Consider the following 57,209-nt stretch of genomic DNA (forward strand, 5'->3'; position numbering starts at 1 on the left):
ACCTGATCCCATCCCGAACTCAGAAGTGAAACAGACCTGCGCCGATGGTAGTGTGGCGTTGCCCATGTGAGAGTAGGTCATCGTCAGGCTCCTAATACCAAAACCCCCAGCGGCTTCGCCGTTGGGGGTTTTTTATTTCCGGTTCGGGAGAAGTGATATACTCACTCCCAAAACCACACCAAAGTTTCTGACGGGAGCCCTGCCAATGGCCGCAACTGATCATCTGGTCATTTTTGATACCACCCTCCGTGACGGCGAACAGAGCCCGGGCGCGACCATGAATAAGGCGGAAAAACTCCGCATTGCGAAGGCCCTCGAGAAACTGCGTGTTGATGTCATCGAGGCGGGTTTTGCGATCGCCAGTCAGGGCGACTTCGATGCCGTGAAGCAGATTGCCGAGAACATCAGGGAATCCACGGTTTGCAGTCTGGCGCGTGCGCTCGACAATGATATTGATCGGGCTGCAGAAGCCATCCGGCCTGCCGAGCGTGGCCGAATCCATACCTTCATTGCCACCTCTCCGATTCACATGAAGCACAAGCTCCAGATGGAGCCGGACGAAGTCGTGGAGCAGGCGGTACGAGCCGTGAAGCGTGCTCGCAGCCACGTAGATGACGTCGAGTTCTCCTGCGAGGATGCCGGACGTTCAGAGCTGGATTTCCTGTGCCGCATTATCGAGGCCGCCATCGATGCCGGCGCTCGTACCATCAATATTCCCGATACCGTGGGGTATGCGATCCCGGAACAGTTCGGTGAAACCATCCACCAGATCATGAACAGGGTACCGAACGCGGACAAGGCGATCTTCTCGGTGCACTGCCATAACGATCTGGGCCTGGCCGTCGCCAATTCCCTGGCCGCGGTAACCCGTGGTGCTCGTCAGGTGGAATGCACCATCAACGGCCTTGGTGAGCGCGCCGGCAACGCCGCTCTTGAAGAGATCGTTATGGCGGTTCGTACCCGTCAGGACCTGTTCAATATCGATACCAGGATTGATACCCAGCATATCGTCCCCGCATCCCGACTGGTCTCCACCATCACCGGTTTCCCGGTTCAGCCGAACAAGGCCATCGTGGGTGCGAATGCCTTCGCCCATGAGTCCGGTATTCACCAGGACGGTGTTCTCAAGCATCGGGAAACCTATGAAATCATGCGGGCCCAGGATGTAGGGTGGCACACTAATAGCCTGGTGCTGGGCAAGCACTCCGGTCGCAACGCGTTCCGTACCCGACTGCTGGAGCTGGGTATCCAGTTCGAGACCGAGACCGAGCTGAACGAAGCCTTTACCCGGTTCAAGGCCCTGGCCGACCTCAAACATGAAATCTTCGATGAGGATCTGCAGGCTATTGCCAGCGATACCCGTCAGAAGGAAGAGGAAGGCCCCTATGGACTGGTCTGCATGCAGGTGTGTTCCGAAACCGGCGTAGTGCCGACGGCCAGTCTGACCCTTACGGTGGAAGGAAAGGAGCACAAGGTAGAGGCCGAGGGCAGTGGTCCGGTGGATGCCACCTTCAAGGCGATCGAGTCCCTGGTGGATTCCGGCTGTAACCTTCAGCTGTATTCGGTCAACGCCATCACCAGTGGTACGGATGCCCAGGGCGAAGTGACCGTGCGCCTGGAGCGGGGCGGCCGCATCGTCAATGGTGTCGGTGCGGATACCGATATCATCATTGCCTCGGCCAAGGCCTATATCGAAGCGCTGAACCTGATCAGCCGGGGTGGTATCCGTCAGCATCCGCAAGTGGCGGATGTATAAGCCGCGGGTAGTGTGATGATCCATACCGAAGCAGAGCGTCAGTTCTACCTGGGAGTGGCCGGTGTAAGCCTCTGGTACGCCCGGTCACCTCTGCCTGGTGCCGCCCCGAGTCCGGCGTTTGAATTCCCGGAGGAAGTCACGTCTTCCCCTGAGGAACTCCCCGCTGCGACTGAGCCGAGAGCGCAAATCGCCCCAGGGGTATCCAGGAAGGCTTCCGGGAAGAGTGCGAAGCCTGCCCGGGCAGTCAATCTCCAGTCGCTGATGGAGGCATCAACGCCAGAATCCTCCGGTGCCAGCGCGACACCTCCAGCCACCCGCCCTGAAGCACTGTCAGTGCAGGAAGCTGCGACCACGGGGAATGACACCCGCCGGTCCACCGGTGAGTCCGAAGCCGCGCCATTCCGGCAAAAGTTGAATCTCCGGTTGTGGGTTGGTGGCCGGTTTGTGCTGGTAACAGATCTGTCCGGCGAGGCGAGCTTGCGTCTGCAGGAGACCCTGGCGGGCAATATCCTAAAGAGCGTTGGTGATCAGGAAGCCCGGGAACTCGGCCCGGTTCTGTGGCCGGTATTCAATAATCCGCTGATTCCGGGAAATCGTCTGGCGGATCTGATCGATGTGCTCAGGGGCGTGCTTGAGCCGGTCGAAGCTCAGCAGGTGATTCTCCTGGGCGTTCCGGATTCCGGCGATCAATCCGGGGTAGAGCACTGGTTTGCCCAGGCCCTCGGGCGGAAGCCGGAACTGGTTTTCCCCCATACTTTGGCGGAACTCGCCGGGAATCCCGAGCTGAAGAAGAAGCTCTGGCAGCTTCTCAAGCCGTTTGCCTGATGCCCATGAATAATCGACCAGCGTTCGCAGGTGCGGACAGGCCTGCTCTCGAAATTCGGGCCCTGTCCCATTCCGATCTTTCCCGGGTGCTGGAAATCGAACGCCAGGGCTATTCCCATCCCTGGAGCGAAGCGGTCTTCCTGGACTGCTTCAAGGACAATTATCGCCTGTGGGCGCTTTGCAAAGAGGATTCTCTTCTCGGATACGCGGTGGTTGCGTATCTGGTGGATGAGGCCCACTTGCTGAACCTGTGCGTGCACCCGGACAGCCGGGGTTGCGGCGCGGGGCGCTACTTGCTCGAGCACCTGGTGGGCCAGGCCGGGGACGATGGCATGGTCCAGGTCCTGCTCGAGGTCCGGGTGACCAATCGTGCTGCCGAACAGCTCTATACCAGCGCCGGGTTCGAAGAGATCGGGCTGCGCCCCGGCTACTATCCGGCTGCCCAGGGCCGGGAGGACGCCAGGGTCATGACTCTCCCGCTGGAGAGTAAGTGATCACCGCGGTGCTGTTCACGGGGTGGGCCCTTACGGCTTATAATACCGGGTTTTCAAAATCCTCCGATTCCGAGCTCTAATTACACTATGTCGAATCTTTCCCAGGAAGTGGCCAAGCGCCGTACTTTCGCCATTATTTCTCACCCGGACGCCGGTAAGACCACCATCACCGAGAAGGTGCTGCTGTTCGGGCAGGCGCTCCAGAAAGCCGGTACGGTCAAGGGCAAGAAATCCGGTCAGCACGCCAAGTCCGACTGGATGGAGATGGAGAAGGAGCGGGGCATTTCGGTGACCACTTCCGTGATGCAGTTCCCGTATGGAGGCAAACTGGTCAACCTGCTGGACACCCCGGGTCACGAGGATTTCTCGGAGGATACCTACCGTACCCTGACCGCTGTGGACTCCTGCCTGATGGTGATCGACAGCGCCAAGGGTGTCGAGGAACGGACCATAAAGCTCATGGAGGTCACCCGCTTACGGGATACGCCGATCCTGACCTTCATGAACAAGCTCGATCGCGATACCCGGGACCCGGTGGAGCTGATGGACGAAGTGGAGGAGGTTCTCAAGATTGCCTGCGCGCCGGTGACCTGGCCGATCGGCATGGGCAAGAACTTCAAGGGTGTGTATCACCTGCTGCGCGACGAGGTGGTGCTGTACCAGTCGGGGCAGGGCCATACCATCCAGGAGAAGCGCATCATCAAGGGCCTCGACAACCCTGAGCTGGATGAAGCGATCGGTGCCTATGCGTCCGATCTCCGGGACGAGATCGAACTGGTCAAGGGCGCATCCCACGAATTCGACCAGGAGGCCTTCCTGGCCGGTGAGCTGACTCCGGTGTTCTTCGGTACCGCCCTGGGTAACTTCGGCGTTGATCACATGCTGGACGGTCTGGTGGAGTGGGCGCCGGAGCCCCAGCCGCGGGAGACGGACCAGCGTCTGGTCGAGCCCACCGAGGACGGCTTTTCCGGTTTTGTTTTCAAGATCCAGGCCAACATGGATCCCCAACATCGGGACCGGATCGCCTTCCTGCGCATTGTCTCCGGCAAGTACGCCCAGGGGATGAAGGCTCGTCATGTCCGCATTGGCAAGGATGTCCGCTTTTCCGATGCCCTGACCTTCATGGCCGGCGACCGGGAGCATGCCGAAGAGGCCTTTGCCGGGGATATCATCGGCCTGCATAACCACGGCACCATCCAGCTGGGTGATACCTTCACCGCTGGCGAGGACATGAAGTTTACCGGCATCCCGAACTTCGCCCCGGAGCTGTTCCGGCGCATCCGGCTCAAGGACCCCCTTAAGGCCAAGCAGTTGCAGAAGGGCCTGATCCAGTTGTCCGAAGAGGGCGCGGTCCAGGTATTCCGGCCGCTGAAGAGCAACGACCTGATCGTGGGTGCGGTTGGTGTGCTCCAGTTCGATGTGGTGGTGGCTCGCCTGAAGAGCGAATACAAGGTGGATGCAGTCTATGAGCCCATCAACGTGGCCACGGCCCGGTGGGTCGGCTGCGATGACGAGCGTAAGCTGGATGAGTTCGAGCGCAAGAACAACGACTATCTTGCCCTTGATGGCAGTGACCGCCTGGCCTACATCGCGCCGACCATGGTCAACCTGAACCTGGCCCAGGAGCGTTACCCGGATATCCGGTTCCAGAAAACCCGGGAACACTGAATCGGTGCCGGGCGGAGGTGAGCATGAGAATGATCGACGCCCATTGCCACTTTGATTTTCCCCGTTTCGACGGTCAGCGAGCGCAAGTGCTGGGCGAGGCCCGGGCAGTCGGCGTTCTGGGTGTCGTGATCCCCGGGGTTCGCAAGGCGGACTGGTCAAGGGTCCGGGAGGTTGCCTGCGCTCACACGGGCCTGTGGTACTGCCTGGGGATTCATCCCTGGTTTGTGCAGGAGCACAGCGAAGGAGATCTCCAGGCCCTTGAGGATCAGTTGGCGGAGCGGCCTGAGCGTTGTGTCGGTCTCGGTGAATGCGGTCTGGATCGCCTGCACGGAGCGCTGGATGAGCAGCAGCCCTGGTTCGAGCGTCAGGTGGCCATAGCCGCGAGGCTGGATCTTCCCCTGATTATCCACTCGGTAAAGACCCATGATGAGGTCCATGCCACCCTCCGCCGGGCCAACTGGTCGGGGCGGGCGCTGATCCACGGCTTTTCAGGCAGCTTCCAGCAGGCCGCCAAGCTGGTGGATGTGGGCTGTTACATCGGCATTGGCGGATTGATCACCCATGATCCCGCCCGCAAGACCTGGGACACGGTCGCGCGGCTGCCGCTGGATTGCCTGGTGCTGGAAACGGACGCGCCGGATATGTCACCGGCGGGTGTGGGGCCCGGGCAGAACTCACCGGTCTATCTGCCGCGGATACTCGAGACGCTGGCGACTCTCCGGGGCGTGAGTGCGTCAGAAATTGCGCCGGAATTACTCGCCAATGCCTGTTCGCTCTATGGCTGGACCGGCGGCGATCTGCCAGAATAAGGGAATAGCGAAACAAGGCGGGTCGGGGTTGGTTTTCCCTGTGGGTTCGAGTATACTTCGCGCCCTGGCTTTTCAAGGCGATGTCACTATCTCAGCCCCGAATGGTGTCACTGCCAACATTACAGGTATGAACCTCCTCCGGATGCCTTGCATTTACCGGTGGTGGTTTTTAACGTTTCTTTTATAGCGTTCAAGGCGGAATCAATGAAGACTCTGAGTGCGAAACCAGAAACAGTAAAACGTGACTGGTACGTTGTAGACGCAGCCGGCAAGACGCTGGGTCGTCTGTCAACCGAAATCGCCCGTCGTCTGCGGGGCAAGCATAAGCCTGAGTATACCCCTCACGTGGACACTGGCGACTACATCGTTGTAATCAATGCCAGCCAGGTGCAGGTTACCGGCAAAAAGGCATCTGCAAAGATGTACTACAGCCACACCGGCTTTCCGGGTGGAATCAAGTCCATCAATTTCGAGAAGCTGGTAGACAAGGCTCCCGAGCAAATCATCCAGAAGTCTGTCAAAGGCATGCTTCCGAAAGGCCCGCTCGGCCGTGCCATGTTCAAGAAGCTGAAAGTCTACGCCGGCGCTGAGCATCCCCATGCAGCCCAGCAGCCCAAAGAACTCGACATTTAACGGAAGGCGGATATGTCTGTAGCACAAAATTACGGTACTGGTCGCCGCAAGAACTCCACGGCTCGCGTCTTTATCAAGCCGGGTAGCGGTAACATCACTATCAACGGTCGCACCATCGAGCAGTTCTTCGGTCGTGAGACTCTGCGCATGATCGTTCGTCAGCCGCTGGTGGTTGCCGAGTCTACCGATCGTTTCGACATTAACATCACCGTCAAGGGTGGTGGTACCAGTGGCCAGGCCGGCGCTATTCGCCACGGTCTGACCCGTGCCCTGATGGACTACGACGAGACTCTGCGCCCGGCACTGCGCAAGGCGGGTTACGTTACCCGTGACGCACGTGAAGTCGAGCGTAAGAAGGTTGGTCTGCGCAAGGCGCGTAAGCGTCCGCAGTTCTCCAAGCGTTAATTCTGCTTGCGGAATGCGAAAAAACCCGGTCCTCTCTGGCCGGGTTTTTTTTGTGTCCCAGCGACTTGCCAACAAATTGATCTGGAACAGGGAAGCACCGCGCGAGGCGCCTTTCCGACTTGTAAGCCCATGGCAATTTCATTACCATTTGGGCGCTTATATTTTTGGGTTGTGAAGTCCTTTAAGATGCACATTGCCGGCTTTTGGGCGGGCTGTGACATCGCCTGATGGGAGAAAACCATAATGAGTAATGGCGACGTGAGCCAAGGCCGGCGCCGGTTTCTGATCGGCGCTACGTCCGTGGTGGGTGGAGTCGGCGTCGTCGGTGCAGCAGTTCCTTTCGTGGCATCCTGGAATCCCAGTGCCAAGGCGGAAGCAGCGGGTGCACCGGTAACCGTCAATATCAGCAAGATTGAACCAGGCCAGCAGATCACCGTTGAGTGGCGCGGTAAGCCGGTCTGGATCATCCGCCGCACTCCGGAAATGCTGGAGAATATCGAGAAGCTGAACGACGTGGTGAAGGATCCGCAGTCGGAAGCTCCCCAACAGCCCCCCTACATCGACGGTATCTACCGGGCCCTCAAGCCCGAGTTTGCCGTGCTGGTTGGCCTCTGCACACACTTGGGATGTGTCCCTTCCTATCGTCCTGAAGTGGCCCCCGCTGATCTCGGTGAGAGCTGGCTCGGTGGCCTCTTCTGTCCGTGCCACGGCTCCCGCTACGACCTGGCTGGCCGGGTTTATGAAGCGCAGCCTGCGCCCCTGAACCTCGAAGTGCCGCCGTATCGGTTCGATGACGAGTCGACTCTCACCGTTGGTCTTGATCCGGAGGCAGCGTAATGCAGAAACTCATTCAGTGGGTAGACGACCGTCTCCCGATCGTTGATGCCTGGAACAAACACCTGGCCAAGTATTACGCGCCGAAAAACTTCAACGTGTGGTACTTCTTTGGCTCCCTGGCCATGCTTGTACTGGTCAACCAGCTGGTGACCGGTATCTGGCTGACCATGAGCTACAACCCCTCCGCCGAGGGAGCCTTTGCGTCCGTTGAGTACATCATGCGTGATGTGGAGTGGGGCTGGCTGCTCCGCTATCTACACTCGACCGGTGCTTCGGCCTTCTTCATCGTGGTTTACCTCCACATGTTCCGCGGTCTGATGTACGGCTCGTACCAGAAGCCCCGTGAGCTGATCTGGATCTTCGGGATGCTGATCTACCTGGTGCTGATGGCCGAAGCCTTCATGGGCTACCTGCTGCCCTGGGGCCAGATGTCCTACTGGGGTGCCCAGGTTATCGTTAACCTGTTCGGTGCCATTCCGGTGATCGGTGAAGACCTGTCCCTGTGGATTCGTGGTGACTACCTGATTTCCGGTATTACCCTGAACCGTTTCTTCGCCCTGCACGTGGTTGCACTGCCGATCGTTCTGCTGGGCCTGGTGGTGCTGCACATCCTGGCGCTGCACGAGGTTGGTTCCAACAACCCGGATGGTATTGATATCAAGAAGAACAAGGACGAGAACGGCATCCCGAAAGACGGTATCCCGTTCCACCCGTACTACAGCGTTCACGACCTGCTAGGCGTGGCCGTGTTCTTCTTCATCTTCTTCATTGTGGTGTTCTTCTTCCCGGAGATGGGTGGGCTGTTCCTCGAAAAACCGAATTTCGAACCGGCGAACCCCTTGAAGACGCCTGCTCACATCGCACCGGTCTGGTATTTCACACCGTTCTACGCGATGCTGCGTGCAGTCACCATCGACCTGTTCGGCCTGCCGGCCAAGTTCTGGGGTGTGGTCGTGATGGGTGGTGCTATCGCTATCCTGTTTGTGCTGCCCTGGCTTGACCGCAGTCCGGTCCGGTCCATCCGCTACAAGGGCTGGTTGAGCAAGATTGCCCTGGCGATCTTTGCTGTCAGCTTCGTGATCCTGGGCTACCTCGGCCTGGTTCCGGCAACAGAAGGTCGCACCATGGTCGCGCAGATCCTGACCGTGCTGTACTTCCTGTACTTCATTCTGATGCCGTTCTATACGCGCATGGAGAAAACCAAGCCAGTACCAGAGAGGGTGACAGGGTAATGAGAAAGCTGATTTTTGGTCTCGTTTTCGCAGTCCTGCCGGCTCTCGGGCTGGCAGCCGGCGGCGCAGTTCCGCTCGACCATATCGAGACGGATCACACCAACAAGGAATCCCTGCAGCGGGGGGTGACCCTGTTCACGAACTACTGCATGGGTTGCCACTCCATGGAATACGCCCGTTACAAGCGTGTGGCCGATGACCTTGGTATTCCTCAGGAGCTGTATGAGGAGAACCTGATCTTCACCGGCGCCAAGATTGGCGAGCTGATGAAGAACTCCATGAGCAAGGATATGGCGGCGGGCTGGTTTGGTGCACCGCCACCCGATCTGACTCTGGAAACCCGCCTGCGTGGTGAATCCTGGGTCTATTCCTATCTGCGTGGTTTCTACAAGGATGAGAGTCGCCCGCTGGGTGTGAATAACGTCGTCTTCCCGAATGTGGGTATGCCCCATGTGATGGTGGAGCTGCAGGGTCTGTGTGCCGTTCACCCGAATGTCGGGGTTGAAGCCTCCGTTGAACCGCTCAGCGGCAACATCAACAACGGCGATCTCTGTCCGCAGTACGCAAGCGAAGGTTCCATGACCGAGGCGGAATTCAACCAGGCCATGTACGACCTGACCAACTTCATGTCCTATATGGCAGACCCGGTCCGGGTTGAGCGTGAGCGCCTGGGTATCTTCGTTCTGATCTTCGTGGCGATCTTCTTCGTCTTCGCGTACCTGCTCAATCGTGAGTACTGGAAGGACGTACACTGAGAAATAGGGTATAATCCCGTTTCCTGAATTCCAGCGGGCTCTTTAGGGCCCGCTGGATTTTTGCGTTTCTTCAGGGTTATTTCGGTTTGTTTACTCGTGAGGTAGTTCTATGGGCGTTGTGACCAAGCGGTCATCAATGACGTTTTTCTCTGATCCGGCCAGTCATTACAGTCACCGGGTGCGTATTGTCCTGGCAGAGAAGGGCGTTACCGTTGATATAGTGGATGTGGACCCGGACAATCCGCCGGCGGAACTGGCCGACCTGAATCCGTACAACGCCCTGCCGACGCTGGTGGATCGGGATCTGGTGCTCTACGAGCCCAATATCATGATGGAGTACCTGGACGAGCGCTTCCCGCACCCGCCTTTACTGCCGGTCTATCCGGTGGCGCGGGCCAATAGTCGTCTGATGATCCATCGGATCCAGAAAGACTGGTGTGGCCTGGTGGACCAGATCCTGGCTCAGCCCAATGCCAAGGCATCCGAGGTTGCCCGTAAGGAACTCCGTGAGAGCTTGCTCGCAACCGCGCCGCTGTTCGGCGAGATGCCGTTCTTCCTCTCCGAGGAGTTCACCATCGTCGATTGCTGTATTGCTCCGATCCTCTGGCGCCTGCCGGCGCTGGGTATCGAGCTGAATGAAAAGCAGGCGAAACCGATCCAGAAATACATGGACAGCATCTTCGCCCGTGAAGGCTTCAAGGCAAGCCTGTCTGATCTGGAAGAAGATATTCGCAGCTGATTTTCGGCAAACCCGGTTAACGGGGCAGGAGTAGGTAGTGCCTGACAACAAGATCGCCATGACATCCAGTCGGCCGTACCTGGTGCGGGCCTTTAACGAATGGATTCTGGACAATGACTGTACGCCCTATATTGTCGTGGACGCGGGTGTTCAGGGAGTCCAGGTACCGACAGAACATGTGGCCAATGGCCAGATTGTGCTGAACATCAGCCCTGGAGCAGTTCGGGGCCTGGTTATCGGTAATGGCGCACTGGAGTTCAGTGCCCGCTTCGGCGGCGTTCCGATGCAGGTCTTTATTCCGCTTCAGGCGGTGATGGCTATCTACGCCAAGGAAAATGGCGAGGGCATGGTGTTCGGTAGTGAGCCGGGCACCCCGGATCCGGACGGTCCCGGTGACAAGGACGATGGGCGCTCGCAAGGCGGCCCGGATGAGCGTCCGTCAGGCAGGCCAACCCTGAAAGTGGTTAAGTGAATCGACTCTTCCGTTCTATCCGAAAAGCCAGCGCAAGCTGGCTTTTTTTTATCCTCCGAAAAGCTTGGCGTCCACCAGCCGGCAAAGCGTGTTGATAATCATAAGAAGCAGCGGCGTTGCCTCCGCCGGATCGAGATTGTTCAGGGCAATCTCGTGGTCTTCGGGGTGAAGCAGAGACGTGATGTCGGATTTTTCCCGGGCACTGAGTACCACCACCTGCATTTCCCGGTCGTGGGCAGCCTGTATCGCCTGGATCAGGTTGGCCTTGTGGCCATCATCCACCACCACGAACAGAAGATCCCCGGGCTTTCCGATGGCGCGAACCTGTCGTGAAAAGGTGTCATTGAAGCGGTTATCCCGGCAAATGGCAGAGTAGGTGGTGGCATCCGCTCCCAGGTTGATCGCGGGCAGTGCCGGCCGGTCCTGTTCCAGGCGGTTCAGCAGGGCGGTACAGAAATACTGGGCCAGGATATTGGCATTGCCATTGGCGCAGGTAATCAGCTTGCCATCCTGCAACAGGGTGCTGACAAAGGCATCGGCGGCGGGCTCGATCTGGGGCGCTACCGTGGTTGCGGCCTGGGCCGTATGTTCCATGTGCGTGGCGAACCACTGGCTGATTTGCTGTTCGGTTGTGTCCATTGCGTTTCTTACTCTGCCTGGATGGCGTTCCTGATCCATTGTACCCGGTATTTGCTGGTGGTCCCCGGCACAATGCCTATTACATCAATCCTGCTGCAGGCGTTCCATAGGCCATGTCGGTGCAGATAAAAGGAAACCGCCCTGAGCAGCTTGCGCTGTTTGCCGTAGGTGATTGAGCCCGCCGGATCGGTCAGGCTGCCCTCGCCGCGGAAGCGGACTTCAAAGAACACCAGGGTGTCACCCTCCCGGCCGATCAGGTCGATTTCTCCGCCCCGGCTGTAGACATTCCTCTCGATAATCGTGACTCCGCGGCTTTGCAGATACCGTGCGGCGACACCCTCGTAGTGGTTGCCCAGTGCTCGTTTGCCATCCATGGCGAAGGTTTTCCCCTGGTTCAGATTGTCCCGGGTTGAGGCGCGTCCTCGCCGTCAGGGTTTCGGGTCGTAGCCTGCTCATCTTCGGAAGGCTGCAGCTCAGACAGGAGTTCCGGTGAGCCGTTTCTGAACCGGGCCCATAGCTGGCGCCGGTGGATACTGCCCTGGCGGGTCATGGTCAGAACGCCGGTCTGGCCGTCAATGGAGGCGGAATCCAGCTGGCGCAGCAGGGGCAGGCGCTTGCTCAGTTGCCAGGCATCCGCGCCCATGGCAAACAGTCTGCCCAGCTGGCCCAGGGTTCCATTGAGGTGTTCGCGGGCCTGGTTCCGCAGCTCGTTATCCTCGCCCAGTACCCAGGGGATGTCGGTGAAAATGACATCGTTAAGATCGCGATCACGGGTAGGGTTGGGACTGCCGCCATAGACGATCGAAGGTGAATACACTGGCAGGTCGCCACCGAAGTAAAAGGCAAACAGTGGTTTGAACTGGCGGGCGATCGTGGGCTCGGCCACCATCACGATGGCATCCGCATCCTGGCGTCGACGGGCTTCGAATTCCACGTCGATACCAATGGTGCGCTCAACCTGGATAGCGCGGTTTCGGGACACCGTGATCCCAAGCAGGTCTGCCGTCACCGTGCGCAGGTTGTCTTCCGGGAAGAACCGTTCGATATCAAGGACGACACCATTGCGCTCCTGCAGCTGGTTAAGCAGTGCGCGCTCCACCCGGTCGCCCCACTCGCCCTGGGGAATCAGGACCAATACATGGTCAAGGTCTTGATCCACCAGGCGATCCGCAATCTGCCGGGCCTCGTCCTCCGCGGAGAGGCCATACTGGTAGAGGCCGTCCGGCGGCGTGGAGCCCTCGGGAAGATAGTTAAGGCCCAGTGCCGGAACCGGCAGAGTGTTCATGGTGGCAAGTTTTGCGAGCGCTTCTTTCTCGAGGGGGCCAACGATCAGGTCAAAATTGCCGGATGAAAGCTCGTTGTACAGCTTGGCGAAATCTTCACCGGAAGTATTGATGACCCGAATGTCGGTCTCGCTCCGGTCGGCGGACTCGTCCATGTAATAGGCGGAGAGAAAACCGTCTCTGATAGCCTTCCCGGCGCTGGCAAAGGGGCCTTCAAGCGGCAGCGCCAGGGCAATCTTCTCCGGCCGGCTGGTTGCCAGCGTGGCGATCAGCTGCAGCTCCGATGGCGGAACCTGGGCCGCCGGGTGTCCTGGCCAATTGTTCTGCCAGCGACGCACGATGCGCCCCTGCTCGTCCAGGTTGGTGCCCGGTTCCCGGATCAGGGCGGCCAGTTCCAGCCAGCCCTGGCTTTCGTAGCCGATTGCCTTCGCGCTGGCATCGGCCAGCTCCTGGTCTGACAGGGACTGGAGCAGTTGCCAGATTCGATCATGCAGTTGTTGTACGTCGGCCCCGGGGTCGGTCTGCGCCAGCATCATCAGAGTCATTGCCGCGCCCAAGCGGTCGCCGGCGAGCTCATAGGTCCGGGCCTGAAGATCTGCCGCGGTGGCCATCTGATTCGGCGCGTAGCCAATGAATGCGTCCGGAGTGAGTCCTGCCGTGATGGCTTGCGCCCATTTGCTGTCATCGAGAGCGGTCGCGCTGGTCATTGCCAACAGGCGCTTCTCGCCTTCCAGTCCCGGCGCCATCTGGTCCAGCTGGTTGCTTTCAAGTATGGTGCGTGCGTCTTCATGCTTGCCCGCGCTCTGGAAGCGGCTGGCAATTCGCAGCAGGTATTGCTGCGCCATTGTCCGGTTGTCTTCGCCGGCAGCAAGCTCAAGGGCTTCGTTCGGGGTCTGGGCAACGTGGGAGTCCAGATTGACACTGGCGCACCCGGACAACAGCAGGGACGCCGACAGAAAACCGGCCAGAACAGACTGATTGATAGACTTCTTGATCATGACAAGCTTGGCTCACTCCGGATGATTGGGCTTGAGACGCCGCATTAACGGTGGCAAGTTTAACAGCTCCGGGGGCAATTCACATGACCACGCTGTCATGGTCCGACTCCAAAAAAGGCATAGGGTGCAAAGATTGGCTAGAGAAACGGCGGACGCTTTGAAAGAAACCGGGCCGGCAGGTGGTGGGCCGGGCACCCTGTATATTGTGGCAACACCGATCGGCAACCTTGGGGATTTGTCTCCGCGGGCAGAAAAGGTGTTGTCATCGGTGGCGGTCGTTGCTGCCGAGGACACCCGTCATAGCGGTCGATTGTTGCAGCATCTGGGGCTCAGCAAGCCAATGATTGCGTTGCACGAGCATAATGAGCGTGAGCGAGTCGACCGTGTCCTCAAGGAGTTGCAGGCGGGCAAGGACCTGGCGTTGATCTCCGATGCCGGTACGCCGCTGATCTCCGATCCGGGATATGTGGTGGTTCGCGAGGCCAGGGCTGCGGGAATCCGGGTCAGCCCGATCCCTGGCCCCTGTGCTCTGGTGACAGCGCTGAGCGCAGCCGGGCTGCCTACCGACCGTTTCCTTTTTGCCGGTTTCCTGCCGGCAAAACGCACTGGCAGAAAAGCCGCACTGGAAGCTCTCAAGCGAGAGCAGGCGACGCTGGTATTTTACGAGTCACCTCACCGGATTCTGGACACACTGGCCGATCTGGTCTCAGTACTGGGCAGCGAGCGCGAGCTGGTGCTGGGGCGTGAGCTGACCAAAACCTTCGAAACGTTCTACAGTGGTAACGCCGGGGGCGTGCTGGCAGAACTTGAGGCGGACCCCCATGGCAGTAAGGGGGAGTTCGTGATGGTTGTGCGTGGCGCCGAGGTATCAGGCCGGGGTGAAGCGGAGTCCCAGCTGGATGTGGACAAGCTCCTTGAATTGCTTCTGGCCGAGCTGCCGGTAAAGAAGGTGGCAAAGATTGTTGCCGAGCTGACCGGTGGCTCCAAGAACGAGTTGTACCAGCGGGCGCTCGAGCTCAAGGACCGCTGACCGGCCGGGCAGGTTTTCCTTGCATGGCCGGAACGGGCAGAGTATTGTCACGCCCGAGCTCGCCAGACAGTCGCCGCCGGTCCGCCGGGGGAGGAAAGTCCGGGCTCCGCAGGGCAAGGTGCCAGGTAACGCCTGGGCGGCGTGAGCCGACGGAAAGTGCAACAGAAAGTATACCGCCTAAGCGCCTTCGGGCGCCGGTAAGGGTGAAACGGTGCGGTAAGAGCGCACCGCGTGGCTGGCAACAGTCCACGGCGATGGTAAACCCCACCTGGAGCAAGACCAAATAGGAATCCGATGGCGTGGCCCGCGCTGGATTCGGGTAGGTTGCTTGAGGCCTGTGGTGACGCAGGCCCTAGATGAATGACTGTCCAAGACAGAACCCGGCTTATCGGCGAGCTCGCCTTTCCTTTCTGTGAAGTGTGCAATTCTCAAGGCTGATTCTTTATAGCCAAAAAATCTTAAACCTAACTTGCCATCTTCAGAACTATCCGCAGGTGTTTGATTTCCTTTTGTTTCTTTTCCGTAATATCCCTCTCCAGACAAATCTTCGCTCGTAACCTCTTGTCATAAAAGGAACTTTTGCAAGACCGACGCCATTTGCGGCGCTTGCATTGTGTATGGCGTGTTTCTATAGTGTGCAGAAGTGGGAAAAAGTGGTTTCTAGTGGTTTTTTGTGGTTTTCAGCTACCCCGAGACGGTGTAAATGAGCAATTTTCTGGGCAGTCATGCCATCAACATGGATGCGAAGGGTCGCCTGGCGATCCCCTCCAAGGTCCGCGAGGAGCTCTCGCAGATCTGTGGTGGTCGCATCGTGGTGACGGCCAATGCCGACGAAGAACGCTGTCTTCTGGTGTATCCGGAGCCTGAGTGGGAGGTCCTGCGCCCCAAGATTGAAGCTCTTCCCAACATGAATAAGGCCGCCAGGCGGTTGCAGCGTCTGTTGCTCGGTAATGCTGCGCCCATGGAGCTGGACTCCGCGGGGCGAATCCTGATTCCGCCCACACTTCGAAGCTACGCCCATCTGGAGAAGAAACTCATGCTCATTGGTCAGGGCAAGAAACTGGAGCTCTGGAGCGAGGAGCGCTGGTTCGCCTGGCTGGACGAGTCTTCAGGTGACGACGACATGCCGCCGGAAATGGAGGCGCTTTCACTATGACTTCCGAACAAAACCAGAAGGACGGAGCGGATTACGCCCATCGCTCGGTGCTTCTGGATTCGGCGGTCGATTATCTCATTGGCGACCCCGATGGCCGGTATGTGGATGGCACTTTCGGCCGCGGCGGTCACAGCCGGCTGATCCTGGATCGTCTGGGTCCGAACGGGCATCTGCTCGGTTTCGACAAGGATCCGGAAGCGATCCGGGTTGCCGAGTCTCTGGCGGCGGAAGATCCCCGTTTCTCCTGGTTCCACGGTTCCTTCGCTGAACTGGCCCTGGCCATGGCTCGCCGTGAGTGGGACGAAATCGATGGTCTGCTACTGGATCTGGGCGTGTCGTCCCCCCAGCTGGATGATCCGTCCCGGGGCTTCAGTTTCATGCGTGACGGGCCGCTGGATATGCGCATGAATCCGCACCAGTCTCCCAGCGCGGCCGAGTGGCTGGCCCGGGCGGAAGAACAGGAAATCGCAAATGTTATCTGGCGATACGGAGAGGAAAGGTTTTCCCGCCGTATCGCCCGTCTCGTTGTGGAGCGCCGCCAGGAGGCCCCCATCGAGACCACAAGGCAGTTGGCGGAGCTGGTCAGCGAGGCTGTACCGAAGAAGGAAAAACACAAGCATCCGGCGACCCGGACTTTCCAGGCCATCCGCATCTACATCAATCGGGAGCTGGAGGATCTGGAGGTCTGTCTGCAGGCCGCCGCAGAGCGCCTGGCGCCCGGCGGCAGGCTGGTGGTGATCAGTTTCCACTCCCTGGAAGACCGGCTGGTCAAGCGCTTCATGCGGGACCTGGCGCGGGGGCCGAAGTTGCCCAGAGGGATTCCGGTTACCGCCGATCAGGAGCAGTCGGCTTTCCGGCTGGTGGGAAAAGCCGCCAAGGCCGGAGCAGAGGAAGTCAGTGACAACGTCCGGGCCCGCAGTGCAGTAATGCGGGTACTTGAGCGAATCGACAGAAGCGACAAAACGCAGGGGAGCGCGTGATCATGGGCGCGGTAGCCATAGAACAACCGGTCAAGACGGCGAAACTGAACAGGAAAAGGGTTCGCGATGGTGTTGCCACCGCGGTTCGCATTTCACAGCGGGTGTTTGATGCCACGCGCCAGAAACGGGTGCTGGTTTCCCTGGGGCTGATGGCTGTGCTGGTGGCGTCGTCCATCGGCGTGGTGGTGAGCGCCCACGAGAACCGGGAGTTGTTCAACACACTGTCCCAACTGCAGGCGCAGCGTGACCAGTACCAGCGGGAGTGGAGTCAGTTGCTGCTCGAGCAGAGCGCGCTCAGCGCCCACGGACGTGTGGAAGCCCTCGCCTCGGAACGACTGGGGATGGTTGTTCCGGGCCGCGAGGATATTGTCCTGGTGCCGCTGATGTCGCCGGCATCAATTCGGTAAGTCGATAACAACAACATTCACAAAACGTCAGGGTGATCGAATTGTCCGGTCAGGGAACACAGACAACATGGGGCCAACGCGTGGCTGCAGGGCTGAAAGCCTGGCGGTTCGGCACTGTGCTGGGTGTTTTCCTGCTGGTGGTTGCTGCCCTGGCGTGGCGGCTCGTGGACCTGCATGTCGTGGACAATGAGTTCCTGCGCCAGCAGGGGGACGTGAGAACCATCCGCGTCGAGACCATCGATGCCCATCGTGGCGTTATCAGCGACCGTCATGGTGAACCGTTGGCGGTCAGCACCCCGGTACAGACGATCTGGGCCAACCCTTCGGAAGCCGATCCGGACGAGCCCCGGTTGACCAATCTGGCGCGCCTGCTGGATATCAGTGAGGCCCGGTTGCGTGAGCGGCTCCGGGATTATGCTGGTCGCGAATTCATCTATCTGCGTCGCAAGGTTCAGCCCTCACTTGCCCGGGAAGCGATGGCGCTGGACATCAGTGGCATCTATAGCCGTCAGGAATACCGTCGTTACTACCCGGCAGGGGAAGTGACCGCTCACGTTGTCGGTTTTACCAACATTGATGAGCAGGGCCAGGAAGGCATTGAGCTGGCATACAACGACTGGCTCTCCGGAGAGTCCGGGCGTAAGCGGGTGCTCAAGGACAACCGTGGCCGGGTGATCAAGGATCTGACCCTCATCCGGGATGCCCAGCCGGGACAGCAACTCGAGCTGAGTCTCGATCTCCGTCTCCAGTACCTGGCATATCGTGAGCTGAAAGCGGTGGTCAATGCCCACAAGGCCCGTGGGGGTACGCTGGTCATGCTGGATGTGGACACCGGTGAGGTTCTGGCAATGGTCAACCAGGGCTCCTACAACCCCAATGACCGGAGCCAGCTGGGGGCAGAAAACCTGCGTAACAAAGCCATTACCGATCTGTTCGAGCCTGGCTCGACCATGAAACCGATCAGTATGGCGGCAGCTCTGGAGTCCGGTCTTTACGAGCCTGGTGACACCGTCGATACCTCCCCCGGCTTTCGCCGGTTTGGCCGTTTTACCATCCGTGACCACCGCAATTACGGCGTCCTGGATCTTAGCGGCATAATTGTTAAATCCAGTAACGTGGGGATCAGCAAGATCGCCTCGGAAATCGGTGGTGACGTGATTCGGGATCTCTACAGTCGCCTGGGGCTGGGCCAGCCCACCGGCGTAGGCTTTCCCGGCGAGGCCGTCGGTGTGTTACCGGCTCCGCCCAAGTGGCGCCCGGTGGAGGAAGCCACCCTGTCCTATGGCTATGGCATGAGCGTGAATGCCCTGCAACTGGCGCAGGCATACATGGTTCTGGCCAATGGTGGCATCCGGTACCCGTTGAGCCTGCTCAAGGTGGATGAGCCGCCCCGGGGCGAGCGGGTGCTTTCCGAGGGTGTGACACACGAAGTCCGGCAAATGCTGGGGCAGGTTGTCGAGAAGGGAACCGGCACCCGTGCCCAGCCCGGCTTTTACTCCGCTGGCGGCAAGACGGGAACGGTTCATCTCGTCGGCGCCCAAGGTTATGAGGACAGCCAGTACAAGGCGATTTTTGCCGGTATGGCGCCGATTGATAATCCGAGAATCGTTACCGTTGTGGCCGTTGATGCGCCGCAGTCCGGGGAATATTACGGCGGTGAGGTAGCCGCCCCGGTATTCGCCCGGGTGATGAGTGACGCACTGCGACTGCTGAATGTGAAGCCTGAACTGGAAGTCACCGGCTTGCCTGGCGAGCCGTCGACGACCGGGGAGCGAGGTTAAACCTATGTGCATCGCATCACTCAGCACTTTGTTGCATGGCATCGCCGAGGTGCCGTCGGTATTCGATGTCACCATTCACGGACTGAAGACCGACAGCCGCGAGGTCCGGTCCGGAGATGCCTTCGTAGCGCTGGCGGGTGCGCGAACGTCGGCGGACTTTTATGTCGACAAGGCCATCGAGGCCGGCGCGACGGTTGTGTTGCTGGAGTCCGCCACCGCGGGTGAATGTGCCGAACACCATGGTGCGCTCATCGTGCCGGTGGTCGGGTTGCGGGAGCAGCTTGGCCGCCTAGCGGATCGTTTTTTCGAGCACCCTTCGCAACGGCTGCGGCTGGTTGGCGTCACCGGCACCAATGGGAAGACCTCGGTCTCCCAGTACATTGCGCGCCTGTTGAAGGATACCGGAACGCCCTGCGGCGTGATCGGAACACTCGGCTACGGCATGCCCGACGCCCTTCAGCCGGCGAGTCACACCACCCCGGATGTGGTGCAGGTCAACCGGGTGTTGTACCGGATCCTGGGCCAGGGTGGCCGGGCTGCGGCCATGGAGGTGTCGTCCCATGCCCTCGATCAGGGCCGGGTGGACCATCTCACCATGACGGGGGCGGTTTTCACCAACCTGACCCGCGATCACCTGGATTACCACGGATCGATGGAGGCCTATGGCGCGGCAAAGGCGAAGCTGTTCGAACGGGAAGAGCTGCACTTTGCGGTGATCAATTTCGATGACCCGTTCGGGCGGCAGTTGTATGGCCAGCTGGAAGGCAAGTGCGACCGGGTCAGGTACAGCCTGCACGAAGCCCAGACGGAACTCTGGCTCAAGGAGTTTCTTCCGACCGACGAGGGCTTTGAGGCAGCAGTTGATGGCGAATGGGGAGCATTCGATATCCGCGTTCCCCTGATGGGTAGCTTCAATGCCAGCAATGTGCTGGCGGCCATGTCAGCGGTGTTGAGCCTGGGTGTACCCGTGGAGCGGGTCCGGGAAGCCGTTGGCCGACTGGTGCCACCGCCGGGCCGGCTGGAACGTTTTACGGGCAATAACGGCGTGCGGGTGGTGGTGGATTATGCCCACACTCCGGATGCCCTCTCAAATGCCTTGTCAGCACTTCGGCCACACGTGGCAGGTCGACTGATCTGCGTGTTCGGCTGCGGTGGTGACCGGGATTCCGGAAAGCGCCCGGAAATGGCACGGGAGGCCGAACAACTGGCGGATGCGGTCATTGTTACCGATGACAATCCCCGAGGTGAGAGTCCGGAGGCCATTGTCGGGGATATCCTGACCGGCTTTGATCGTCGGGAGCAGGTCACAGTGATCCATGATCGCGCCGAGGCCATTCAGCGTGCCATCGCCCAGGCTGGGCCGGACGATCTGGTGCTGGTTGCCGGCAAGGGCCACGAGGCCTACCAGGAAATTGCGGGTCAGAAGCTGCCGTTCAGCGACACCGAGCAGGTCCGGCATTGCCTGAAGCTCAACGGAGGCGTGGCATGATGCGCCCCTTCTCGCTGGCCGAGGCCCGTGACTGGACTGGCGCCCGTTGCGCCACACAGGCACTGGAGTCTGTCCGGTTCGAAGGGGTGTCGACCGACACCCGGACGCTGGCGGAAGGGGATCTGTTCGTTGCGCTGCGGGGTGAGAATTTTGATGGGCACCGGTTCCTGGCCAAGGCACAGGAGGCCGGAGCAGTGGCGGCAGTGGTGGACACCGAAGACAGCAGTATCACCATCCCGCAACTGGTGGTGACCGATACCGTCGAGGCCTTGGCCCGGCTTGCAGAGGGCAACCGGAACGAAAGCGCGGTGCAACTGGTGGCTGTCACCGGGAGCAGCGGCAAGACCACGGTCCGGGAAATGACCGCGGCGGTGCTGTCGCGCATGGGGCCGACTCTGGCAACCGAGGGCAACCTGAACAACCACATCGGGGTGCCCCTGACGTTGTTCCGGCTGGCCCCCGAACACCGGTTTGCCGCTATCGAGCTGGGTGCCAGCGGCCTGGGCGAGATCGCCCATACCGTGGCGGTAGCCAGACCGCAGGTGGTGATCCTGACCAACGCCGGTCAGGCCCACCTGGAGGGGTTCGGGAGCTACGAAAACATTGTCCGGGCCAAGGGCGAGATCATCGAGGGCGTTGCCAAGGGCGGCCTCGTGGTTCTGAACCGGGACGACCCCGCTTTCGGCCAGTGGCTGGCGCGGGCGGGGGAGCGGCGTGTGGTCAGCGTCAGCCGACTCGGACATCCGGAAGCGGATTACAAGGTCACGGACGCGGGAGTGTCCGGAGCCGGGCAGAAACTGACAGCGACTGGCCCCGACGGCTGGACCTGCACCCTGACGATCCCGTTTCCGGGCGAGCACAACCAGAGTAATGCTCTGATGGCGATCGCCGCGACCCGGGAGCTGGGCGCCACCGATCAGCAGCTGGCAGAAGGTCTGGCCGGCATCCAGTCCGTCAAGGGCCGCCTTCAGGTGCTGGATCTGGGCCGGCGACTGACTCTGATCGACGACAGTTACAACGCCAACCCGGCGTCCATGAAAGCCGCGGTGGCAGTGCTTGCTGAGCGGCCCGGCCAACGGGTGGCGGTCTTTGGTGCCATGGCCGAGCTGGGACCGAATGCCCTCGCCCTGCACGCCGAAGTGGGCGCCGCCGCGAAAGAAAGGGGCATCGACCGCTTGATGGTAGTGGGCCCCGGTTGTGAAGGTTATGTGGATGGATTCGGGCCGGAAACCGAGCAGTTTCCGACCCATGAAGCGGCAGTGAATGCCATCGTCAGTACCCTGGATTCTGAAATCACCGTGCTGGTGAAGGGTTCTCGCAGTTCCGCCATGGATCGCGTGGTGGAGGGAATTAAAGAAAAGGTGAATAACTAATGCTGCTCTGGCTGACAGAGGTTCTATCGCAATATTTCTCCGAACTGACGGTGTTTCAGTACCTGACGCTGCGCGCGATTCTGGGGATTCTGACGGCTCTGCTGATCTCGCTGATCATCGGTCCGATGATGATCCGCAAGCTCAGCCAGTACCAGATCGGACAGGCGGTTCGGGATGACGGTCCCCAGACCCATCTCAGCAAGGCGGGTACTCCGACCATGGGCGGCGCGCTGATTCTGGTGGCCATTGCCATCAGTACCTTGTTGTGGGCTGACCTGACCAACCGTTATGTGTGGATCACCCTGCTGGTCACCATGGCGTTTGGTGCCATCGGCTGGGTCGATGACTATCGCAAGGTGGTGGAGCGCAATCCCCGGGGGCTGCCGGCGAAATGGAAATATTTCTGGCAGTCGGTGATTGGCGCCAGTGCGGCGGTATTCCTGTATTTCAGCTCTGCAATGCCCCAGGAGACCTCACTGTATCTGCCCTTTGTGAAGAACGTCTCCCTGACCCTGGGCCCGGTGCTTTTCATCCTGCTCACTTATTTCGTGATTGTGGGCAGCAGCAATGCGGTGAACCTGACAGACGGCCTTGATGGTCTGGCAATCATGCCGACGGTCATGGTGGCAGGGGCCCTGGCAGTTTTCGCTTATGTGTCCGGCCATTCCCAGTTCGCCAATTACCTGTTGATTCCCCATCTGCCGGGAACCGGTGAGCTGATTATTTTCTGTGGCTCCCTGGTTGGTGCAGGTCTGGGATTCCTGTGGTTCAACACCTATCCGGCCCAGGTATTCATGGGCGATGTGGGTGCGCTGGCTCTGGGGGCAGCCCTGGGTGTGGTGGCGGTGATCGTGCGCCAGGAAATTGTGCTGTTCATTATGGGCGGGGTCTTCGTGATGGAGACCATCTCGGTGATCCTGCAGGTGGCCTCGTTCCGCCTGACCGGTCGCCGGATTTTCCGGATGGCGCCGCTGCACCATCACTTTGAATTGAAAGGCTGGCCGGAACCGCGCGTTATCGTGCGGTTCTGGGTAGTCACTGTGGTTCTGGTCCTGATTGGCCTGGCCAGTCTGAAGATACGATAGGGTAACGCTACGGCTATGAGTGTCATTGTTTCGGATCGTCGCACATTGGTGGTAGGACTCGGCAAGACCGGGCTCTCCTGCGTGCGCTACCTGTCCGAACAGGGGCGGGAGGTCGCGGTGGCGGACAGCCGCGCCGCGCCGCCGGGCCTGGATGAGTTGCGCTCGAACTGGCCGGAAATACCCGTTCACCTGGGCGCGTTCGATGCCGAGCTGTTCGCCGGGTTCAACGAGCTGGTGGTCAGCCCCGGCATCAGCATCGCCGAGCCGGCCATCTCTGGCGCTGCTGAGCGTGGCGCCCGGATCCGGGGCGATATCGATCTGTTCGCCGAGGCCGCGGACGCGCCGATCATTGCCATCACGGGTTCCAACGGCAAGACCACGGTTACCACGCTGGTGGGCGAGATGGCGAAAGCGGCCGGGTGCAAGGTGGAAGTCGGAGGCAATATCGGCACCCCCGCGCTGGATCTGCTCGGGCGCGGTGCCGATCTCTACGTGCTGGAGCTGTCGAGTTTCCAGCTGGAGACCACCGATGAACTCAATGCCCTGGCTGCCACGGTCCTCAATGTCAGCGATGACCACATGGACCGTTATCCGAACAAGATGGCCTACTTCCAGGCCAAGCAGCGGATATTCCGGGGCGCGAAGAATGCCATCGTCAACCTGGATGATGCCCTGAGCACACCTATGGCCCGAGATACCCTGCGTTTCTTGTGTTTCGGTTTTCACCGGGTGAATCCGGACACGTTCAGCACCCGGGACGACGACCAGGGTACCTGGATCACCTTCGGGTTCGACAACCTGCTGCTCACCAGCGAGCTCCGGCTGCTGGGTCGCCACAACGTTAGCAATGTCATGGCGGCACTGGCCCTTGGCCATGCGGCAGGGTTCCCGATGGACGTGATGTTGCAGGTGGCCCGGGAGTTCCGGGGCCTGCCGCACCGCTGTGAGTTTGTCCGCAGTTTCGAGGGCGTTGACTACATCAATGATTCCAAGGGCACCAACGTTGGAGCCACGGTGGCGGCCATCGAGAGCCTGGCCCCGGAGCAGGGCAAGGTGGTGCTGATTGCCGGCGGTGATGGCAAGGGCGCGGACTTCGCGCCCCTGGAAGCGCCGGTCGCATTGTATTGCCGGGCGGTGGTGCTGATCGGCACCGATGCAGACCGGATAGCGGAAGCCATCGGCAGCGGTGTTCAGACCATGCGGGCCGACACCCTGAGCGACGCGGTCTCGGCCGCGCGGAAAGAGGCGCGGCCGGATGACCGGGTGCTGCTGTCACCGGCGTGCGCCAGTTTTGACATGTTCCGCGACTATCTGGATCGCGGGGATCAGTTCCGAACCCTGGTGGAGGCGCTGTGATGCCAGCCGGAATCAGCCTTCCGAACCGTAACAGTTGGCTGGGCGAGATCCAGCCTCTGCCGGTGCTGGTGATCAGCTCGGCGGCACTGCTGGTGGTCGGTGTGGTGATGATTTCATCCGCTTCCATGGACATGGCGGCGGAAACCATGGGTAACAGCTACCACTATGTGATCCGCCAGTTGCTGTTTGCCGCCATGGGCTGCGTTGTGGCACTGGTGGCGGTCAATGTGCCGGTTGCCTGGTGGGAGCGCAGTGGCTGGTTACTGCTGGGTATCGGCTTGCTGGCACTGGTGCTGGTACTGACGCCCATGGGGCGCACGGTTAATGGCTCCACGCGCTGGATCCCGTTTGGCCTGTTCAACGTGCAGGTGTCCGAGGTGGCGAAACTTTGCCTGATTGCCTACCTCGCGGGTTACGTGGTGCGCCGCCGGGATGAACTCCTCAATACCTGGCCCGGCTTTCTGAAGCCGCTGGTGGTGTTGGGCGTGGCCTCGGTGCTGCTGGTTATCCAGCCGGATTTCGGTGCCACGGTGGTTCTGGTGACGGCAGCGGCCGGCATGATCTTTCTCAGTGGCGTCCGGTTGACCCGTTTCCTGCCGTTGATCGCGATCCTGGTGGCCCTGGGGACAATCCTGGTGCTCACACAGCCTTACCGGCTGAAACGGGTGGTGAGTTACCTGGATCCCTGGAAAGACCAGTTCGATACCGGGTACCAGCTGACCCAGTCGCTGATTGCCTTCGGCCGTGGCGAGTGGGCTGGTGTCGGCCTGGGCAACTCGATCCAGAAGCTGTTCTATCTGCCCGAGGCCCACACCGACTTCATCTTCGCCATCATTGCTGAGGAATTCGGTCTGCTGGGGTCGTTGCTGGTACTGGCCCTGTTCACGATCCTGGTGGTTTCGGGCTTCGTGATTGCCCGTCGGGCCGAGAAGGCTGAAATGCCCTTTGGCGCCTGCTTTGCCTATGGTCTGACGCTTCTGATCGGATTGCAGGCCGGGATCAATATGGCGGTCAGCACCGGGCTGCTGCCCACCAAGGGTCTGACCTTGCCGTTGGTGAGTTATGGCGGGTCAAGCCTGATGATTACCTGCGCGTGCATTGGTGTACTCGCGCGCATTGAAATGGAACGGCTCGACAAGGTACGCGTGGCCAGTGAGAAAAACGGTTCAAAGAAACGGGGAGGGGCGGTGTATGACTGAATCCCGTCGCTTCCTGATGATGGCTGGCGGCACCGGGGGACACGTGTTCCCGGCGCTGGCCACTGCCCGGGCCCTTGAGGCCAGGGGGCATGAGGTTTACTGGCTGGGCGCCACTGGTGGAATGGAACAACGGCTGATCGGCGATACCGACATTCCGTTGTCGCTCATCCACATCTCGGGCTTGCGGGGCAAAGGCAAGCTGGCCCTGCTGCTGGCGCCGTTTCGTCTGATGCGGGCCCTGGGCGAAGCGTTTACGGTGGTTCGGCGAATTCGTCCCGACTGTGTCGTCGGCATGGGTGGTTTCGTGACCGGCCCGGGCGGAGTGGCCGCCTGGCTGACCCGGACACCCCTGGTGATCCATGAGCAGAATGCCATTGCCGGGATGACCAACCGCATTCTGGTGCGGTTTGCCCAGACCGTGCTGGAAGCCTTCCCGGGCAGTTTCGGAGCCGACGTGGTGACCCGATGCACCGGGAACCCGGTGCGTCAGGATCTGGCCAGTCTGCCGGAGCCGGAAACCCGCATGGCAGACCGGTCCGGCCAGCTGCGTGTTCTGGTGGTTGGCGGCAGCCTCGGAGCGCGGGTGTTCAATCAGCAGTTGCCCGAGGCCCTGGCGCTGATCCCGGAGTCGGATCGACCGGAGGTGCGTCACCAGTGTGGTGAGAAGAACCTGGACGAGGCGAAGGCTGCCTACGAGGCACAGGGTGTTTCGGCCAGCATCGAGCCGTTCATACGGGATATGGCTGAGGCCTACAACTGGGCCGATGTGGTCATCTGTCGTTCGGGCGCACTGACGGTATCCGAGCTTTGTGCGGCAGGTATCGGAGCGGTACTGGTGCCATTCCCCCATGCCGTGGACGACCACCAGACGGCCAATGCGAAACAAATGGTGGATGCGAAGGCTGCGGTGCTGATTCCCCAGCCCAAACTGACACCGGCAATCCTGGCCGAAACCCTGCAAGACCTGGCAAAGGATCGGACCAGGGTCATGAATATGGCGAAGGCTGCACGAACGCTGGCCCGCCCGGATGCAACGGAGAGAGTCGTGAATTACTGTCTGGAGGCCGCAAATGGCTGATGCAACCAATCCGCCACTGGTCTATCAGGTGCCGGAAATGCGCCGGATCCGCCACATCCACTTTGTCGGGATCGGTGGCGCCGGCATGAGCGGCATTGCCGAGGTCCTGAAAAACCAGGGCTATGAAGTTTCCGGCTCAGATCTGAAAGAGGGGCCGGTGACCGACCGCCTGAAATCCCTCGGTGTCGAGGTCCAGATCGGCCACCGGGAAGAGAACAGTGCCCGGGCGGATGTTGTCGTGGTGTCCACGGCAGTCAAGTCTGACAACCCGGAAGTGGCGGCGGCACGGAGCCGCAGGGTTCCCATCGTGCCGCGGGCCGAGATGCTGGCGGAGATCATGCGTTACCGCCACGGAATTGCCGTGGCCGGCACCCATGGTAAGACCACGACCACCAGCCTGATTGCGTCGGTACTGGGCGAGGCAGGTCTCGATCCCACCTTCGTGATCGGCGGCAAGCTGAACAGTGCCGGCACCAACGCCCAGCTGGGTGGTTCCCGCTACCTGGTGGCGGAAGCGGATGAGAGCGATGCCTCCTTCCTGCACCTGACCCCGGTGATTTCCGTGGTCACCAACATTGAGGCCGACCATATGGATACCTATGGCGGTGATGTTGAAAAGCTGAAGCAGACCTTTGTCGACTTTCTCCACAACCTGCCGTTCTATGGCGTGGCCGTGATGTGTGTGGACGATGGTTATGTGCAGGAAATCATTCCGCGGATCTCCCGGGCCATTGTCACCTACGGTATCGACAACCCCGAGGGGGATTATCGGGCCGAGAAAATTACCTCTGATGGCCTGAAGACCCGCTTTGTGGTCAAGCGCCCGGGTGGCCGCAGTGACCTGCCGGTGGAGTTGCGGATGCCGGGGCGTCATAACGTGCTCAATGCCCTGGCAGCCATTGCCGTTGCCACCGACGAAGGGGTGGCGGACGACGCCATCTGCAAGGGCCTGGCCGGCTTCGCCGGCGTTGGCCGCCGGTTCCAGGTGTACGGCGATTACCAGACCCCGAAAGGCACCATCACCCTGGTGGACGATTACGGCCATCACCCGACCGAGGTGGAGGCGGTGATCCGTGCCGCCCATGACGCCTGGCCGGACCGCCGTTTGGTGATGTTGTACCAGCCGCACCGTTATACCCGCACCCGGGACCTGTACGAGGACTTCGTCCGGGTGCTGTCGGAAGTGGACGGTCTGCTGCTGATGGACGTGTATTCCGCCGGCGAGCCGGCGATTCCGGGGGCAGATGGCCGCTCCCTGTGCCGGAGTATTCGCCAGCGCGGCAAGGTGGAGCCGGTGTTTGTCGAGGACAACAGCGAAATCGAGAGTCTGCTGGCCAATGTGCTGCAGGATGGCGACCTGCTGATTACCCAGGGCGCCGGCGATATTGGTGGTGTGGCTGCCCGTCTGGCGGCAGCGGGAGTGATTTCTGGTGACTGATATGCACCACAACGAGATACAGGATTATCAGGCGGATCCGGAGCTGGTGAAGGCGCTGGGCCGGGTTGCCGTGTTCATGGGCGGTGATTCTGCCGAGCGCGAAGTTTCCCTGAAGAGCGGAAAGGCCGTGCTGTCCGCCCTGCAGTCCGCCGGTGTCGATGCCTTCGGGGTGGATGTCCGGGGCTGCCTGCTGAAAACCGTTGAGGATCCGGATTTTGACCGGGTATTCATTGCCCTCCATGGCCGTGGAGGCGAGGACGGAACACTGCAGGCGATCCTGTCCCAGGCCGGTATTCCCTATACCGGTAGCGAGATGCTGGCTTCGGCCCTGGCCATGGACAAGCTCCGTACCAAGTATGTGTTCGAAGGCTGTGGCCTGCCGACACCGAAATTCCGGGCCATGACCGCCGAGGACGAAGCCGGCAGGATCATGGCCGAGCTGCAGCCGCCCCTGAGCGTCAAACCGGCGCATGAGGGTTCCAGTATCGGCATCCGCAAGGTGCGGACCGAGTCCGAGCTGGTAGAGGCCTACCGGGCTGCCGCGGCGATGGACGACCTGGTGCTGGTGGAAGAGTGGATCGAGGGGCCGGAGTTCACTGTGAGCCTGCTGCAGGATCGGGCCCTTCCGGCTATTGGCCTGAGTGCGAGCACCGACCACGCGTTCTACGACTATGAGGCCAAGTACCTGGCCGATGACACCCATTACCGGATTCCTTGCGGGCTGGCCCCCGAGGATGAGCTCCGGCTCCAGCAACTTGCCCTCGACGCATTCCGGGTGGTGGGCTGCCGGACCTGGGGGCGGGTGGACGTGATGCAGGATGCCGATGGCCGTTTCTGGCTGCTGGAGGTCAACACGGTCCCCGGCATGACCGACCACAGCCTGGTGCCGATGGCGGCGCGGGCTGCAGGTATCGGCTTTGAGGAACTGGTGGTGCGGATACTCCGCGACAGCCTGGAGGATGCCAATGCTTGAGAACCTGCTGATCCGGAGTCGGGCATTTCCGTCCGACCCCCCGCGGCGCCGGGGGGCGACGTCCCTCGGTCCCGAGCGGGACCGGTTTGGCGTTCTCAGGGGCATCCTCGCTGCCGTTCCCTGGCTGCAGGTGGGGCTCGGCGCACTGATTGTGTTGCTGGCGGCCCTGGTGCCCTGGGGTACCGGCAAGGTTCTGAGTGCCATGGACCAGCAGATCCTGGTAATCGACGTCAACGGTGACTTTGTCGGAGACAGCCGGGTCGCCATTGAGCGGGAGGCAGGTAACTGGATCGGGAAAAGCTATTTTGCGACCGATCTTTCCGAGATAAAGAACGAACTGGAGCAGCGGCCCTGGGTGGCTTCCGCGGCGGTTCGCCGGGTCTGGCCGGATCGGCTGGTGATCGATATCCGGGAGAAGAAGCCGCTGGCCTACTGGACCGACGGTCGCCTGGTCAGTCGCACGGGTGAGCTGTTCACGCCGCCCAATCCTGAGGTGGCCGGTCGTCTGCCCCGGCTGGCAGGCCCGGATGAGCGGGTGCGGGAGGTGATCCGGATGGCGCAGACGATGAACGACCGTCTGGTCAGCCACGGGCTCGGTTTTGCCGGCCTGTCACTGGAAGCCCGGGGTGCCTGGACCCTGACCCTGGCGAACGGCATCGAGGTGGTTCTGGGCAGGGACCAGGTGGACGAGCGTTTTGAACGGTTCATGACAGTTTACGAGACCCGGCTGGCATCCCGGTCGGACGAAGTCAGCAGGGTGGACGCCCGCTACACCAATGGTGTTGCGGTGCAGTGGAAGCAGGCAGTCGCGGCTTCCGGACCGAATTCATAGCAAATTAACGACAGACCAACGGTTTGGTGGAACACATGTCATCGGTTGAAACGGAAAACATGATTGTTGGCCTCGATATCGGAACCTCGAAGGTGGTTGCGATCGTCGGAAAGCGCAAGATGGACGGCTCCATTGAGGTGGTGGGAATTGGCTCCCACCCGTCCCGGGGCCTGAAGCGCGGTGTGGTGGTCAATATCGAGACCACCGTGCAGGCCATCCAGCGTGCCGTCGAGGAGGCCGAGCTCATGGCCGGTTGCCGGATTCATTCGGTGTACGCCGGAATCGCGGGCAGCCACATCAAGAGTCTGAACTCCCATGGCATCGTGGCCATCCGGGACCGGGAGGTCACCCAGGCGGATATCGACCGGGTGATTGACGCCGCCCAGGCGGTGGCTATTCCCGCCGACCAGAAGATTCTGCACATCCTGCCGCAGGAGTTCGTGATTGACAGTCAGGAGGGCATCAAGGAGCCCATGGGCATGTCCGGAGTCCGTCTGGAGGCCAAGGTGCACCTGGTGACCTGTGCGGTGAATGCGGCCCAGAACATCGAAAAATGCGTCAGGCGCTGCGGTCTGGAGGTGGACGACATCATCCTGGAGCAGCTGGCATCCAGTCACGCCATCCTGACCGAGGACGAGAAGGAACTGGGTGTCTGCGTGGTGGATGTCGGTGGTGGCACCACTGACATTGCCGTGTTTACCGGCGGCGCCATCCGCCACACCGCGGTGATCCCCATTGCCGGGGATCAGGTCACCAACGACATCGCCATGGCGCTGCGCACGCCGACCCAGAATGCCGAAGAGATCAAGATCAAGTATGCCTGTGCGCTGACCCAGCTCGCAGGCGCCGATGAAACCATCAAGGTGCCGAGCGTCGGCGACCGTGCCCCCCGTGATCTTTCGCGGCAGGCACTGGCCGAAGTGGTGGAGCCCCGTTACGAGGAGCTTTTCACTCTGGTGCAGTCGGAACTGCGACGGTCCGGATTTGAGGACCTGATTCCCGCAGGCATCGTGATAACCGGCGGTTCCTCCACCATGGAAGGTGTGGTGGAACTGGCCGAGGAGATCTTCCACATGCCGGTCCGCCTGGCTTCTCCGCAGGCGGTGTCCGGTATGACGGAAGTGGTCAACAACCCGATCTACGCCACCGGCGTGGGGTTGCTGATCCATGGCTTCCGCCAGATGGATCTCGGGCGGGCGCCCGTGCTCAAGGGGGAAGAGGCCCCCTCGCTGTTTGAGCGCATGAAAGCCTGGTTTACCGGTCATTTCTGACCGACCAGAACGAGCAGTACACGAAGGTATCTCGAAAACATAAATCTCGAAAAAACAGCCTGGATAGGCTGTCTACAGCACGAAGGAGTAGGGGAAATGTTCGAACTCGTCGATAATGTCCAGCAAAACGCTGTCATTAAAGTCGTCGGTGTTGGTGGTGGCGGTGGTAATGCCGTACGTCACATGCTCAACAGCGACGTTGAAGGTGTGGAATTTATCTGCGCCAACACCGATGCCCAGGCGCTGACTGATCTGGATGCCCGGCAGGTAATCCAGCTTGGTGGCAACATCACCAAGGGCCTGGGTGCCGGCGCCAATCCGGAGGTAGGTCGTCAGTCTGCTCTGGAAGACCGTGACCGTATCGCAGAGGCCCTGCAGGGCGCTGATATGGTGTTCATCACCGCCGGCATGGGCGGAGGTACCGGCACCGGAGCCGCCCCGATCGTTGCCGAGGTGGCCCGTGAGCTGGGTATCCTGACCGTGGCCGTGGTCACCAAGCCGTTCATGTTCGAAGGCGGCAAGCGCATGAGTGTGGCCGAAGAGGGTCTGAAGGAGCTCGAGGAGAGCGTTGACTCCCTGATCACCATTCCCAACGAGAAGCTGCTGGCGGTCATGGGCAAGAAGACCAGCCTGCTGGATGCCTTTGCCTCAGCCAACGATGTGCTGCTGGGTGCTGTGCAGGGCATTGCCGACCTGATCACCCGCAACGGCATGATCAACGTTGACTTCGCGGACGTGAAGACGGTGATGTCGGAGATGGGCATGGCCATGATGGGTACCGCCCGCGCCACCGGCGAGAACCGCGCCCGGGAAGCTGCGGAGGCCGCCGTGCGCAGCCCGCTGCTCGAGGACATCAACCTACAGGGCGCCAAGGGTATCCTGGTCAATATCACGGCCGGCATGGATCTCAACCTGGGCGAGTTTTCGGAGGTTGGCGACATTGTGCGTGAGTTCGCGTCCGATTCCGCGACCGTTGTGGTCGGTACTGTGATCGATCCGGAAATGACCGACGAACTCAAGGTGACTGTTGTTGCTACCGGCCTGGGCGGTGATCGCGAGAAGCCGACAAAGGTTGTCGACAACACCCGTACCCTGGATGGCAAGACCGACTACAACCAGCTGGATCGCCCAGCGGTTCTGCGTCGTCGCGCCGTGTCCAGCGGTAACGTGGCTATCGATCAGAACAAGGAAAGCGAAGAGCAGGGCGTGGACTATCTCGATATTCCCGCATTCCTTCGCCGCCAGGCTGATTGATAATCTGTCGCAACTGTGAGCCGGTTATGAGTACGGGAATCCAACTCGGCTTTTTTGCCGAATAAGGGAACCTGACTGCCGGAAATTACGTGCGCTGAGTGCCGAGTGTTGGCTTTGTGTAAATTTGAGGCAAAGCCCTCTTGGTCAAATGGTACTCAGTCTTAATTTCTGATATTCTCCGGGCAGTTTTTTGCCTAGAATATCGCCATTTTGTGACGGAATGATGAACCGATGATCAGACAACGGACACTCAAAAACACCATCCGGGCTACCGGTGTGGGCCTGCACTCAGGAGAGAAGGTTTACCTGACCCTGAAGCCGGCTCCGGTAGACTCGGGTATCATCTTCCGCCGTACGGATCTGGACCCGATGGTCGAGATTCGCGCCTGTGCGGAAAATGTGGGTGAGACCATGCTGTCCACGACGCTGGTAAAGAACGGTGTCCGTGTGGCAACAGTAGAGCACCTGCTGTCAGCCATGGCTGGTCTCGGTATTGATAACTGCTTCGTGGAGCTCAGCGCGGCTGAAGTGCCCATCATGGACGGCTCCGCCGGACCGTTCGTGTTCCTGCTGCAGTCTGCCGGCATCGCCGAGCAGGACGCGGCCAAGCGCTTTATCCGCATCAAGCGCGAAGTTACCGTGGAAGAAGGCGACAAGAAAGCGACCTTCCTGCCTTTCGAGGGGTTCAAGGTCTCCTTCGGTATCGACTTCGACCACCCGGTGTTCAAGGGCCGTGCCCAGACCGCGACCGTGGATTTCTCCAGCACTTCCTTCGTGAAGGAAGTGTCCCGCGCCCGGACCTTCGGGTTCATGCGTGACATCGAGAAGCTGCGTGCGATGAATCTGGCGCTGGGTGGCTCTGTCGATAACGCCATCGTGGTTGACGACTACAAGATCCTGAACGAAGACGGTCTTCGTTACGACGATGAGTTCGTCAAGCACAAGGTGCTGGACGCCATCGGCGACCTGTACCTGCTCGGTAACAGCCTGATCGGTGAGTTTCGCGGTGTGAAGTCCGGTCACGACCTGAACAACAAGCTGCTCCGTAAGCTCCGGGCCGAAGAGGATGCGTGGGAAGTGGTTACCTTCGATGACGAAGCGACCGCGCCCATCTCCTACATGAAGCCTGTGCTGGCAGCTCAGGGTTAAGGCAGGACGCCTTAATCGCGGGCGTGGCTTGCGAGTTTTTCGAGAACCTCGCGTAAAGCTTTATCCTTCGTGTGCCCGGCCTCCTCTGCGAGGAGCCGGGCATTTTCTTTGCTCAGGGGCTGCTTTTCAGTGCGTTTTGTCTCCCTTAAGCGCGGTGGCGCCACCTTCACTTTCAGTTTCCACACGTAACGGAACAGTTCCTGCTCCCGGACGCTGGCCATGATCTCATGCTGGCGGAAACGGATCTGGCTGGCCCGCGTTGCGTTTGCGGCAGACAGTATCAGTTCGCCTTCCTGGCAGCTGAGGAAGCGAACACCGCTGGCCAGTTCTTTTGGAAGGGCATCGAGAATCTGCTCTTCCGCCTGCCGGTGCAGCTCGGCTTTGGCCATGAGTTCGCGCAGGGCCGGGTTGCCGCCGACCTTGTCGAAGCTCATTTTCTGTTCACGTTTCCGGCTCATTGACGCGTTTTTACTCGACGGTTCCATTTACGATTGGTTACACTTCGGCACGCTTTGAGGGTAGTGCCCGCTTCAGACTCGTTTTACATTGTCACAAATACCTATGTCCAGCGGGCGCTGCGATTATTCAGTACGTAGTTGTCGCCAGGGAAAGGCCAGACCCATTCGGACATCCCGGGCCGCAACACGCAGGATCAGGCTTGCGGCTCCCCGATGAAACCAGAAGACGATATGAACATTATCCTCGTAGGCAAACACCACGGGAAGTCCCGCGTTGTCGCACTGAATGGCAGGTTCCTGGCCGCTATGCTGGTGTTGGCAATCGCCCTGATCAGTGCGGCGGTCTGGGGCGGCTACCAGGTGGCCATGAGCAAGGTCAAAGCCCAGGAGCCGACGCCGTCGGAACTGGTGGCACACTGGAAAGGCAAGCTGGAAGACCAGCAAAAGGAACTGGCCGCCGTTGAAGAGCGGGTTCGTGAACAGGTCGATGCCCTGACCCTGCGCCTCGGTGAGCTCCAGGGCCGAATGTTGCGCCTGGATGCCCTGGGACAGCGATTTGTGGAGTCCGGACTGGTCGCCAGCGAAGAATTCAACTTTGATGAGCCGCCGGCCGTCGGTGGTCCTGAAGGCCCTGAAACCCGGGAATCCTTCTCCGCACCGGCGCTGACCGACATGATCGAACGCATGGAGGCGCAGCTGGCCGACCGGGAACAGCAACTGCGCCTGCTGGACAAGCTGGCCTCCCGCCAGAAGCTCGAAGAAGAGATGTATGTCGAGGGCCGGCCCATCACCTGGGGCTGGTTGTCCTCGAAGTATGGTTATCGTTCTGATCCTTTCACCGGAAAACGTGCCTGGCACGGCGGAGTGGATCTCGCCGGCAAGGATGGCAGTGATATCATTGCTGTGGCCGGTGGTGTGGTCACCTGGTCAGGCGAGCGTTATGGCTATGGAAACCTGGTCGAAATTGACCATGGGGATGGACTTGTCACCCGTTACGCGCATTGCAAGACGGTTAAAGTCGGGGTTGGCGATGTTGTCCAGAAGGGGCAGGTGGTTGCCCTGATGGGTAGCACCGGGCGCTCCACCGGTCCTCATGTGCATTTCGAGGTGTTGCAGAATGGTCGCACCAAGGATCCTGTGAAGTACATCGCGCGAGCAGATCACTGATCGCCCGTTTTGTCTTGTCCCGGTTTCTCCGTTCTCTCCTTTCGTAGTCCTCCGGGCGGTGCTTGTGCATGCCTGGAGGGCAAGTCGTTGGCATTCCGATACTTTCATTCCGGCAGTTGTGAGGTGCGCCTTTTGTCCTGTCGGGAAATAAGGTTAGAATGCCGGCTTCCCTCGTTTAATTAAAGAAGCAGTGGTCTATGTTCACAAAGCTTGCAACCAAGATGTTCGGCAGCAAAAATGCCAGAGAAATCAAGAGGATGCGGAAACAAGTTGCGCGCATCAACGAACTTGAAGAGCAGTTTGGCAATTTTTCCGATACCGAGTTGCAGGGCAAGACCGCTGAGTTCCGTCGCCGTGTGGAAGAGGGTGAGAGCCTCGATGCCCTGTTGCCCGAGGCCTTTGCCACGGTTCGGGAAGCCAGCCGTCGGGTCATGGGCATGCGTCACTATGACGTGCAGCTGATTGGTGGCATCACCCTCCACGAAGGCCGGATTGCCGAGATGAAGACCGGTGAGGGCAAGACCCTGGTGGCTACCGCCGCGGTCTACCTCAATTCGCTGTCCGGCAAGGGTGTGCATGTGGTCACGGTCAACGACTACCTGGCCCGCCGGGATGCCGACTGGATGGGTAAACTCTACCGTTTCCTGGGCCTGCAGGTGGGCGTGGTCGTTGCCGGCCAGGCGCCCGATGAGAAGAAGGCGGCCTACCAGGCGGACATCACTTACGGCACCAACAACGAATTCGGCTTCGACTATCTCCGCGACAACATGGCATTCAGCACCGAGGACAAGGTCCAGCGCGGGCTGAACTTTGCCATCGTCGACGAAGTGGACTCCATCCTCATTGATGAGGCCCGCACACCGCTGATCATCTCCGGCGCCGCTGAAGACAGCTCCAAGCTCTACCAGGCCATCAATGAGCTGGTGCCGAGTCTGGAGAAAGGGGAGGTTTCTGAAGAGGGCGAGCCTTCCGGCGATTTCACTATCGATGAGAAAGCCCGCCAGGTGGAACTGACCGAGACCGGTCACGAGAAGGTCGAGGAACTGCTGCTCAGTCGCGGCCTGCTGAACGAAGGCGAGAGCCTCTACTCCGCCGCTAACCTGAGCCTGCTGCACCATGTTCACTCGGCCTTGCGGGCCCATCACCTGTTCCAGAAAGATGTCGATTACATCGTGCAGGGTGACCAGGTGGTCATCGTTGACGAGCATACCGGCCGGACCATGCCGGGCCGCCGCTGGAGTGAGGGCCTGCACCAGGCCATCGAGGCGAAGGAAGGCGTCAGGATTCAGGCCGAGAGTCAGACCCTGGCCTCGACCACTTTCCAGAATTACTTCCGTCTGTACGAGAAGCTGGCCGGCATGACCGGTACCGCCGATACCGAAGCGTTCGAATTCCGCCAGATCTATGGCCTGGACGTGGTGGTGATTCCGCCGAACAAGCCGATCCAGCGGATCGACTACAACGACCTGGTGTATCTGACCCAGGAAGAGAAATTCCACGCCATTATTGACGAGATCAAGGACGTCACTGCCGAGGGGCGCCCGATCCTGGTCGGTACTGCCTCCATCGAGGCCTCCGAGCTGCTGTCGATGTTGCTCAAGAAGGCCCGGATCGACCACAAGATCCTGAACGCCAAGCAGCACGAGTCCGAGGCCATGATCGTGGCCCAGGCCGGTCGCCCGGGTGCGGTGACCATCGCCACCAACATGGCCGGCCGGGGTACCGACATCGTTCTCGGTGGTAACTGGGAATACGAAGTCGCGGCGATGGAAAATCCCACCGAGGAAGCCGTCGCCAAGATGAAGGCCGAATGGACCGAGCGCCATAATCAGGTGCTGGAGGCCGGTGGCCTGCATATCATCGGTACCGAGCGCCACGAGTCCCGTCGGATCGACAACCAGCTGCGTGGCCGTGCCGGTCGTCAGGGGGATCCGGGGTCATCCCGCTTCTTCCTGTCCCTGGAAGATAACCTGATGCGGATTTTCGCCCCGGATCGGGTGAAGAGCCTGATGCAGGCCATGGGCATGAAGAAGGGTGAGGCCATCGAGCATCGCATGGTCACCAACGCCATCGAGAAGTCCCAGCGCAAGGTGGAAGGCCGCAACTTCGATATGCGGAAGACCCTGCTGGAATACGATGACGTTGCCAACGACCAGCGTACCGTGATCTACGACCAGCGTAACGAGGTCATGTCCTCCGAGGATATCTCGGACATGATCAAGACCATCCGTGAGGATGTGGTCAGCGAACTGGTCAGCGAGTACATCCCGCCCCAGAGCATGCCGGAACAGTGGGATGTGGCGGGTCTCGAGTCCCAGCTTCAGTCCGAGATGGCCATCGAGCTGCCCATCCAGCAGTGGCTGAAGGAAGACAGTAAACTCTACGAGGAAAGCCTGCGGGAGAAGATCCTCAACGAGATTGTCGCCGCCTACGAGGCCAAGGAAGCCATTGCCGGCTCCGAAGCCATGCGCAAGTTCGAGAAGCAGGTGTTCCTGCAGGTACTCGATACCCTCTGGAAAGAGCACCTGTCCAACATGGACCATCTGCGCCGGGGTATTCACCTGCGCGGTTATGCCCAGAAGAACCCGAAGCAGGAATACAAGCGCGAGGCGTTCAACCTGTTCGAGGAAATGCTGGAGACCATGAAGCGGGATATTGCCCGCATCCTGAGTCATGTCCGGGTGCAGACTCCCGAGGAAATGGAAGAGGTGGAGCGTCGCCGCAAGGCCGAGCTCGAGAGAGAGCTGGCCCGTGCCCGCATGCGCCATGACGAGACCAGCGCCACCGCCCAGAGCCAGGCGGAAGGCGAGGGCGACGGTGAGGGAGAGCGGCAGTCCGCGACGCCGGAAACCTTTGTCCGCCAGGAGCGCAAGGTGGGGCGAAACGAGCCCTGTCCCTGCGGGTCCGGCAAAAAGTACAAACAGTGCTGCGGCAAGGTCAGCTGACCCCGGCGCACTGAACCCGGTCAACGACCCGCAACCTGACAGGCGCAGGCTGCGGGTTTTTGCGTTTTGAAAGTTACTGATTGGATTGAGTGAGAGGAGAGGCAGGATGGCGGTAGGTCCAGGCACCTTACCCGAGTTTTTCCCGGTAGCCGGCGTCAAGTTGGGCATTGCCAGTGCGGGCATCAAGAAGCCCGGCCGGAAGGATGTGGTGGTCTTCGAGCTCGCCCCCGGTAGTCGGGTAGCGGGCATCTTTACCCGTAATCAGTTCTGTGCCGCGCCGGTCACCCTAAGCCGGCAACACCTGGCCCGGACAGCGCCACGTTATCTGCTGGTGAACACCGGGAATGCCAATGCCGGTACCGGCGAGCGGGGCATGAAGGATGCCATTGCCTGCTGTCAGGCGCTGGCGCACAACGCCGGTATCAGCGCCGATGAGGTGTTGCCGTTTTCCACCGGCGTGATCGGCGAGCCGCTGCCGGTAGACAAGATTGTCGGGGCCCTGCCCGAGGCGCTCGCCAATACTGCGGAGAATCGCTGGGCCGAGGCGGCCAGCGGGATCATGACCACCGATACCCGGCCCAAGGGGGCCTCCTGCCAGGTGGACCTTGGCGGCCATACCGTGACCATTTCCGGGATCAGCAAGGGTGCGGGCATGATCCGCCCGAACATGGCGACCATGCTCGGTTTCATCGCCACCGACGCCCGGATTGCCCCGGACGTACTCCAGACACTGGCTTCGGAGCTGGGGGAGAAATCCTTCAACCGGATCACCATTGATGGTGATACCTCCACCAACGATGCCTGCATGCTGATGGCCTCCGGTCAGTACAGCGGCCCGGAGATTACCGCCGACAGCCCTGAATTGGCGACATTGCGGGAGGCGTTGCAGCAGGTCTACCTGGATCTGGCCCACGCCATCGTCCGTGACGGGGAGGGTGCCACCAAGTTTGTCACCATCGATGTCAGCGGGGCGGCCAGCCAGCAGGAAGCCCTGGACGTAGCCTACACCGTGGCCCATTCGCCGCTGGTCAAGACTGCGCTGTTTGCCTCTGATCCGAACTGGGGCCGGATCCTGGCGGCGGTTGGCCGTGCTGGTGTGCCTGATCTGGATCTTAATGCCCTGGAAATCTACCTGGGCGATGTCTGCCTGGTGCGCCAGGGTGGCCGGGCGGATGACTACTCCGAGGAGCGGGGTCAGGCGGTAATGGATCAGGAGGAAATCACCATTTCCATCGACCTGAAGCGGGGCGACATCCGGGAGACGGTCTGGACCTGTGATTTTTCCCACGACTACGTGACCATCAACGCGGAGTACCGGACCTGAGCATGGCCGCAATGCAAAGCCCGGTCCGGGAGATCCATGTGGCGGTCGGTGTCATCGTCCGGGACGGCCGGGTGCTGATCGCCCGTCGCCCCGATCACGTACACCAGGGCGGGTTGCTGGAGTTCCCCGGTGGCAAGGTCGAGCCGGGTGAGACCGTCCAGCAGGCTCTGGTCCGGGAAATTGCCGAGGAAACCGGTCTGAGTCTCTCCGAGAGCTCCCTGGAGCCGGTCATTGGAATCCGCCACGACTACGGCGACAAGCGGGTATTCCTCGACGTCTGGCGCACCTCTGAGGCCTCTGGAGAGCCCGAGGGCCGGGAAGGACAACCGGTGGACTGGCTGGAACCGGATCAGCTCCGGGATAAGGATTTCCCGGTCGCCAATCGCCCGGTGATTCGTGCCCTGCGGCTGCCCGGGGCACTGGCCATTACCGGTGCGATGACCTCTGCCGATGATGGGCTGGCCGGCCTCGAGGGCGGGCTGGAGCAGCTGGAAGCCTCCGGGGCCACCTGTGTGGTGCTGCGCGCCCCCGAGCTGTCACCGGAGGACTACGTCCGCTTCGCCAGCAAAGCGGTGGCCTTATGCGCAGAGCAGGGGCTGACGCCGATCCTGCATGGCAGCCCGCAAATATTTGATGCCGTGCCGGGTGCCGGCGGTCTGCACCTGCCCTGGCGGGAGGCGCAGGCCCTGGTCAGCCGTCCGGTTCCGGAGTCGGTGTGGCTGGGCGTGTCCTGCCACGATGGAGATCAGCTCGCCCATGCCGCAGCCCTGGGGGCTGATTACGCCACTCTGGGTCCGGTACAGCCGACCAGGAGTCATCCGGGGCGTCCGGCCATGGGCTGGGAGCAATTCGAAGCCCTGGTGGCGCAAGCGGTCATTCCCGTGTATGCCCTGGGTGGGGTTGGCCCGGGGGAAGCAATTGCGGCGCGCCGGCTGGGTGGCCAGGGCGTTGCCGGCATCCGCTTCTGGTGGCGGTCGGACCGGTAGATATCAAGGCTGGCTCCCGCTGTGTCTGGTATGCTGGCGAGATCTGATCAATCCATTTCCAATCATGTTTCTGGAGAAACCGTGAGCAAGCTGACCCACCTGGACGAGAAGGGCGAAGCCCGCATGGTCGATGTCACCGATAAGGACGTGACCGAGCGGGAAGCCCGTGCCGAAGCCACCATCCGCATGGCGCCGGAAACACTGAAAATGATCATCGAGGGCGAGCATCCCAAGGGTGATGTGCTGGCCGTGGCCCGGATCGCGGGCATCATGGCAGCCAAGAAAACCCATGAGCTGATTCCCCTGTGCCACAGCCTGAACCTGACCTCGGTGAAGGTTGAGCTGAATCCGGGCGAGGATGGCGCCTCGGTACATATCCTGACCCGCTGCAAGCTTTCGGGCCAGACCGGGGTCGAAATGGAGGCCCTGACCGCTGCCAGCGTGGCGGCGCTCACGCTGTATGACATGTGCAAGGCGGTGGATCGCGGCATGGTCGTGGACAACGTGCGGTTGCTCGAGAAGAAGGGCGGCCGCAGCGGCCACTGGGTGGCCGGGCAGGCCTGATCCGGCCCGCAGCAGGGAGCGTACTATCCGGTAACGATTCACCACCGGAGAGCCCACTGTGCCAAGACTACGCCAAGCCGGCGGCCACGTGATAGAATGCGCGCCCCGATTGATTGAACCACGAGGAAACACTGTGGCTGTTCGTTACATCCAGACCTGCCGGTTGCCGACCCCGTTCGGGGTGTTTGACATGCACGGTTTCGAAGAGCCGGATACCGGAAAGGAGCACGTCGCCCTGACCCTGGGGGACCTGGATAGTGATGAGCCGATGCTGGCCCGGACCCACTCCGAATGCCTGACCGGTGATGCCCTTTACAGCATGCGCTGTGATTGTGGCTATCAGCTTGAGGAAGCCTTGCGCAGCATTGCACGCGAAGGGCGGGGTATCCTTATGTACCTGCGCCAGGAGGGTCGGGGTATCGGTCTGCTGAACAAGATTCGTGCCTACCACCTGCAGGACCAGGGTGCCGATACGGTCGAGGCCAACGAGCAGCTCGGTTTTGCCGCGGATTTGCGGGATTACAGCATGTGCAAGGATATGCTGGAACACCTGGGGGTCAGCAGCCTGCGATTGATGACCAACAACCCGCGCAAGGTCAAGGCGCTGGAGTCTTACGGCATCGACATTGCCGAGCGGGTCCCGTTGCATGTGGGGCGCAATCCGCACAACGAGAACTACCTCAATACCAAGCAGAGCAAACTGGGACACTGGCTGGAAACGCACCAGGACGACGATCCCGAGTAATCGGCCTCCCGGCACCGAATCATACGAAAAAGCCCGCGTCTCCGGACGCGGGCTTTTTTGTTGGGAGCAGAGGTTATTTGACCGCTTTGAGACTGGAGCGCTGGAGCCGTTCCAGACGTTCGGCAATGGCCGAGCGGATGCCCTCGGCGTCCAGACCGCAGTCGCTCAACAGTTCCCCATGCTTGCCGTGGTCGATAAAGGTATCCGGCAGCCCGAGCTGAAGCACCGGCTGGGCGACTTCGCGGTGGTTCAGGAATTCCGTGACCGCACTGCCGGCGCCGCCGGCGATCACGTTCTCTTCCAGGGTCACCAGCAGGTCATGCTGCTCGGCCAGTTCCAGTACCAGCTCCTCATCCAGCGGTTTGACGAAGCGCATGTCGGCAACGGTGGCGCCCAGTGCCTCGGCCGCTTCCAGTGCGGGTGCGAGCAGGGTGCCGAAGTTCAGGATGGCGACTCCGCTGCCTTCCCGGATGCGGCGACCCTTGCCTAGCTCCAGCGGTATGAGCTCGGGCTCGATCTTCGCGCCCGGTCCGGTGCCACGGGGATAACGTACCGCCGCAGGGCCGTTGAACAGCATGCCGGTCTGGAGCATCTGCCGGGTCTCGTTCTCGTCGGACGGAGTCATCACCACCATGTTGGGGATGCAGCGCAGGTAGCTGATATCGAACGCACCGGCGTGGGTCGGACCGTCTTCGCCCACCAGACCGGCCCGGTCGATGGCAAAGAGCACATCCAGGTTCTGGATGGCCACGTCATGGATCAGCTGGTCATAGCCCCTTTGCAGGAATGTGGAGTAGATCGCCACCACCGGTTTGGCGCCGTCGCAGGCCAGGCCTGCCGCCAGGGTCACGGAGTGTTGCTCGGCAATGGCAACGTCGAAATAGCGATCCGGGAAGCGCTGGGAGAAGGCCAGCAGATCAGAGCCCTCACACATGGCCGGCGTGATGCCCACCACCCGTTCGTCCTGCTCGGCGGCATCACACAGCCACTGGCCGAAGACATTGGCGTACTTCGGTTTGGCCGGCTTGGGGGTGACCGGTTCCGGCTTGCTCGGTGGCACCGGCTCGATCTTGTTGATGGCGTGGTAGCCGATCGGGTCGGCCTCGGCCGGGGCGAACCCCTTGCCCTTGGTGGTCACCACGTGCAGGAACTGCGGGCCGTCCAGCTCGCGGATGTTTTCCAGGGTCTCCACCAGCAGCGGCAGATCATGGCCATCGATAGGGCCGATGTAGTTGAACCCGAGTTCCTCGAACAGGGTGCCCGGGGCAATCATGCCCTTGAAGTGTTCCTCGGTCTTCTTAGCCAGGGCCATCAGGTGCGGCGCACCCTGCAGCACCTTCTTGCTGCTGTCCCGGACCTGGTTGTAGGTGCGGCTGGACAGCAGTTTGGCGAAATAGTTGGACAGGCCTCCCACGTTCCGGGAGATCGACATGTCGTTGTCGTTCAGGATCACCAGCATGTTGGCATGCAGGTGGCCGGCATGGTTCAGGGCCTCGAAGGCCATGCCCGCGGTCATGGCGCCATCGCCGATCACGGCAATGCTCTTGCGGCCGGTGTTCTGCATGCGGGCGGCGATAGCCATGCCCAAAGCGGCACTGATGGAGGTGCTGGAGTGGCCCACTCCGAAGGTGTCGTATTCGCTTTCGGCGCGCTTGGGGAAGCCGGCCAGGCCGCCCTTGCGGCGAATGCTGCCCATCTGTTCCCGGCGGCCGGTGAGGATCTTGTGAGGGTAGGCCTGATGGCCCACGTCCCAGACCAGGCGATCCTCCGGGGTGTTGAACACATAGTGGAGGGCGACGGTCAGCTCCAGTACGCCCAGCCCGGCACCAAAATGCCCGCCGGTCTGGCCGACGGACCACAGCAGGAACGCCCGCAGTTCCCGGGCCAGCTGGGTCAGCTGTTCAGCCGGCAGCTCACGGAGCTGGGCCGGTACATCAATCCGGTCCAGTAGCGGGGTGTTGGGCCGCTGTGACGGGATTTCCTTGAAAGTGTAAGTATCCTGCATCTGCTCGGGTCTTTTGGGATGATCCAGTGTTTTCAAAATAAGTTACGACAAGTGTGCGCCTTTGGGGCAGGGTGGTTCAATGGGTTCGTGCCACCACGTAATCCGCCATCGCTCGCAGAGGGTCGGCTTCGGGGCCGAATCGTTCGAGACTTGCCTTGGCGGTCTGCAGCAGTTCGGCCAGGTGCTGCCGGGCACCGTCCAGGCCCAGCAGGGCCGGGTAGGTGGGCTTGGAGCGGGCAACATCCGATCCCTGGGGTTTGCCGATCACGTCGGTGCTGCCCTCGATATCCAAAAGGTCGTCCTGCACCTGGAAGGCCAGCCCCAGCACCCGGGCGTAGGTAGTCAGTGCGTCCAGCTCACTGGAATCCACCTGCTCTGCGCTCAGGGCACCCATGCGGACACTGGCCTCGATCAGGGCGCCGGTCTTGTGCCGGTGCATGGTTTCAAGCTGGGTCAGGGTCAGGGTCTTGCCCACCGATTCCAGATCAATGGCCTGGCCGCCTACCATGCCCCGGTGGCCGGCGGCCCTGGCCAGTTCCTGAACCATGGCGAGGCGCGACTCGCTGTCCAGTCCCGAGCCGTTGACCAGCAGCCCGAACGCCAGCGCCTGCAGCGCATCGCCCGCCAGGATGGCGGTAGCCTCGTCGAAGGCAATGTGGGTCGTAGGCCGGCCCCGGCGTAGCTCATCGTCATCCATCGCCGGCAGGTCATCGTGGATCAGCGAATAGGCATGGATCAGCTCCACGGCACAGGCGGGAGCGAGGGCGCTGTTGCTGTCCTGGCCCATGGCCCGCGCTGCCGCAAGGCACAGGGCGGGACGGATCCGCTTGCCGCCGCCCAGTACGCTATAGCGCATAGCGTCCTGAAGGCGATCGGAGGCCGCGCTCTGATCAATGCAGCGGTCCAGTTCGGCGTCGATAAGGGTGCGGCAGGACTCCAGAAACTCCACTGCCGCCTTGGTCTGTTCGGTCATCAGTCGGCGTCATCCGGCGAGAAAGGGCGGGTTTCGAGGGTGCCATCGCTGTTCTGCACCAGCTGCTCGACCCGCTGCTCGGCACTCTTCAGTGCCTGCTGGCATTCCCGGGTCAGCTTCACGCCCCGCTCGAACGCGGTCAGGGACTGTTCCAGCGACAGTTCGCCCTGTTCCAGGTCGCGAACCAGCTTTTCCAGCTCATCCAGTGACTTTTCAAAGTCGGCTATGGATGTGGTGTCTTTTTCACCGGCCATCGGGCCCTCCGGTCGGGTGACAGAATTTCGCGGATTATATCAGAGCCGGAGGGCTATCGCTGCCAGTCGAAGTGACGGCAATCGCCTTTTGAGGCCAAAGGCCCCCAGCTCTGTTCGGTGACCTGCACCTGGCCATCGTTGGTGACCGTCACAATCGTGGTGGCCCGGGTGCCATAATCCTCGCCGACAATGAACGGAGACGACAGGAAGCGCTCCGTTGCCAGGCCCACGCCGGTGTCTGGCAGCAGGTGGTCAGGTGCCGGTGTCGAATCCTGGAGCAGAGTGATCAGCCGCTGATGCAGGCCATCGGCGTCGGCACCGGCCATCGAGACCGTCTCGCCCACCGATTCCCTTAGCCGCAGCAGCTTCGGCCATGGGGTTTGCAGCAAGTGGTTGCTGAGGCCATACACACCCCGGTGCACACCCCGGCCCGGATGGGCGTCCCGGTTGCTGTAATACCAGCCGCCATCGGTCCCGAGCCGGATAAGGTTAAAGCCGGCATAACGATCCGGGTCGTCGCTGAGATCACCGAACAGCTCAGCTCTTGGCTCCTCCAGTGCCCGTAACGGCAACTCTCCACGAGTGGTACGGCCGGCCTCGGGAGAGCCCTCCCGGACATTGGTCACGGCGCTGATGCGGCCATTCTCTGTCACCGCCAGCCAGGTACCACCAGACTGGAGATCACGGCCGGCCAGTACTCTCTGGCCCGAGTCGGTGGCCCACCAGTCCATGGGTGTGGTGGGGCGACGGAAAAACTCGTCCCGATTGGCGGCGACCACCAGCGGAAAATGGCGATTCTGGCCAAGGGCAAAGGCAATGAGGCACATGGTCGGTAATCAGTCTCCGGAAGGTGAATGGCGAGCCGTGAACTTGTCCCGTGCGGTGTGTATCATACCAGCCTTGTTTCTCATGGGTGTGAGCAGCTATGACCCTGGTAACCGTATTTGCTTCGTATCTGGCACTGGGCGCACTGGCAGGGACCATGGCGGGCCTGTTCGGTATCGGTGGTGGCCTCGTCATCGTGCCGGTACTCATCTTCAGCTTCGAGATCCAGGGCATCAGCCCTGACATCAGCGCTCACCTGGCGGTGGGTACTTCCCTGGCCACCATCGTGTTCACCTCACTGTCGTCTATCCGCTCCCACCACAAGCACCGCGCCGTGCGCTGGGACATCTTCCGCCCCATGACCGTGGGGATTGTTGGCGGGGCTGTGCTGGGCGCCTGGACTGCCGCCTTCATGAGTGGCGATCTGCTCCAGCTGGTGATCGGTGTGTTCGTGATGCTGGTGGCCCTGAAAATGTTGCTCGAGGTCAATCCCAAACCCGGTCGCGATATTCCCGGCCCCGTTGGCCTGGGTGTGGTCGGTGGCGGTGTCGGCTGGGCGTCGGCCATCTTTGGCATCGGCGGTGGTACGCTTACCGTGCCTTACCTGAGCTGGTGTAACGTCCGCATGCAGAACACCGTGGCTACCTCTGCCGCGTGCGGGTTGCCCATTGCCGTCGCCGGCGCCCTCAGCAACATCTGGACCGGCTGGCAACACCCCGAGTTGCCGGAGTACAGCCTCGGCTTCATCTATATGCCGGCTTTGCTGGGGATCATCCTGACCAGCGTGTTTTTCGCCCGGTTCGGTGCCAACCTGGCCCACAAGCTGAATGCCAAGGTCCTGAAACGAATCTTTGCGATGGTGCTCCTGGTGGTGGGGCTCCGTTTTCTTCTGAGCTGAGAGGTAACCGATGCTGCAGCATCCCCAGTTTGACCCGGTGGCCATTTCCCTGGGCCCCGTCAAGATTCACTGGTATGGCCTGACCTATCTTGTCGGCTTTGTCGCCGGATGGTGGCTTGGCCGCCTGCGGACCCGCAAACCCTGGTCCCCGGTCACCGAAGAGCAGATGGGCGATCTCCTGTTCTATCTGGCCCTCGGCGTCATCCTCGGTGGCCGGTTCGGTTACGTGCTGTTCTACAACTTCGACACCTTCCTGGCTGACCCTCTCTGGCTCCTGCGGGTCTGGGAAGGCGGCATGTCGTTCCATGGCGGTCTGCTTGGCGTCATGTTCGCCATGTGGTGGTATGGCCGCAAGCTGGGTTCCGGCTTCTGGCGCCTGGCCGACTTTGTGGCGCCGCTGGTGCCGGTGGGCCTGGGGGCCGGTCGGATCGGCAACTTCATCAACGGCGAACTCTGGGGCAAACCCACCGACGTGCCTTGGGGCATGGTGTTTCCCCATGCTCCGGACAGCCTGGCGCGCCATCCATCCCAGCTATACCAGTTCGCCCTGGAAGGCGTGGCCCTGTTTGTCATCCTGTGGTGGTTCTCCGCCAAACCCCGCCCGCGCATGGCCGTCTCCGGCCTGTTCCTGGTGTGCTACGGTATCTTCCGGTTCCTGGTGGAGTTCGTGCGTCAGCCGGATGCCCAGCTTGGTTACCTTGCGTTTGACTGGCTCACCATGGGGCAGGTGCTCTCGACCCCCATGATCCTCGCCGGCGCAGCCCTTATGTTCATCGCTTACCGGAGAAATGCCGAATGAAAGCCTACCTCGACCTGATGCAAGACGTCGTCGACAACGGATTCGACAAGGGTGACCGCACCGGCGTAGGCACCCGTTCGGTCTTCGGACGCCAGCTACGTTTCAACCTGCAGGAAGGCTTCCCGCTGGTGACCACCAAGAAAGTCCACCTGCGCAGCATCATCTACGAACTGCTTTGGTTCCTGCGCGGTTCCACTGACAACAACTGGCTGAAAGAACGCAAAGTCTCCATCTGGAACGAGTGGGCCCTGGAAGACGGTGACCTTGGCCCCATCTACGGCAAACAATGGCGCAGCTGGCAGTGCCCGGACGGCCGGGTGGTGGACCAGATCAGCGAAGTCATCGACCAGATCCGCAACAAGCCCAACTCCCGCCGGCTGATCGTCTCCGCATGGAACCCGGCGGAGCTGCCGGACGAATCCATCAGTCCCCAGGACAACGTCCGCGAGGGCCGCATGGCGCTGGCCCCGTGCCACTGCCTGTTCCAGTTCTACGTGGCCGACGGCAAGCTCTCCTGCCAGCTTTACCAGCGCAGCGCCGATTTGTTCCTAGGCGTGCCATTCAACATCGCCTCCTACGCCTTGCTGACTCACATGATCGCCCAGCAGTGCGACCTGGATGTGGGCGAGTTCGTGCATACGTTCGGTGACTGTCACCTGTACCAGAACCACCTGACCGACGACATCGTCTTCGAGCAGCTGAAGCGGGAGCCTCGTGCGTTGCCGAAGCTGGTGATCAAGCGGAAGCCCGAGAGTATCTTCGATTATGAACTCGAGGACTTCGAGTTTGAGGGATATGAGCCGCATCCTGTGATCAGGGCGCCTATTGCCATCTGACTTCGGGCCTGGGATCGCGGTCCTCTTGTTCCGGAGGTGGTAGGGTAGCGGGTGGGGCGTTCCGAAAAACGCTGTAAATACGTCCATGTACGCTTGGCTCCGCCATCCATGGCGGAGCCCAAGCCGCGCAGGGATGCCTTGAGGCGTTTTTTGGAGGGGCATCCCCGCCTGATGGTAGCCCCCCAAAGCTGAGAGCTCCGGAACCAGAACCACCCAAACTTGAGGACAAGAAATGAGAAAAGCTCTGATCGTGGCCATGTCCCGAAACCGGGTCATCGGCCGGAACAACAAGCTGCCGTGGTACCTCCCCGGGGACCTGCGTTACTTCAAGCAGGCGACTATGGGCAAACCCATCATCATGGGGCGGAAAACCTGGGATTCCATCGGCCGGCCACTGCCGGGACGGATGAACGTGGTGATTTCCCGTAATGAGAGCTGGGAAGCGCCGGCCGGTACCGTTGCCGCCAGATCGCTCAATGACGCCCTGGTGAAAGCCGCTGCCCAGGCTGAACTGGAAGGCGGGGATGAAGTAATGATTATCGGTGGCGGCCAGATCTACGCCGAGGCGCTGCCGCTGGTGGATCGAATGTACATCACCCAGGTGCATGCGGAAGTGGAGGGGGATGCATTCTTTCCGGAAGTGAACTGGGATGAGTGGGAAGAAATCGGACGGGAGGATTTCTCCGCGTCCGACAACAATCCCTACGACTACAGCTTCGTGGTATACCAGCGCCGCGCCGATTAACGGGCGGGGCGCTTGCTCGGCGGCTTGCCGCCCTTGCCAGCGGGCTTGCCCTTCGGGCCGCCTTTGCGGTGGCCGGGCTTGCCGTCCTTCTTGAAGCCCTTGCCGGGGCCCTTGCGGAAATTCTTCTTGCCGGGAGGCGGACCCTTGCGGTCACGGCGGGGCGCTGCGGAAATCTCCGGCAGGGCTTCCGGCGCTTCCAGCGGCAGGGCGCCGGGCTGGGCCATTTCCATCCAACACGCCATGGCGCCGGCGACCATCGCCATATCCATGTCATTGCGCTCGGCAATCTCATCCAGCAGCGCGATCGCCTTCGGCAGTTTGCCGTCTTCAGCGAACGCCAGCAGCTGGGTCTCGAACTGCTGAACCCGCATCTTCTGAAGATCCGTCGGTGACGGCAGCTGATAGGATTCCATGGGCGAGTTGGTGGCCCGCTCCAGGGTCCTCAGCCAGCTGCGCTCGCGCGGTGTCACCAGCAGGATCGCCTTACCGGTGCGACCGGCGCGGCCGGTCCGACCGACACGGTGGATGTAGGCCTCAGTATCGTAGGGCACATCGTAGTTGATCACGTGGGTGATCCTGGGCACATCGAGGCCGCGGGCAGCGACATCGGTGGCAATGATGATGTCCTTCTTGCCTCGCTTCAGGTCTTCAACCGTCTGCTCACGCTGGCGCTGGTTCAGGTCACCGCTCAGGGGAGCCACGGCGTGGCCACGGGCTGAGAGCTTCTCGGCCAGCATCGTGGTCTCGGCCTTGGTGCGCACAAAGATGATCGAGGCGTCAAAAGGCTCCACTTCCAGGATGCGGGTCAGGGCGTCCAGTTTGCGCTCGGCGTAAACCGGCAGCACGAACTGGGAGATACGCTCGACAGTGCGGGTCTCGCTCTCGATCCGGACTTCGGTGGCGTCCTTCAGGTAGGTCTGGGCCACCTTCTTGATCTGCGGCGGCATGGTGGCCGAGAAAAGGGCGCGCTGGCAGGTGTCCGGCGTCTTCGCCAGGATGGCCTCAACGTCGTCAATGAAGCCCATGCGCAGCATCTCGTCGGCTTCATCCAGTACCAGTGCCTTCAGGCTGTCCAGCTTCAGGGTGCCCTTGCGCAGGTGATCCAGCATACGGCCAGGGGTGCCGACGATAACCTGGGCACCGCGACGCAGGCCGCGGATCTGGGGGCCGAAATCCTGGCCGCCATAGATCGGCAGTACGTGGAAGTTGCGGAACTTGCTGGCATAGGTGGTAAACGCCTCGGCGACCTGGATGGCCAGTTCCCGGGTCGGGGCCAGCACCAGGATCTGCGGCTCGGCGGTGCTGGCGTCGATGCGGCTCAGCAGCGGAAGCGCGAACGCAGCGGTCTTGCCGGTACCGGTCTGGGCGACACCCAGCAGGTGGTGGCCGGCCAGCAGTGCCGGGATGGATTTTGCCTGGATCGGCGAGGGCGTTTCATAGCCAACGGCGTTGACAGCTTCAAGTACGGCTGCATCCAGCCCCAGTTCGGCGAAGGACATTTCTGACATTGATTTACTCGGAATTCGGAGGGAGGGCATTGCCGGGCAATGCGTGATTTACCGGCATTATAGTCGGTTTGCACGCTGTTTGATACGCGCAATACCCTCTTACTCGTATGCATTTCCCCTGACCCGACAACCCGGCGCCATCAGGACACAGGCAGGGTCAGGGTGTTCTTGATCTCCCGCAGGGCAAAGTTGGAGTTCACCTGGGCAATGCCCTTGAGGGTGAAGATCTTCTCGTTCAGGAACCGGTCATAGCTGGCCATATCCGGCACCACGACCCGCAACACGAAATCCGCGTTACCGGTGACCGCAAAACACTGCAGCACTTCCGGATAGCTGCTGACCTCGCGCTCGATCTCGGCGGTGCTGTCGATGGTGTGGCGCTGCAGGGACAGGTTGACCAGTACGCACAGGCCCTGGCCCATGGCTTCCGGGCACAGTTTTGCAGTATAGCCGGTAATCACGCCGGCCTCCTCCAGGGCCCGGACCCGGCGCCAGCAGGCCGCCGGCGAGAGCCCCACCTGCTCGGCCAGTAACTGGTTGCTGATGCGGCCATCCTGCTGGAGGGCATCGAGGATACGGCGGTCCAGTTTGTCCAGTTCGACCTGTTTCATTTGGTAACACCTGATATTTATCAAAGGATATTTCGGTATTTTGTCATTTATCAAAGAATGTTGCACGCCGGCGCCGGTCGGCTAACCAAAAAGCAAGCACCTTTTGCGCCGATCCCTCTAGAATTTTGGTCATAAAATCAACAACTGGAGGGGCGACCATGACCGCCGATACACCTCAACTCGACAACTACAAACTCGAGGATCGCTACCTGCGCGACTCCGGGCGTGTGTTCCTGACCGGGACCCAGGCCCTGGTGCGGATACCCCTGATGCAGGCAGCCCTGGACCGCAAGCACGGCCTGAATACCGCCGGCATGGTCAGTGGCTACCGGGGATCTCCGCTCGGCGCCTACGACCAGGCGCTCTGGCAGGCCAAGGATCTGCTCGACCAGAATCGCATCGACTTTGTCCCCGCCATCAACGAGGACCTTGCCGCCACCATCATGCTGGGCACCCAGCAGGTGGAAACCGATGAGGATCGCCAGGTCGATGGCGTGTTTGGCCTCTGGTATGGCAAGGGGCCCGGCGTGGACCGCGCCGGCGATGCCCTCAAGCATGGCACTACCTATGGCAGCTCGCCCAACGGCGGCGTGCTGGTGGTGGCCGGTGACGACCACGGCTGTGTCTCGTCCTCCATGCCGCACCAGTCCGACGTGGCGTTCATGAGCTTCTTCATGCCCACCATCAATCCGGCCAACATTGCCGAGTACCTGGAATTTGGCCTCTGGGGTTACGCCCTGTCCCGTTACAGCGGCTGCTGGGTCGGCTTCAAGGCCATTTCCGAGACCGTGGAGAGCGCCGCTTCGGTGGAGCTGCCGCCGCTGCCCGAGTTCAAGACACCGGAAGATTTCACCCCACCGGCGGATGGCCTCCACTACCGCTGGCCGGATCTGCCCGGGCCCCAGCTGGAAACCCGCATCGAGCACAAGCTGGCGGCGGTGCAGGCCTTTGCCCGCGCCAATCCCATCGACCGCTGCCTGTACAACAACCCGCAGGCCCGGTTCGGTATCGTCACCACCGGTAAGGGCTACCTGGATCTGCTGGAAGCGCTGGAGCTGCTGGGTATCGATGAAGCCCGGGCCGCCGATCTGGGGCTGGATATCTACAAGGTGGGTATGGTCTGGCCCCTGGAGCGTCGCGGCATCCTGAACTTTGTCCATGGCAAGCAGGAAGTGCTGGTGATCGAGGAGAAGCGGGGCATCATCGAGAGCCAGATCAAGGAATACATGTCCGAGCCGGACCGTCCAGGCGAGGTGCTGATCACCGGTAAGCAGGACGAGAGCGGCAAGCCGCTGATGCCCTACGTCGGCGAGCTCAGCCCGAAACTGGTGGCCGGCTACCTGGCGGCCCGTCTGACCCGTTTTTTTGACGTGGACTTCAGCGAACAGCTCAGGGCCATCAACGAGATGACCAGCGCCAAGGACCCTGGCGGGGTTCGGCGCCTGCCGTATTTCTGCTCCGGCTGCCCTCACAATACTTCCACCAAGGTGCCGGAGGGCAGCAAGGCTCTGGCCGGTATCGGCTGCCATTTCATGGCGTCCTGGATGGGACGGAACACCGAGTCCCTGATCCAGATGGGTGGTGAAGGGGTCAACTGGATCGGCAAGAGCCGGTATACCGGTAACCCCCATGTCTTCCAGAACCTGGGAGAGGGTACCTATTTCCATTCCGGTTCGATGGCCATTCGCCAGGCAGTGGCTGCCGGTATCAACATCACCTACAAGATCCTGTTCAACGACGCGGTGGCCATGACCGGCGGCCAGCCGGTGGACGGGCAGATCACCGTACCCATGATCGCCCAGCAAGTCGCTTCCGAAGGCGTCAAGCGGGTGGTGGTGCTCAGTGACGAACCGGAGAAGTACAAGGGGCACGAAGGGCTGTTCCCGAGTGATGTGACCTTCCATGACCGATCCGAGCTGGATCAGGTGCAGCGGGAGCTGCGGGACATTCCCGGCTGCACCGTGCTGATCTACGACCAGACCTGTGCCGCGGAGAAGCGCCGTCGTCGCAAGCGTGGCCAGTTCCCGGACCCGGCCAAGCGGGCCTACATCAACCACCATGTGTGCGAGGGCTGTGGTGACTGCTCGGTGCAGTCCAACTGCCTGTCGGTGGTGCCGCGCCAGACTGAACTGGGCCGCAAGCGCAAGATCGATCAGTCCTCCTGCAACAAGGACTTTTCCTGTGTCACCGGCTTCTGCCCGAGCTTTGTCACCATCGAGGGTGGCCAGCTGCGCAAGTCCCGGGGTGTGGATACCGGCTCGGTGCTGACCAGGCGCCTTGAGAGCCTGCCGCAGCCCTCCCTGCCGGCCCTGGACGGCTCGTTCGACCTGCTGGTCGGCGGCGTTGGCGGCACCGGCGTGGTGACCGTGGGCCAGCTGATCACCATGGCGGCGCATCTGGAATCCCGGGGTGCCTCGGTGCTGGACTTCATGGGCTTCGCCCAGAAGGGCGGCACGGTGTTGAGCTATGTGCGCATGGCGCCGTCCCCGGACAAGCTGCACCAGGTGCGTATCAGCAACGGCCAGGCGGATGCCGTCATTGCCTGCGACATGGTGGTGGCCTCCTCCCAGAAAGCGCTGAGCGTGCTGCGTCCGGAACATACCCGGGTGGTGGCCAACAGGGCGGAGTTGCCGACGGCGGACTATGTCCTGTACCGGGATGCGGACATGCAGGCGGACAAGCGCCTGGGTCTGATCCGCGACGCGGTGGGTGACGACCGGTTTGATGCCCTGGACGCGAACGGCATTGCCGAGAAGCTGATGGGCGACACCGTGTTCTCCAACGTGATGATGCTCGGCTTCGCCTGGCAGAAAGGCCTGCTGCCGTTGTCCGAGGCGGCCCTGATGCGGGCCATCGAGCTCAATGGCGTGGCCATCGAGCGCAACAAGGAAGCGTTCGGCTGGGGCCGGGTTGCGGCGGTCGATCCGAAAGTGATTGATGACCTGCTTAATCCCGTCAGTGAGCCGGTGGAAGTCCGGCCGGAGCCGAACCTGGATCAGCTGCTCGAGACCCGTTACCAGCATCTGGTGAAGTACCAGAACCGGCGCTGGGCCGACAGCTACCGGGACCTGGTGGCGCGTGTGCGTCAGGCCGAGCAGGGCATCGATCAGCAGGAACTGCTGCTGACCCGCACAGTTGCCGAGCAGCTGTACCGGTTCATGGCCTACAAGGACGAGTACGAAGTGGCTCGCCTGTTTGCCGAGACCGATTTCATGAAGGAGGTGGAGAAAACCTTCGAGGGCGACTTCAAGGTGCATTTCCACCTGGCGCCGCCGATCCTCAACCGTGGCACCGATGCCCGTGGCCGGCCGCAGAAGCGGCAGTTCGGGCCCTGGATGTTCCGGGCCTTCAAGCTGCTGGCGAAACTGCGTGGCCTGCGCGGCACCGCGCTGGATCCGTTCCGTCATTCCGCGGACCGGAAGCTGGACCGTGCACTGCTGGCGGACTACCGCCAACTGGCGGGGCGTATCGGTCGCGAACTGAGCGCGGACAATCACGAAACCTTCCTGCAACTGGCGGAACTACCGGCGGACGTTCGTGGCTTCGGTCCGGTCCGGGAGCAGGCGGTTGAAGCGATCCGGGAGCGCCAGCAGCAATTGCTCAAGGCGCTGGATACCGGCCGCCCGACTCTGATTCGAACCAAGCCGGCCGGCGAGAAGGAGGAATCCCATGTTTGAGGCTCTGAAACCACTGCCACAGGACCCGATTCTCCAGTTGATGCAGACCTTCCGGGAGGACCCTCGGGAGCACAAGATTGACCTGGGTATTGGCGTCTACAAGGACGACGCCGGCAATACGCCGATCATGGCCGCCGTGCACCAGGCCGAACGTCGGCTGTTGGAGAGCGAATCCACCAAAAGCTACGTCGGCCCCGCCGGCTCGCCGGGTTTCGGTCGCGTCATGGCCGACCTGGTGATGGGTGAGGGCAGCTCCCTGGTGCGGGACGGCCGGGTAGCCGTGGTCCAGACTCCGGGTGGCTGTGGAGCCCTGCGGATGGCGGCGGAGTTCCTGCGCCTGTGCCGTGACAATGCCACTGTATGGGTCAGCACCCCGACCTGGGGTAACCATCTGCCCCTCCTCGGTGGGGCCGGCCTTAACATCCGGGAATATCCCTACCTCGATCCGGCAACCCTGCAGGTAGACTTCGCCGCCATGCTGGAAAGCCTGGCCCAGGCGGAGGCCGGTGATGTGGTCCTGCTGCACGGCTGCTGCCACAACCCGTCCGGCGCGGATCTGACCTTCGAGCAGTGGCAGCAGGTGACCGACCTGGTGCTGGAAAAGGGATTGCTGCCGTTTGTGGATATGGCCTACCAGGGCCTGGGTGACGGTCTGGAGGCGGATGCCGCCGGTCTGCGCCACATGGCTGTCCGGGTGCCGGAAATGATCGTGGCGGCCTCCTGCTCCAAGAATTTTGGCCTGTACCGGGAGCGCACCGGTGCCCTGATGCTGATGGGGGCCACCGACAGCGTCACCTCGGCGGCCAACAGCCAGTTGCTCAGTGTCATCCGTTCCCATTACTCCATGCCGCCGGCCCATGGCGCGGCCATCGTGGAAACCATCCTCGGGGACGAGGCCCTGCGCGCCAACTGGCAGCTGGAGCTGGCAGGTATGTGTGACCGCATTCTCGGTTTGCGCCGGGCCTTTGCCGAAGCACTGGCGCCGGCCGGCGATTTCGGATTCATCGCACGCCAGCGGGGCATGTTCTCGTTCCTGGGCATTTCCCCCGCGCAGGTTCGCCGGCTTCGGGAGGAGTATGGCATCTACATGCTGGAGTCGAGTCGGGTCAATGTGGCCGGGTTGAATGATCGCACCTTGCCGGTCGTCGCCGAGGCAATCCGGACCATTCTCTGATTCTGTCCGTCCGACTTTCCGACAAAAACAACTATTTCGGAGTAGTACATGACTAACCAAACAAAACCGCACCAGCAGGCTTCGAACCTCTGGTCTTCGCGTCTTGCGTTTATCCTGGCTGCCGCCGGTTCTGCCGTAGGGCTGGGCAATATCTGGAAGTTCCCGTACATCACCGGCGAACACGGTGGCGGGGCTTTCGTTCTGGTCTACCTGGTGTGTATCGCCATTATCGGTGTGCCGGTGCTGATTGCCGAGACCATGATTGGTCGCCGTGGCGGGCAGAGCCCGGTGGCCACGATGCGGTCACTGACCCAATCCGAGGGCACCGGCCGGGGCTGGCGGGCCATTGGCTGGAACGGGGTGATTGCCTCCTTCCTGGTCCTGTCCTTCTACTCGGTGATTGGTGGCTGGGCCCTGGTCTATATCGGCAAAGCTGCCGCCGGCCTGTTTACCGGCGCTGACGCGGAAACCATCGGCGGTCAGTTCGGTAACCTGCTGGCCAACCCCTGGGAATTGCTGCTCTGGCACAGTGTGTTCATGGCCATCGTGGTGCTTATCGTCGGTCGCGGTATCCGGTCAGGGCTTGAGCGGGCGGTCAACACCCTGATGCCGCTGTTGTTCATCCTGCTGGTAGTAATGGTGTTCTATGCCATGAATTCCGGCAGTTTCGGCCGGGCGGTGGACTTCATGTTCGCCCCGGACTTCAGCAAGCTCACCACCAAGGGCGTACTGGTAGCGTTGGGTCATGCCGCCTTCACGCTGAGCATCGGTATCGGCGTGCTGATGGCGTACGGCTCCTATCTGCCAAAGAAGATCAATATTGCCCGTACCGCCATGACCATCGCCGTGCTCGACACCAGTGTTGCCCTGCTGGCGGGGCTGGCAATCTTCCCGCTGGTGTTTGCCAACGGCCTGGAGCCGGGCACCGGCCCGGGGCTGATTTTCGTGACCCTGCCGCTGGCCTTCGGGCAGATGACCGGCGGTGTGCTGTTCGGGGTGATCTTTTTCGCGCTGTTGCTGGTGGCTGCGGTCACCTCGGCCATTTCCATGCTGGAGCCGGTGGTGGAGTGGCTTGAGGAGCACAAGGGCATCAACCGTTTCAAGAGTGCGCTGACCGGCGGGCTGGCGATCTGGTTCGTGGGCATCGGTACGGTGTTGTCGTTCAACGTCTGGTCCGATGTCCACCCGTTGGGCTTCCTGGCCTTATTCGAGGGCAAGACCGTGTTCGATCTGCTGGACTTCCTGGTGTCGAACCTGATGATGCCCCTGGGCGGGCTCGCGATTGCCCTGTTTGCCGGCTGGGCCATGCGCCGTGAAGG

51 protein-coding genes, 1 rRNA gene, 1 other RNA gene and 1 pseudogene (1 of these 54 running past the window's edge) are annotated in these 57,209 nt (G+C 61.2%); 44 read left to right on the forward strand and 10 right to left on the reverse strand.

What is annotated here, in order from left to right:
- From rrf to DET50_RS00065, 13 genes are all read left to right on the forward strand, one after another.
- Positions 1-89 (forward strand): 5S ribosomal RNA (gene rrf, locus DET50_RS00005); the annotation flags it as partial.
- Between the two features lie 116 nt (positions 90-205).
- Complete coding sequence (locus DET50_RS00010; RefSeq protein WP_113860867.1) at positions 206-1,756, forward strand: 2-isopropylmalate synthase; 1,551 nt, start codon at positions 206-208, stop codon at positions 1,754-1,756.
- Positions 1,757-1,771: 15 nt separating this feature from the next.
- A complete protein-coding gene (locus DET50_RS19335; protein ID WP_147252187.1) occupies positions 1,772-2,581 on the forward strand; it encodes a 2-isopropylmalate synthase in 810 nt (269 codons plus the stop codon).
- A gap of 5 nt (positions 2,582-2,586) precedes the next feature.
- Entirely contained in the window at positions 2,587-3,075 is a 489-nt protein-coding gene (gene rimI, locus DET50_RS00020; protein WP_113861235.1) for a ribosomal protein S18-alanine N-acetyltransferase, read from the forward strand.
- Positions 3,076-3,162: 87 nt separating this feature from the next.
- Complete coding sequence (gene prfC / locus DET50_RS00025; RefSeq protein ID WP_113860869.1) at positions 3,163-4,743, forward strand: peptide chain release factor 3; 1,581 nt, start codon at positions 3,163-3,165, stop codon at positions 4,741-4,743.
- Positions 4,744-4,766: 23 nt separating this feature from the next.
- Positions 4,767-5,552 (forward strand): TatD family hydrolase, encoded by a 786-nt coding sequence (locus DET50_RS00030; protein ID WP_113860870.1) that lies wholly within the window; start codon positions 4,767-4,769, stop codon positions 5,550-5,552.
- A gap of 204 nt (positions 5,553-5,756) precedes the next feature.
- Entirely contained in the window at positions 5,757-6,185 is a 429-nt protein-coding gene (gene rplM, locus DET50_RS00035) for a 50S ribosomal protein L13 (RefSeq protein ID WP_008937175.1), read from the forward strand.
- Between the two features lie 12 nt (positions 6,186-6,197).
- Entirely contained in the window at positions 6,198-6,590 is a 393-nt protein-coding gene (gene rpsI, locus DET50_RS00040) for a 30S ribosomal protein S9 (protein WP_092005367.1), read from the forward strand.
- 243 nt (positions 6,591-6,833) lie between these two features.
- Positions 6,834-7,427 (forward strand): ubiquinol-cytochrome c reductase iron-sulfur subunit, encoded by a 594-nt coding sequence (gene petA / locus DET50_RS00045; RefSeq protein ID WP_113860871.1) that lies wholly within the window; start codon positions 6,834-6,836, stop codon positions 7,425-7,427.
- Positions 7,427-8,659, forward strand: coding sequence for a cytochrome b (locus DET50_RS00050; RefSeq protein ID WP_113860872.1), 1,233 nt, complete (start codon positions 7,427-7,429; stop codon positions 8,657-8,659). Before petA ends, DET50_RS00050 begins: the two co-directional genes overlap by 1 nt.
- Positions 8,659-9,414 carry a cytochrome c1 gene (locus DET50_RS00055; protein ID WP_113860873.1) on the forward strand — a complete coding sequence of 252 codons (756 nt, stop codon included), beginning with the start codon at positions 8,659-8,661 and terminating at the stop codon, positions 9,412-9,414. The genes DET50_RS00050 and DET50_RS00055 overlap by 1 nt, the downstream gene beginning before the upstream one ends.
- Positions 9,415-9,523: 109 nt before the next feature.
- Positions 9,524-10,153: a glutathione S-transferase N-terminal domain-containing protein gene (locus tag DET50_RS00060; protein WP_092005355.1), complete on the forward strand. Its 630-nt coding sequence runs from the start codon at positions 9,524-9,526 to the stop codon at positions 10,151-10,153.
- A 58-nt stretch (positions 10,154-10,211) separates the two neighbouring features.
- Complete coding sequence (locus DET50_RS00065; protein ID WP_113861236.1) at positions 10,212-10,625, forward strand: ClpXP protease specificity-enhancing factor; 414 nt, start codon at positions 10,212-10,214, stop codon at positions 10,623-10,625.
- 48 nt (positions 10,626-10,673) lie between these two features.
- Here DET50_RS00065 and DET50_RS00070 read toward each other — a convergent pair whose 3' ends face one another.
- Genes DET50_RS00070 through DET50_RS00080 form a run of 3 tightly spaced genes read right to left on the reverse strand, consistent with a single transcriptional unit; the run spans position 10,674 to position 13,545 of the window.
- Positions 10,674-11,264 (reverse strand): D-sedoheptulose-7-phosphate isomerase, encoded by a 591-nt coding sequence (locus DET50_RS00070; protein ID WP_113860874.1) that lies wholly within the window; start codon positions 11,262-11,264, stop codon positions 10,674-10,676.
- A gap of 8 nt (positions 11,265-11,272) precedes the next feature.
- Positions 11,273-11,638: a YraN family protein gene (locus DET50_RS00075; RefSeq protein ID WP_113860875.1), complete on the reverse strand. Its 366-nt coding sequence runs from the start codon at positions 11,636-11,638 to the stop codon at positions 11,273-11,275.
- A 20-nt stretch (positions 11,639-11,658) separates the two neighbouring features.
- Positions 11,659-13,545, reverse strand: coding sequence for a penicillin-binding protein activator (locus DET50_RS00080; RefSeq protein ID WP_113860876.1), 1,887 nt, complete (start codon positions 13,543-13,545; stop codon positions 11,659-11,661).
- 157 nt (positions 13,546-13,702) lie between these two features.
- Between DET50_RS00080 and rsmI the strand changes: the two genes are divergently transcribed.
- From rsmI to lpxC, 18 genes and pseudogenes are all read left to right on the forward strand, one after another.
- Complete coding sequence (gene rsmI, locus DET50_RS00085; RefSeq protein ID WP_258546026.1) at positions 13,703-14,575, forward strand: 16S rRNA (cytidine(1402)-2'-O)-methyltransferase; 873 nt, start codon at positions 13,703-13,705, stop codon at positions 14,573-14,575.
- Between the two features lie 54 nt (positions 14,576-14,629).
- Positions 14,630-14,979, forward strand: an RNA gene (gene rnpB / locus DET50_RS00090) — RNase P RNA component class A.
- A gap of 299 nt (positions 14,980-15,278) precedes the next feature.
- The gene (gene mraZ, locus DET50_RS00095) at positions 15,279-15,731 is read left to right on the forward strand and encodes a division/cell wall cluster transcriptional repressor MraZ (protein WP_113860877.1); all 453 of its coding nucleotides are present in this window, start codon (positions 15,279-15,281) and stop codon (positions 15,729-15,731) included.
- On the forward strand, positions 15,728-16,711 hold the full coding sequence (gene rsmH / locus DET50_RS00100; RefSeq protein ID WP_113860878.1) for a 16S rRNA (cytosine(1402)-N(4))-methyltransferase RsmH: 984 nt from the start codon (positions 15,728-15,730) through the stop codon (positions 16,709-16,711). The genes mraZ and rsmH overlap by 4 nt, the downstream gene beginning before the upstream one ends.
- Positions 16,712-16,713: 2 nt before the next feature.
- Positions 16,714-17,118 (forward strand): cell division protein FtsL, encoded by a 405-nt coding sequence (gene ftsL / locus DET50_RS00105; protein WP_113860879.1) that lies wholly within the window; start codon positions 16,714-16,716, stop codon positions 17,116-17,118.
- A gap of 41 nt (positions 17,119-17,159) precedes the next feature.
- Complete coding sequence (locus tag DET50_RS00110; protein WP_113860880.1) at positions 17,160-18,899, forward strand: peptidoglycan D,D-transpeptidase FtsI family protein; 1,740 nt, start codon at positions 17,160-17,162, stop codon at positions 18,897-18,899.
- A 4-nt stretch (positions 18,900-18,903) separates the two neighbouring features.
- Positions 18,904-20,388 (forward strand): UDP-N-acetylmuramoyl-L-alanyl-D-glutamate--2,6-diaminopimelate ligase, encoded by a 1,485-nt coding sequence (locus DET50_RS00115; protein ID WP_113860881.1) that lies wholly within the window; start codon positions 18,904-18,906, stop codon positions 20,386-20,388.
- Positions 20,385-21,761 (forward strand): UDP-N-acetylmuramoyl-tripeptide--D-alanyl-D-alanine ligase, encoded by a 1,377-nt coding sequence (locus DET50_RS00120; protein WP_113860882.1) that lies wholly within the window; start codon positions 20,385-20,387, stop codon positions 21,759-21,761. Before DET50_RS00115 ends, DET50_RS00120 begins: the two co-directional genes overlap by 4 nt.
- Positions 21,761-22,846, forward strand: a complete 1,086-nt coding sequence (gene mraY, locus DET50_RS00125) for a phospho-N-acetylmuramoyl-pentapeptide-transferase (protein ID WP_113860883.1) — start codon at positions 21,761-21,763, stop codon at positions 22,844-22,846. Before DET50_RS00120 ends, mraY begins: the two co-directional genes overlap by 1 nt.
- A 15-nt stretch (positions 22,847-22,861) precedes the next feature.
- Positions 22,862-24,202, forward strand: coding sequence for a UDP-N-acetylmuramoyl-L-alanine--D-glutamate ligase (murD, locus tag DET50_RS00130; protein ID WP_113860884.1), 1,341 nt, complete (start codon positions 22,862-22,864; stop codon positions 24,200-24,202).
- Entirely contained in the window at positions 24,202-25,401 is a 1,200-nt protein-coding gene (ftsW, locus tag DET50_RS00135) for a putative lipid II flippase FtsW (RefSeq protein ID WP_113860885.1), read from the forward strand. Before murD ends, ftsW begins: the two co-directional genes overlap by 1 nt.
- Positions 25,394-26,479: an undecaprenyldiphospho-muramoylpentapeptide beta-N-acetylglucosaminyltransferase gene (gene murG / locus DET50_RS00140; protein WP_113860886.1), complete on the forward strand. Its 1,086-nt coding sequence runs from the start codon at positions 25,394-25,396 to the stop codon at positions 26,477-26,479. Before ftsW ends, murG begins: the two co-directional genes overlap by 8 nt.
- Positions 26,472-27,917: a UDP-N-acetylmuramate--L-alanine ligase gene (gene murC, locus DET50_RS00145; RefSeq protein WP_113860887.1), complete on the forward strand. Its 1,446-nt coding sequence runs from the start codon at positions 26,472-26,474 to the stop codon at positions 27,915-27,917. The genes murG and murC overlap by 8 nt, the downstream gene beginning before the upstream one ends.
- Complete coding sequence (locus DET50_RS00150) at positions 27,910-28,890, forward strand: D-alanine--D-alanine ligase (protein ID WP_309472644.1); 981 nt, start codon at positions 27,910-27,912, stop codon at positions 28,888-28,890. Before murC ends, DET50_RS00150 begins: the two co-directional genes overlap by 8 nt.
- Positions 28,883-29,722 (forward strand): cell division protein FtsQ/DivIB, encoded by an 840-nt coding sequence (locus tag DET50_RS00155; protein WP_113860889.1) that lies wholly within the window; start codon positions 28,883-28,885, stop codon positions 29,720-29,722. The genes DET50_RS00150 and DET50_RS00155 overlap by 8 nt, the downstream gene beginning before the upstream one ends.
- 35 nt (positions 29,723-29,757) lie before the next feature.
- Complete coding sequence (gene ftsA, locus DET50_RS00160; protein ID WP_113860890.1) at positions 29,758-30,993, forward strand: cell division protein FtsA; 1,236 nt, start codon at positions 29,758-29,760, stop codon at positions 30,991-30,993.
- Between the two features lie 96 nt (positions 30,994-31,089).
- Positions 31,090-32,079, forward strand: a pseudogene (gene ftsZ / locus DET50_RS00170) (cell division protein FtsZ); the annotation flags it as partial.
- Positions 32,080-32,478: 399 nt separating this feature from the next.
- On the forward strand, positions 32,479-33,396 hold the full coding sequence (gene lpxC, locus DET50_RS00175) for a UDP-3-O-acyl-N-acetylglucosamine deacetylase (RefSeq protein ID WP_113860892.1): 918 nt from the start codon (positions 32,479-32,481) through the stop codon (positions 33,394-33,396).
- 11 nt (positions 33,397-33,407) lie between these two features.
- Here the strand turns inward: lpxC and DET50_RS00180 are convergent, their stop codons facing one another.
- A complete protein-coding gene (locus DET50_RS00180; RefSeq protein WP_113860893.1) occupies positions 33,408-33,854 on the reverse strand; it encodes a DciA family protein in 447 nt (148 codons plus the stop codon).
- Positions 33,855-34,085: 231 nt separating this feature from the next.
- Here DET50_RS00180 and DET50_RS00185 point away from each other — a divergent pair, with 231 nt between their 5' ends.
- From DET50_RS00185 to ribA, 6 genes are all read left to right on the forward strand, one after another.
- The gene (locus DET50_RS00185; RefSeq protein ID WP_258546011.1) at positions 34,086-35,021 is read left to right on the forward strand and encodes a M23 family metallopeptidase; all 936 of its coding nucleotides are present in this window, start codon (positions 34,086-34,088) and stop codon (positions 35,019-35,021) included.
- A 197-nt stretch (positions 35,022-35,218) separates the two neighbouring features.
- A complete protein-coding gene (gene secA, locus DET50_RS00190; RefSeq protein ID WP_113860895.1) occupies positions 35,219-37,966 on the forward strand; it encodes a preprotein translocase subunit SecA in 2,748 nt (915 codons plus the stop codon).
- 106 nt (positions 37,967-38,072) lie between these two features.
- A complete protein-coding gene (gene argJ, locus DET50_RS00195; RefSeq protein ID WP_113860896.1) occupies positions 38,073-39,290 on the forward strand; it encodes a bifunctional glutamate N-acetyltransferase/amino-acid acetyltransferase ArgJ in 1,218 nt (405 codons plus the stop codon).
- A gap of 2 nt (positions 39,291-39,292) precedes the next feature.
- Positions 39,293-40,276, forward strand: a complete 984-nt coding sequence (locus tag DET50_RS00200; RefSeq protein ID WP_113860897.1) for a Nudix family hydrolase — start codon at positions 39,293-39,295, stop codon at positions 40,274-40,276.
- A 30-nt stretch (positions 40,277-40,306) separates the two neighbouring features.
- Positions 40,307-40,840: a cyclic pyranopterin monophosphate synthase MoaC gene (gene moaC, locus DET50_RS00205; RefSeq protein WP_181799896.1), complete on the forward strand. Its 534-nt coding sequence runs from the start codon at positions 40,307-40,309 to the stop codon at positions 40,838-40,840.
- A 133-nt stretch (positions 40,841-40,973) separates the two neighbouring features.
- Positions 40,974-41,585, forward strand: a complete 612-nt coding sequence (ribA, locus tag DET50_RS00210; protein ID WP_113860899.1) for a GTP cyclohydrolase II — start codon at positions 40,974-40,976, stop codon at positions 41,583-41,585.
- A 73-nt stretch (positions 41,586-41,658) separates the two neighbouring features.
- Here ribA and dxs read toward each other — a convergent pair whose 3' ends face one another.
- The 4 genes from dxs to DET50_RS00230 all read right to left on the reverse strand — a co-directional run bounded on the left by dxs (position 41,659) and on the right by DET50_RS00230 (position 45,644).
- Positions 41,659-43,590, reverse strand: a complete 1,932-nt coding sequence (dxs, locus tag DET50_RS00215; protein WP_113860900.1) for a 1-deoxy-D-xylulose-5-phosphate synthase — start codon at positions 43,588-43,590, stop codon at positions 41,659-41,661.
- Between the two features lie 76 nt (positions 43,591-43,666).
- Positions 43,667-44,563, reverse strand: a complete 897-nt coding sequence (locus tag DET50_RS00220) for a polyprenyl synthetase family protein (protein ID WP_113860901.1) — start codon at positions 44,561-44,563, stop codon at positions 43,667-43,669.
- Positions 44,563-44,817: an exodeoxyribonuclease VII small subunit gene (locus DET50_RS00225; protein ID WP_092005260.1), complete on the reverse strand. Its 255-nt coding sequence runs from the start codon at positions 44,815-44,817 to the stop codon at positions 44,563-44,565. Before DET50_RS00225 ends, DET50_RS00220 begins: the two co-directional genes overlap by 1 nt.
- 53 nt (positions 44,818-44,870) lie before the next feature.
- Positions 44,871-45,644, reverse strand: a complete 774-nt coding sequence (locus tag DET50_RS00230; RefSeq protein WP_113860902.1) for an NRDE family protein — start codon at positions 45,642-45,644, stop codon at positions 44,871-44,873.
- Positions 45,645-45,742: 98 nt separating this feature from the next.
- Between DET50_RS00230 and DET50_RS00235 the strand changes: the two genes are divergently transcribed.
- The 4 genes from DET50_RS00235 (at position 45,743) to DET50_RS00250 (ending at position 48,920) form a co-directional block, all read left to right on the forward strand.
- Positions 45,743-46,540 carry a sulfite exporter TauE/SafE family protein gene (locus DET50_RS00235; protein ID WP_113860903.1) on the forward strand — a complete coding sequence of 266 codons (798 nt, stop codon included), beginning with the start codon at positions 45,743-45,745 and terminating at the stop codon, positions 46,538-46,540.
- A 10-nt stretch (positions 46,541-46,550) separates the two neighbouring features.
- The gene (lgt, locus tag DET50_RS00240; RefSeq protein ID WP_113860904.1) at positions 46,551-47,339 is read left to right on the forward strand and encodes a prolipoprotein diacylglyceryl transferase; all 789 of its coding nucleotides are present in this window, start codon (positions 46,551-46,553) and stop codon (positions 47,337-47,339) included.
- A complete protein-coding gene (locus DET50_RS00245) occupies positions 47,336-48,175 on the forward strand; it encodes a thymidylate synthase (RefSeq protein ID WP_113860905.1) in 840 nt (279 codons plus the stop codon). The genes lgt and DET50_RS00245 overlap by 4 nt, the downstream gene beginning before the upstream one ends.
- A gap of 232 nt (positions 48,176-48,407) precedes the next feature.
- Entirely contained in the window at positions 48,408-48,920 is a 513-nt protein-coding gene (locus DET50_RS00250) for a dihydrofolate reductase (RefSeq protein ID WP_113860906.1), read from the forward strand.
- On the opposite strand, the gene DET50_RS00255 is transcribed toward DET50_RS00250, so the two are convergent.
- Both DET50_RS00255 and DET50_RS00260 read right to left on the reverse strand, forming a co-directional pair.
- Complete coding sequence (locus tag DET50_RS00255) at positions 48,917-50,428, reverse strand: DEAD/DEAH box helicase (protein ID WP_113860907.1); 1,512 nt, start codon at positions 50,426-50,428, stop codon at positions 48,917-48,919. The two genes, DET50_RS00250 and DET50_RS00255, sit on opposite strands and share 4 nt — an antisense overlap.
- 140 nt (positions 50,429-50,568) lie before the next feature.
- Entirely contained in the window at positions 50,569-51,039 is a 471-nt protein-coding gene (locus DET50_RS00260) for an Lrp/AsnC family transcriptional regulator (RefSeq protein ID WP_092005240.1), read from the reverse strand.
- 158 nt (positions 51,040-51,197) lie between these two features.
- Here DET50_RS00260 and DET50_RS00265 point away from each other — a divergent pair, with 158 nt between their 5' ends.
- The 3 genes in view from DET50_RS00265 to DET50_RS00275 are tightly spaced (at most 48 nt apart) and all read left to right on the forward strand, a layout consistent with a single transcriptional unit that may run on beyond the window.
- A complete protein-coding gene (locus DET50_RS00265; RefSeq protein ID WP_113860908.1) occupies positions 51,198-54,716 on the forward strand; it encodes an indolepyruvate ferredoxin oxidoreductase family protein in 3,519 nt (1,172 codons plus the stop codon).
- Positions 54,709-55,890 (forward strand): amino acid aminotransferase, encoded by a 1,182-nt coding sequence (locus DET50_RS00270; protein WP_113860909.1) that lies wholly within the window; start codon positions 54,709-54,711, stop codon positions 55,888-55,890. The genes DET50_RS00265 and DET50_RS00270 overlap by 8 nt, the downstream gene beginning before the upstream one ends.
- A 48-nt stretch (positions 55,891-55,938) precedes the next feature.
- Positions 55,939-57,209, forward strand: partial view of a sodium-dependent transporter gene (locus tag DET50_RS00275; protein ID WP_113860910.1) — the 5' portion only. 112 nt of this gene lie beyond the right edge of the window; only the first 1,271 of its 1,383 coding nucleotides appear in the window; the start codon lies at positions 55,939-55,941; the stop codon falls past the right edge of the window.

The sequence above is a fragment of the Marinobacter pelagius genome (assembly GCF_003315345.1).
Lineage (GTDB): Bacteria > Pseudomonadota > Gammaproteobacteria > Pseudomonadales > Oleiphilaceae > Marinobacter > Marinobacter pelagius_A.

Bases quoted from the DNA above. Each gene is read 5' to 3' on its own strand.
- DET50_RS00220 (WP_113860901.1), bottom strand. From the start codon at position 44,563: ATGACCGAACAGACCAAGGCGGCAGTGGAGTTTCTGGAGTCCTGCCGC.
- rplM (WP_008937175.1), top strand. From the start codon at position 5,757: ATGAAGACTCTGAGTGCGAAACCAGAAACAGTAAAACGTGACTGGTAC.
- rpsI (WP_092005367.1), top strand. From the start codon at position 6,198: ATGTCTGTAGCACAAAATTACGGTACTGGTCGCCGCAAGAACTCCACG.
- secA (WP_113860895.1), top strand. From the start codon at position 35,219: ATGTTCACAAAGCTTGCAACCAAGATGTTCGGCAGCAAAAATGCCAGA.
- lpxC (WP_113860892.1), top strand. From the start codon at position 32,479: ATGATCAGACAACGGACACTCAAAAACACCATCCGGGCTACCGGTGTG.
- DET50_RS19335 (WP_147252187.1), top strand. From the start codon at position 1,772: ATGATCCATACCGAAGCAGAGCGTCAGTTCTACCTGGGAGTGGCCGGT.
- DET50_RS00265 (WP_113860908.1), top strand. From the start codon at position 51,198: ATGACCGCCGATACACCTCAACTCGACAACTACAAACTCGAGGATCGC.
- rimI (WP_113861235.1), top strand. From the start codon at position 2,587: ATGAATAATCGACCAGCGTTCGCAGGTGCGGACAGGCCTGCTCTCGAA.
- mraZ (WP_113860877.1), top strand. From the start codon at position 15,279: ATGAGCAATTTTCTGGGCAGTCATGCCATCAACATGGATGCGAAGGGT.
- DET50_RS00070 (WP_113860874.1), bottom strand. From the start codon at position 11,264: ATGGACACAACCGAACAGCAAATCAGCCAGTGGTTCGCCACGCACATG.
- lgt (WP_113860904.1), top strand. From the start codon at position 46,551: ATGCTGCAGCATCCCCAGTTTGACCCGGTGGCCATTTCCCTGGGCCCC.
- DET50_RS00050 (WP_113860872.1), top strand. From the start codon at position 7,427: ATGCAGAAACTCATTCAGTGGGTAGACGACCGTCTCCCGATCGTTGAT.
- DET50_RS00120 (WP_113860882.1), top strand. From the start codon at position 20,385: ATGATGCGCCCCTTCTCGCTGGCCGAGGCCCGTGACTGGACTGGCGCC.
- murD (WP_113860884.1), top strand. From the start codon at position 22,862: ATGAGTGTCATTGTTTCGGATCGTCGCACATTGGTGGTAGGACTCGGC.
- DET50_RS00115 (WP_113860881.1), top strand. From the start codon at position 18,904: ATGTGCATCGCATCACTCAGCACTTTGTTGCATGGCATCGCCGAGGTG.
- DET50_RS00010 (WP_113860867.1), top strand. From the start codon at position 206: ATGGCCGCAACTGATCATCTGGTCATTTTTGATACCACCCTCCGTGAC.
- murG (WP_113860886.1), top strand. From the start codon at position 25,394: ATGACTGAATCCCGTCGCTTCCTGATGATGGCTGGCGGCACCGGGGGA.
- rsmH (WP_113860878.1), top strand. From the start codon at position 15,728: ATGACTTCCGAACAAAACCAGAAGGACGGAGCGGATTACGCCCATCGC.
- DET50_RS00080 (WP_113860876.1), bottom strand. From the start codon at position 13,545: ATGATCAAGAAGTCTATCAATCAGTCTGTTCTGGCCGGTTTTCTGTCG.
- ftsL (WP_113860879.1), top strand. From the start codon at position 16,714: ATGGGCGCGGTAGCCATAGAACAACCGGTCAAGACGGCGAAACTGAAC.
- DET50_RS00225 (WP_092005260.1), bottom strand. From the start codon at position 44,817: ATGGCCGGTGAAAAAGACACCACATCCATAGCCGACTTTGAAAAGTCA.
- DET50_RS00270 (WP_113860909.1), top strand. From the start codon at position 54,709: ATGTTTGAGGCTCTGAAACCACTGCCACAGGACCCGATTCTCCAGTTG.
- moaC (WP_181799896.1), top strand. From the start codon at position 40,307: ATGCTGGCGAGATCTGATCAATCCATTTCCAATCATGTTTCTGGAGAA.
- DET50_RS00075 (WP_113860875.1), bottom strand. From the start codon at position 11,638: ATGGATGGCAAACGAGCACTGGGCAACCACTACGAGGGTGTCGCCGCA.
- petA (WP_113860871.1), top strand. From the start codon at position 6,834: ATGAGTAATGGCGACGTGAGCCAAGGCCGGCGCCGGTTTCTGATCGGC.
- DET50_RS00245 (WP_113860905.1), top strand. From the start codon at position 47,336: ATGAAAGCCTACCTCGACCTGATGCAAGACGTCGTCGACAACGGATTC.
- DET50_RS00230 (WP_113860902.1), bottom strand. From the start codon at position 45,644: ATGTGCCTCATTGCCTTTGCCCTTGGCCAGAATCGCCATTTTCCGCTG.
- DET50_RS00185 (WP_258546011.1), top strand. From the start codon at position 34,086: ATGAACATTATCCTCGTAGGCAAACACCACGGGAAGTCCCGCGTTGTC.
- DET50_RS00260 (WP_092005240.1), bottom strand. From the start codon at position 51,039: ATGAAACAGGTCGAACTGGACAAACTGGACCGCCGTATCCTCGATGCC.
- DET50_RS00235 (WP_113860903.1), top strand. From the start codon at position 45,743: ATGACCCTGGTAACCGTATTTGCTTCGTATCTGGCACTGGGCGCACTG.
- DET50_RS00255 (WP_113860907.1), bottom strand. From the start codon at position 50,428: ATGTCAGAAATGTCCTTCGCCGAACTGGGGCTGGATGCAGCCGTACTT.
- prfC (WP_113860869.1), top strand. From the start codon at position 3,163: ATGTCGAATCTTTCCCAGGAAGTGGCCAAGCGCCGTACTTTCGCCATT.
- DET50_RS00250 (WP_113860906.1), top strand. From the start codon at position 48,408: ATGAGAAAAGCTCTGATCGTGGCCATGTCCCGAAACCGGGTCATCGGC.
- argJ (WP_113860896.1), top strand. From the start codon at position 38,073: ATGGCGGTAGGTCCAGGCACCTTACCCGAGTTTTTCCCGGTAGCCGGC.
- ftsA (WP_113860890.1), top strand. From the start codon at position 29,758: ATGTCATCGGTTGAAACGGAAAACATGATTGTTGGCCTCGATATCGGA.
- DET50_RS00200 (WP_113860897.1), top strand. From the start codon at position 39,293: ATGGCCGCAATGCAAAGCCCGGTCCGGGAGATCCATGTGGCGGTCGGT.
- DET50_RS00060 (WP_092005355.1), top strand. From the start codon at position 9,524: ATGGGCGTTGTGACCAAGCGGTCATCAATGACGTTTTTCTCTGATCCG.
- DET50_RS00055 (WP_113860873.1), top strand. From the start codon at position 8,659: ATGAGAAAGCTGATTTTTGGTCTCGTTTTCGCAGTCCTGCCGGCTCTC.
- murC (WP_113860887.1), top strand. From the start codon at position 26,472: ATGGCTGATGCAACCAATCCGCCACTGGTCTATCAGGTGCCGGAAATG.
- DET50_RS00180 (WP_113860893.1), bottom strand. From the start codon at position 33,854: ATGAGCCGGAAACGTGAACAGAAAATGAGCTTCGACAAGGTCGGCGGC.
- mraY (WP_113860883.1), top strand. From the start codon at position 21,761: ATGCTGCTCTGGCTGACAGAGGTTCTATCGCAATATTTCTCCGAACTG.
- dxs (WP_113860900.1), bottom strand. From the start codon at position 43,590: ATGCAGGATACTTACACTTTCAAGGAAATCCCGTCACAGCGGCCCAAC.
- DET50_RS00030 (WP_113860870.1), top strand. From the start codon at position 4,767: ATGAGAATGATCGACGCCCATTGCCACTTTGATTTTCCCCGTTTCGAC.
- DET50_RS00065 (WP_113861236.1), top strand. From the start codon at position 10,212: ATGACATCCAGTCGGCCGTACCTGGTGCGGGCCTTTAACGAATGGATT.
- DET50_RS00155 (WP_113860889.1), top strand. From the start codon at position 28,883: ATGCTTGAGAACCTGCTGATCCGGAGTCGGGCATTTCCGTCCGACCCC.
- ftsW (WP_113860885.1), top strand. From the start codon at position 24,202: ATGCCAGCCGGAATCAGCCTTCCGAACCGTAACAGTTGGCTGGGCGAG.